Annotated in this window: 45 protein-coding genes and 1 pseudogene (1 of these 46 only partly in view); 26 read left to right on the forward strand and 20 right to left on the reverse strand. The window is 68.7% G+C overall.

What is annotated here, in order from left to right:
* The first annotated feature begins 152 nt into the window (after nt 1-152).
* Nucleotides 153-806, forward strand: a complete 654-nt coding sequence (locus ACFTWF_RS10275; RefSeq protein ID WP_378461089.1) for a TetR/AcrR family transcriptional regulator — start codon at nt 153-155, stop codon at nt 804-806.
* Here the strand turns inward: ACFTWF_RS10275 and ACFTWF_RS10280 are convergent.
* The 4 genes from ACFTWF_RS10280 to ACFTWF_RS10295 form a co-directional block, all read right to left on the reverse strand.
* Nucleotides 794-1,567, reverse strand: coding sequence for a glutamate racemase (locus ACFTWF_RS10280; RefSeq protein ID WP_378461090.1), 774 nt, complete (start codon nt 1,565-1,567; stop codon nt 794-796). The genes ACFTWF_RS10275 and ACFTWF_RS10280 overlap by 13 nt on opposite strands.
* Before the next feature lie 32 nt (nt 1,568-1,599).
* Nucleotides 1,600-2,781, reverse strand: a complete 1,182-nt coding sequence (locus ACFTWF_RS10285; protein ID WP_378461091.1) for an NAD(P)/FAD-dependent oxidoreductase — start codon at nt 2,779-2,781, stop codon at nt 1,600-1,602.
* A 69-nt stretch (nt 2,782-2,850) separates the two neighbouring features.
* Nucleotides 2,851-5,382 carry an ABC transporter permease gene (locus ACFTWF_RS10290; RefSeq protein ID WP_378461092.1) on the reverse strand — a complete coding sequence of 844 codons (2,532 nt, stop codon included), beginning with the start codon at nt 5,380-5,382 and terminating at the stop codon, nt 2,851-2,853.
* Between the two features lie 4 nt (nt 5,383-5,386).
* A complete protein-coding gene (locus ACFTWF_RS10295; protein WP_378461093.1) occupies nt 5,387-6,160 on the reverse strand; it encodes an ABC transporter ATP-binding protein in 774 nt (257 codons plus the stop codon).
* A 144-nt stretch (nt 6,161-6,304) separates the two neighbouring features.
* On the opposite strand from ACFTWF_RS10295, the pseudogene ACFTWF_RS10300 reads away from it, so the two are divergent.
* The 5 genes and pseudogenes from ACFTWF_RS10300 to ACFTWF_RS10320 all read left to right on the forward strand — a co-directional run bounded on the left by ACFTWF_RS10300 (nt 6,305) and on the right by ACFTWF_RS10320 (nt 11,911).
* Nucleotides 6,305-7,223, forward strand: a pseudogene (locus ACFTWF_RS10300) (hypothetical protein).
* 72 nt (nt 7,224-7,295) lie between these two features.
* Complete coding sequence (locus ACFTWF_RS10305; RefSeq protein ID WP_378461094.1) at nt 7,296-8,858, forward strand: long-chain-fatty-acid--CoA ligase; 1,563 nt, start codon at nt 7,296-7,298, stop codon at nt 8,856-8,858.
* Entirely contained in the window at nt 8,855-9,283 is a 429-nt protein-coding gene (locus ACFTWF_RS10310; RefSeq protein ID WP_378461095.1) for a YchJ family protein, read from the forward strand. Before ACFTWF_RS10305 ends, ACFTWF_RS10310 begins: the two co-directional genes overlap by 4 nt.
* Nucleotides 9,284-9,307: 24 nt before the next feature.
* Complete coding sequence (locus tag ACFTWF_RS10315; RefSeq protein ID WP_378461096.1) at nt 9,308-9,910, forward strand: hypothetical protein; 603 nt, start codon at nt 9,308-9,310, stop codon at nt 9,908-9,910.
* A gap of 102 nt (nt 9,911-10,012) precedes the next feature.
* Entirely contained in the window at nt 10,013-11,911 is a 1,899-nt protein-coding gene (locus tag ACFTWF_RS10320) for an ABC transporter ATP-binding protein (RefSeq protein ID WP_378461097.1), read from the forward strand.
* On the opposite strand, the gene ACFTWF_RS10325 is transcribed toward ACFTWF_RS10320, so the two are convergent.
* Both ACFTWF_RS10325 and treS read right to left on the reverse strand, forming a co-directional pair.
* On the reverse strand, nt 11,892-13,295 hold the full coding sequence (locus ACFTWF_RS10325; protein ID WP_378461098.1) for a hypothetical protein: 1,404 nt from the start codon (nt 13,293-13,295) through the stop codon (nt 11,892-11,894). The two genes, ACFTWF_RS10320 and ACFTWF_RS10325, sit on opposite strands and share 20 nt — an antisense overlap.
* Nucleotides 13,292-15,148 (reverse strand): maltose alpha-D-glucosyltransferase, encoded by a 1,857-nt coding sequence (treS, locus tag ACFTWF_RS10330; RefSeq protein WP_378461099.1) that lies wholly within the window; start codon nt 15,146-15,148, stop codon nt 13,292-13,294. The genes ACFTWF_RS10325 and treS overlap by 4 nt, the downstream gene beginning before the upstream one ends.
* 178 nt (nt 15,149-15,326) lie before the next feature.
* On the opposite strand from treS, the gene ACFTWF_RS10335 reads away from it, so the two are divergent.
* Both ACFTWF_RS10335 and ACFTWF_RS10340 read left to right on the forward strand, forming a co-directional pair.
* Nucleotides 15,327-15,866 (forward strand): DUF664 domain-containing protein, encoded by a 540-nt coding sequence (locus ACFTWF_RS10335; protein WP_378461100.1) that lies wholly within the window; start codon nt 15,327-15,329, stop codon nt 15,864-15,866.
* Between the two features lie 65 nt (nt 15,867-15,931).
* The gene (locus ACFTWF_RS10340) at nt 15,932-16,564 is read left to right on the forward strand and encodes a hypothetical protein (RefSeq protein ID WP_378461101.1); all 633 of its coding nucleotides are present in this window, start codon (nt 15,932-15,934) and stop codon (nt 16,562-16,564) included.
* Between the two features lie 36 nt (nt 16,565-16,600).
* Here the strand turns inward: ACFTWF_RS10340 and ACFTWF_RS10345 are convergent, their stop codons facing one another.
* Nucleotides 16,601-18,364, reverse strand: a complete 1,764-nt coding sequence (locus ACFTWF_RS10345; protein ID WP_378461102.1) for a DEAD/DEAH box helicase — start codon at nt 18,362-18,364, stop codon at nt 16,601-16,603.
* A gap of 109 nt (nt 18,365-18,473) precedes the next feature.
* Here ACFTWF_RS10345 and ACFTWF_RS10350 point away from each other — a divergent pair, with 109 nt between their 5' ends.
* The 4 genes from ACFTWF_RS10350 (at nt 18,474) to ACFTWF_RS10365 (ending at nt 22,722) form a co-directional block, all read left to right on the forward strand.
* The gene (locus ACFTWF_RS10350; RefSeq protein WP_378461103.1) at nt 18,474-19,271 is read left to right on the forward strand and encodes a carbon-nitrogen hydrolase family protein; all 798 of its coding nucleotides are present in this window, start codon (nt 18,474-18,476) and stop codon (nt 19,269-19,271) included.
* Between the two features lie 60 nt (nt 19,272-19,331).
* Nucleotides 19,332-19,961 carry a phosphoribosyltransferase gene (locus ACFTWF_RS10355; protein ID WP_378461104.1) on the forward strand — a complete coding sequence of 210 codons (630 nt, stop codon included), beginning with the start codon at nt 19,332-19,334 and terminating at the stop codon, nt 19,959-19,961.
* Nucleotides 19,962-20,060: 99 nt separating this feature from the next.
* Nucleotides 20,061-20,765 (forward strand): heme peroxidase, encoded by a 705-nt coding sequence (locus tag ACFTWF_RS10360; protein WP_378461105.1) that lies wholly within the window; start codon nt 20,061-20,063, stop codon nt 20,763-20,765.
* Between the two features lie 139 nt (nt 20,766-20,904).
* Complete coding sequence (locus tag ACFTWF_RS10365) at nt 20,905-22,722, forward strand: AMP-dependent synthetase/ligase (RefSeq protein ID WP_378461106.1); 1,818 nt, start codon at nt 20,905-20,907, stop codon at nt 22,720-22,722.
* 51 nt (nt 22,723-22,773) lie between these two features.
* Here the strand turns inward: ACFTWF_RS10365 and ACFTWF_RS10370 are convergent, their stop codons facing one another.
* The gene (locus ACFTWF_RS10370) at nt 22,774-23,397 is read right to left on the reverse strand and encodes an alpha/beta hydrolase (protein WP_378461107.1); all 624 of its coding nucleotides are present in this window, start codon (nt 23,395-23,397) and stop codon (nt 22,774-22,776) included.
* A gap of 45 nt (nt 23,398-23,442) precedes the next feature.
* On the opposite strand from ACFTWF_RS10370, the gene ACFTWF_RS10375 reads away from it, so the two are divergent.
* Nucleotides 23,443-26,925 (forward strand): TM0106 family RecB-like putative nuclease, encoded by a 3,483-nt coding sequence (locus tag ACFTWF_RS10375; RefSeq protein WP_378461108.1) that lies wholly within the window; start codon nt 23,443-23,445, stop codon nt 26,923-26,925.
* On the opposite strand, the gene ACFTWF_RS10380 is transcribed toward ACFTWF_RS10375, so the two are convergent.
* A complete protein-coding gene (locus ACFTWF_RS10380; RefSeq protein WP_378461109.1) occupies nt 26,895-28,073 on the reverse strand; it encodes an amino acid deaminase/aldolase in 1,179 nt (392 codons plus the stop codon). The two genes, ACFTWF_RS10375 and ACFTWF_RS10380, sit on opposite strands and share 31 nt — an antisense overlap.
* Before the next feature lie 84 nt (nt 28,074-28,157).
* Nucleotides 28,158-28,802, reverse strand: coding sequence for a TetR/AcrR family transcriptional regulator (locus ACFTWF_RS10385; RefSeq protein ID WP_378461110.1), 645 nt, complete (start codon nt 28,800-28,802; stop codon nt 28,158-28,160).
* A 102-nt stretch (nt 28,803-28,904) separates the two neighbouring features.
* Between ACFTWF_RS10385 and ACFTWF_RS10390 the strand changes: the two genes are divergently transcribed.
* Together ACFTWF_RS10390 and ACFTWF_RS10395 are read left to right on the forward strand one after the other, a co-directional pair.
* On the forward strand, nt 28,905-30,221 hold the full coding sequence (locus ACFTWF_RS10390; protein WP_378461111.1) for a D-arabinono-1,4-lactone oxidase: 1,317 nt from the start codon (nt 28,905-28,907) through the stop codon (nt 30,219-30,221).
* A gap of 176 nt (nt 30,222-30,397) precedes the next feature.
* A complete protein-coding gene (locus ACFTWF_RS10395; protein WP_378461112.1) occupies nt 30,398-31,597 on the forward strand; it encodes an amidase family protein in 1,200 nt (399 codons plus the stop codon).
* Nucleotides 31,598-31,599: 2 nt separating this feature from the next.
* On the opposite strand, the gene ACFTWF_RS10400 is transcribed toward ACFTWF_RS10395, so the two are convergent.
* The 3 genes from ACFTWF_RS10400 to ACFTWF_RS10410 form a co-directional block, all read right to left on the reverse strand.
* Entirely contained in the window at nt 31,600-32,565 is a 966-nt protein-coding gene (locus ACFTWF_RS10400; protein ID WP_378461113.1) for an adenosine deaminase, read from the reverse strand.
* Between the two features lie 27 nt (nt 32,566-32,592).
* The gene (locus ACFTWF_RS10405) at nt 32,593-33,789 is read right to left on the reverse strand and encodes a class I adenylate-forming enzyme family protein (protein WP_378461114.1); all 1,197 of its coding nucleotides are present in this window, start codon (nt 33,787-33,789) and stop codon (nt 32,593-32,595) included.
* A gap of 87 nt (nt 33,790-33,876) precedes the next feature.
* The gene (locus ACFTWF_RS10410) at nt 33,877-34,683 is read right to left on the reverse strand and encodes an enoyl-CoA hydratase/isomerase family protein (protein ID WP_378461115.1); all 807 of its coding nucleotides are present in this window, start codon (nt 34,681-34,683) and stop codon (nt 33,877-33,879) included.
* Nucleotides 34,684-34,723: 40 nt separating this feature from the next.
* Between ACFTWF_RS10410 and ACFTWF_RS10415 the strand changes: the two genes are divergently transcribed.
* Nucleotides 34,724-36,088, forward strand: a complete 1,365-nt coding sequence (locus ACFTWF_RS10415) for an FAD-binding oxidoreductase (RefSeq protein ID WP_378461175.1) — start codon at nt 34,724-34,726, stop codon at nt 36,086-36,088.
* Here ACFTWF_RS10415 and ACFTWF_RS10420 read toward each other — a convergent pair.
* Nucleotides 36,042-37,553, reverse strand: a complete 1,512-nt coding sequence (locus ACFTWF_RS10420) for an MFS transporter (RefSeq protein ID WP_378461116.1) — start codon at nt 37,551-37,553, stop codon at nt 36,042-36,044. The two genes, ACFTWF_RS10415 and ACFTWF_RS10420, sit on opposite strands and share 47 nt — an antisense overlap.
* Before the next feature lie 2 nt (nt 37,554-37,555).
* On the reverse strand, nt 37,556-38,170 hold the full coding sequence (locus ACFTWF_RS10425) for a PadR family transcriptional regulator (protein ID WP_378461117.1): 615 nt from the start codon (nt 38,168-38,170) through the stop codon (nt 37,556-37,558).
* A gap of 76 nt (nt 38,171-38,246) precedes the next feature.
* On the opposite strand from ACFTWF_RS10425, the gene ACFTWF_RS10430 reads away from it, so the two are divergent.
* Both ACFTWF_RS10430 and ACFTWF_RS10435 read left to right on the forward strand, forming a co-directional pair.
* Entirely contained in the window at nt 38,247-38,969 is a 723-nt protein-coding gene (locus ACFTWF_RS10430; RefSeq protein WP_378461118.1) for a GNAT family N-acetyltransferase, read from the forward strand.
* Nucleotides 38,970-38,999: 30 nt separating this feature from the next.
* Complete coding sequence (locus ACFTWF_RS10435) at nt 39,000-40,037, forward strand: glutathione S-transferase family protein (protein WP_378461119.1); 1,038 nt, start codon at nt 39,000-39,002, stop codon at nt 40,035-40,037.
* A 10-nt stretch (nt 40,038-40,047) separates the two neighbouring features.
* On the opposite strand, the gene ACFTWF_RS10440 is transcribed toward ACFTWF_RS10435, so the two are convergent.
* Both ACFTWF_RS10440 and ACFTWF_RS10445 read right to left on the reverse strand, forming a co-directional pair.
* A complete protein-coding gene (locus tag ACFTWF_RS10440; protein ID WP_378461120.1) occupies nt 40,048-40,443 on the reverse strand; it encodes a VOC family protein in 396 nt (131 codons plus the stop codon).
* A gap of 4 nt (nt 40,444-40,447) precedes the next feature.
* Complete coding sequence (locus ACFTWF_RS10445; RefSeq protein ID WP_378461121.1) at nt 40,448-41,302, reverse strand: helix-turn-helix domain-containing protein; 855 nt, start codon at nt 41,300-41,302, stop codon at nt 40,448-40,450.
* A gap of 99 nt (nt 41,303-41,401) precedes the next feature.
* On the opposite strand from ACFTWF_RS10445, the gene ACFTWF_RS10450 reads away from it, so the two are divergent.
* Nucleotides 41,402-42,088: a hypothetical protein gene (locus ACFTWF_RS10450; protein WP_378461122.1), complete on the forward strand. Its 687-nt coding sequence runs from the start codon at nt 41,402-41,404 to the stop codon at nt 42,086-42,088.
* A gap of 1 nt (nt 42,089) precedes the next feature.
* On the opposite strand, the gene ACFTWF_RS10455 is transcribed toward ACFTWF_RS10450, so the two are convergent.
* Nucleotides 42,090-43,484: a glutamate decarboxylase gene (locus tag ACFTWF_RS10455; RefSeq protein WP_378461123.1), complete on the reverse strand. Its 1,395-nt coding sequence runs from the start codon at nt 43,482-43,484 to the stop codon at nt 42,090-42,092.
* A 113-nt stretch (nt 43,485-43,597) separates the two neighbouring features.
* On the opposite strand from ACFTWF_RS10455, the gene ACFTWF_RS10460 reads away from it, so the two are divergent.
* The 4 genes from ACFTWF_RS10460 to ACFTWF_RS10475 all read left to right on the forward strand — a co-directional run bounded on the left by ACFTWF_RS10460 (nt 43,598) and on the right by ACFTWF_RS10475 (nt 53,266).
* On the forward strand, nt 43,598-44,677 hold the full coding sequence (locus ACFTWF_RS10460) for an ABC transporter ATP-binding protein (protein WP_378461124.1): 1,080 nt from the start codon (nt 43,598-43,600) through the stop codon (nt 44,675-44,677).
* Nucleotides 44,674-45,453: an ABC transporter permease gene (locus tag ACFTWF_RS10465; protein WP_378461125.1), complete on the forward strand. Its 780-nt coding sequence runs from the start codon at nt 44,674-44,676 to the stop codon at nt 45,451-45,453. Before ACFTWF_RS10460 ends, ACFTWF_RS10465 begins: the two co-directional genes overlap by 4 nt.
* Nucleotides 45,454-45,502: 49 nt before the next feature.
* The gene (locus tag ACFTWF_RS10470) at nt 45,503-49,378 is read left to right on the forward strand and encodes an ABC transporter ATP-binding protein (RefSeq protein ID WP_378461126.1); all 3,876 of its coding nucleotides are present in this window, start codon (nt 45,503-45,505) and stop codon (nt 49,376-49,378) included.
* Nucleotides 49,379-49,489: 111 nt separating this feature from the next.
* Complete coding sequence (locus tag ACFTWF_RS10475) at nt 49,490-53,266, forward strand: multifunctional oxoglutarate decarboxylase/oxoglutarate dehydrogenase thiamine pyrophosphate-binding subunit/dihydrolipoyllysine-residue succinyltransferase subunit (RefSeq protein WP_378461127.1); 3,777 nt, start codon at nt 49,490-49,492, stop codon at nt 53,264-53,266.
* A gap of 212 nt (nt 53,267-53,478) precedes the next feature.
* On the opposite strand, the gene ACFTWF_RS10480 is transcribed toward ACFTWF_RS10475, so the two are convergent.
* Entirely contained in the window at nt 53,479-54,117 is a 639-nt protein-coding gene (locus ACFTWF_RS10480; RefSeq protein WP_378461128.1) for a TetR/AcrR family transcriptional regulator, read from the reverse strand.
* Between the two features lie 70 nt (nt 54,118-54,187).
* Between ACFTWF_RS10480 and ACFTWF_RS10485 the strand changes: the two genes are divergently transcribed.
* From ACFTWF_RS10485 to ACFTWF_RS10495, 3 genes are read left to right on the forward strand one after another with little or no spacing between them, the layout of a single operon-like run.
* On the forward strand, nt 54,188-55,789 hold the full coding sequence (locus tag ACFTWF_RS10485) for a flavin-containing monooxygenase (protein ID WP_378461129.1): 1,602 nt from the start codon (nt 54,188-54,190) through the stop codon (nt 55,787-55,789).
* A complete protein-coding gene (locus ACFTWF_RS10490; protein ID WP_378461130.1) occupies nt 55,786-56,616 on the forward strand; it encodes an SDR family NAD(P)-dependent oxidoreductase in 831 nt (276 codons plus the stop codon). The genes ACFTWF_RS10485 and ACFTWF_RS10490 overlap by 4 nt, the downstream gene beginning before the upstream one ends.
* Before the next feature lie 7 nt (nt 56,617-56,623).
* Nucleotides 56,624-57,544: an alpha/beta hydrolase gene (locus ACFTWF_RS10495; RefSeq protein WP_378461131.1), complete on the forward strand. Its 921-nt coding sequence runs from the start codon at nt 56,624-56,626 to the stop codon at nt 57,542-57,544.
* Here the strand turns inward: ACFTWF_RS10495 and ACFTWF_RS10500 are convergent.
* Nucleotides 57,503-57,671: the final stretch of an ABC transporter substrate-binding protein gene (locus ACFTWF_RS10500; protein WP_378461132.1), read on the reverse strand. The gene runs 779 nt beyond the window's last position; 169 of the gene's 948 nt are visible here — the last part of the coding sequence; the start codon falls outside the window, past its right edge — the gene reads right to left on this strand; the stop codon is at nt 57,503-57,505. The genes ACFTWF_RS10495 and ACFTWF_RS10500 overlap by 42 nt on opposite strands.

A 57,671-nucleotide genomic window follows, 5' to 3' on the forward strand; every position in this document is an offset into this window, starting at 1 on the left:
CCACCGCATGCCGGTTTCGGTTGCCCCGCCTCCCCCCCCCGGGGGGGCCGCCCCCGCCCCCCCTCAGTCCACACCAACCCCCCCCCCAACATGGTGGGGGGGGGGGCCCGGGTTCCCGGGGGGCCCCCCGCCGTTCACGTTCGGAAAGGCCCATGCCAGCACCGCATCTCCGTAAGCCCGGTGGTCCCGCACCCCGGAAGGTCCGGCGGCGGCGCAGCGCGAAGATCGACGGCGACGCCCGGGAACTGATTCTCGACGCCGCCGAATCCCTCATCGCCGCACACGGATTCGATGCCACGTCCACCGCATCGATCGCCTCCGCCGCGCACGTCCCGAAAGGACTGGTGTTCTATTACTTCCCCACCAAAACCGACATCCTCCTGGCACTGCTGTCCGAGAGACTGCCGACCGAACCGTTCGGCGACGTGAGCCCCCTGGTCACCCCGGGCGACCCCGCCGCCAGCCTCGTCAACCTCGACACCGCGCTGAATCTGCGCGATCACCACTCGTCGGTGATGCGCGTGATCATCTGGCGTGAAGCCGAAACCCACCCGGACGTCCGCGCCCACCTCCGGCGGTTCCGCGACTATCTCCGCGACATCACCGAGCGGCTACTCCAGGCCAGTGCGCCGTATCCCGTCCAACCCGGAACCCTCCGGGCGTGCGCGACGGCGTGGGTGGCCGCGATGTTCTCCGCCGCGGGCAACGACCGCCTGCACGACCTCGACGACCTGCCGCGAGGGCACGGCGAGGAACTCGACAACGTCGCGCGGGTGGTGGCGGCCGGGATGGCTCAGCTCGGCTGAGACCGTCCCGCGCACAGCAGCTGACCGGCGGGGAACGCCTCCGCGCTCGCAGGCAGATGTCCGGGTCTGCCGCTGAGGAACACCTCGACGGTTCCTTCCCCCGTGCTCGGACGGTTCAGCGCATCGATACGACGGAGGGTCTGCGCGGCGACCGCCTCCGCGCTGTCGAACAGCCGCACCCCGGCGGGGAGCTGCGCGGCGATCTCGTCGGCCATCAGCGGGTAGTGGGTGCACCCGAGCACCACCCCGCCGACGTCGCGGGGTGTGCGCTCCGCGGCAGAGGCGATGGCCGCGATGGCCGCGTCCCGTTCGCCGCGGTCGATGGCCTCGGCGAGACCGTGGCACGCGACACCCACCACGGCACTGCCGTTGCCGAACTTCTCGATCAGATCGGCCTGATACCGGCTCGCCGTCGTCGCCGCCGTCGCCCAGACGGCCACGGACGGGCATGCCGCGGCGGCCGGTTTGATCGCCGGCACGGTGCCGATCACCGGAACCTGCGGTCCGACGAACTCCCGGACGTGGTCGAGTGCGGTGACACTCGCCGTGTTGCAGGGCAGCACGATCACCTCGGCACCGTGGCCCATACTGCGCTCGACCGTCGCGAGAACACGGTCGATCACCCACTGCTCGGGCTTGGGCCCCCACGGGGCCCCGTCCGGGTCGAGAGCGAGAATCAGGTTCAGGTCGGGCCGCAACTTGCGCAGCCACGCCGCCGTCGGCAGCATGCCGAGACCCGAGTCGATGAGCGCAACAATCACCCGGAGAATCTATCGCGCCCCCACCCGACGGCCTACGCCGACGCGGCCTCGAGCACGTCGCCGATCGGAGTTCCCGCCGCGATCTTGCCCCGCATCTTCATGACGCCGCCCGCCATTCCACCGCCGACCACGCCGGCCAGAATTCCGTCCCGCTCGTAGTAGGCGAGGAACTTGCGCCCGTCGTCCTTGATCACGTGCACCTCGTCGGTGGCCGCCACCGTGCCCAGCGCCTGGATCTTGACGTCGTACTGGTCGCTCCAGAAGTACGGCACCTGGGCGGCCGGGTTCTCGTCGCCGGTCCCGGTCAGCGCGCCGGCGAGGATCTTGGCCTGCTCGCCCGCATTGCTCCAGTGTTCGACGCGTTTGCGCCCGCCCACCTGCAACTGCCACGCCGCGACGTCGCCGACCGCCCACACGTGCGGGACCGCGGTGCGTCCCACGGTGTCGCACACCACCCCGTTGTCCACTTCGACACCCGAGCCGTCGAGCCACGCGGTGACCGGCACCGAGCCGACACCGATCGCGACGACGTCGACGTCCATTTCGTTTCCGTCCCCGAGAACGGCCCCCGTGACCCGGCCGGTACCCACCAGCGACGTGAGTCCCACCCCGGCCCGGAGGTCGACCCCCGCGTCGGTGTGCAGCCGGGCGACGAGACCGCCGACCTTCTCGCCCAGCACGGACGCCAGCGGCGTCGGCTGTGGCTCCACCAGCACCACGTCGAGGCCGCCTGCCCGCATGCTCGCCGCCAGTTCGCAGCCGATGAAGCCCGCCCCGACGATCAGGGCGCGCTTGCCTTCGGCGAGATCCCTGCGCAGCGCCAGGCTCTCGTCGATGGAACGGAGAACGTGGACGCCCGCGAGGTCCGGCAGCCCCGGGATCCGACGCGGCACGAGACCGGTGGCGATCACCAGTTCGTCGTAGCCGAGTTCGGTTCCGTCCGCGAGTCTCAGGATGCGGGATGCCGGGTCGACCGACGCCGCTTCGACCCCCAGACGCAGTTCGATGTTCTTCTCGTCGAAGAACTCCCGCGGCTTGAGGGTGGTGTCGCTCTTCTCCCCGCGCATCACTTCCTTCGACAGCGGTGGGCGGTCGTAGGGAAGATGCGGTTCACCCCCGAGAAGAACCAGGTCGCCGTCGTATCCGGCCCGACGGAGTTCTTCGGCGGTCCGCAGACCCGCCAGGCCCGCTCCGACGATCACTATTCTCTGCACGAGCACATTATGCGGCTTCGCCGCCCGTGAGTACTTATTAACCTCGGGCGGTTAATAAGTACTCACGGGTCAGAGGTCGGCGATGGCCTCCAGCGGGCGGGTGCGGGCAGCGCGGCTCGCCGGCCACAACGCGGCGAGCACACCCACCACGCCGGACCCGAAGAGCATCGCGACCACCTGCCCCCACGGCACCGTCACCTGATCGAGCCCCTGATCCTTCAGAGTGCTCACGAAGCCCCAGCCGAAGGCGATACCGAGCAGCACCCCGACGGCCGCACCGAACACCGCGATGAGCATCGACTCCAGGTAGATCGTGCGGCGCATCTGCGACCGCTGCATACCCACCGCACGGAGCATCCCGATCTCCCGCCGTCGTTCCACCACGGAGAGGGCAAGGGTGTTGATGATGCCGAGGATCGCGATCACGACGGCGAGGGCGAGCAGTCCGTAGAGGATCGCGAGGAGGGTGTCGATCTGCTGCCCCTGCGTGCCCTTGAACTGATCCCGGTCCTGCACCTGCACCACGACGAACTGCTTGGTGGCGGATTCGAGGTCGGTGCGCAACTGCGCAAGGTCGGCGCCCGGTTTCGCATCGATCAGGACCGCCAGATCGGGAATGGTCGCGGCGGGCATGACCTGGCGGTACACCTCGTCCGACACGAGCCAGTCGCCGACCAGCTGGTTGTCCTCGAAGACACCCGTGACCTCGGCGTCGACGACCTTTCCGTCGGCGCTCGTCATCGGGACGGTCGACCCCAGTGCCCAGCCCTGCTTCGCGGCCGTTGTCTGGGACACGATGAGGTGGTTGCCGGTCAGGTCGGCGCCACCCTCGACGAGCTTGTAGTCGAGGACACCGTCGAGCGGGCCGTCGAGCGACGCGCCCTGCTGCTTCTCGTCGCCGACCGTCACCGACACCGGGTGCAGCGCGACGGCGCTGCGCACGTCGTCGAGGTTCCGGACCGCCCGCGCCGCACCGCTGGGCACGCCGATCTGATTGGGACCGGTGAGCACGTAGTCGGCGGACACACCCGAGTCGACGAGCTGGTTGACGCTGGCCTTCGCGGACGCACCGAAGACGCCGATCACGGAGACGAGCATCAACCCCAGCGTCAGCGCGAACGCGGTGGCGGCGGTGCGGCGCGGATTCCGCACCGCGTTCGTGCGGGCGAGACGCCCGACCGGACCGAACGGCTTCGCCAGCACCGCGCCGAGCGCCCCGACGATCGGCCGGGACAGCGCGGGCGCCGCGAACAGGACGGCCAGGATCAGACCCAGCGCGCCGGCACCGACGACGGCGGCCGCACCACCGCCCGTGCCCCGGGAACCGATCACGAGTCCCACGACGCCGAGGACACCGAGCACGGCACCGGCGATGGTGCGCAGGTGCAGCGAGTCACCGGTGGACGCGAATTCCTCCCGCATCGCCGCGACCGGCGGGACCTTGGACGCGCGGCGGGCGGGTGCGTACGCGCTGATCGTCGTCACGAGGACCCCGACCACGAGGGCGATGACAATCGTGCGCGGACCCACCTGGAGAGGCCCCTCGGGCAGTCCGACGTCGAACGCGTTCAGCAGGGCCCTCAGACCATAGGCGAGCCCGACGCCGGCGGCGATGCCGATTGCGCTGCCGATGACACCGACCACGAGGGCCTCGAACACCACCGAACGTCCCACCTGCTTACGGCTGGCACCGATCGCGCGGAGCAGCGCCAGTTCACGCAGCCGCTGGGCGACGATCATCGAGAACGTGTTGTAGATGATGAACGTGCCGACGAGCAGGGCGATCGCACCGAACGCGAGAAGGAAGTAGTTGATGAAGCTCAACGCCTCCGTGACCTGCGCCTTCGTCTCCTCGCGCACCTCGTCGCCGGTCTGGACCTTCGCATCGGGAAGGGCCGTGGCGATCTCGTCGCGCAGCTCGGTCTGGCCGAGGCCGGTGGCGGCCACGTCGATGTACTCGACGTGCTTGCCGTCGGTGAACAGTTCGCGGGCCTGCGAGTCGACGAACGTCGCGCCGATGAATCCGCCGGTCTCGTTGCCGGTGTCGTAGATGCCGGAGACGGTCACGTCGACCATGCCGCGAGCGGGCACGAGGACCTTGGTCGTGTCACCGACCGCCAGATGGGCGCGTTCGGCGGCACTGGCGTTGACGGCCATCTGGCCGACCTGCGCGGGCGGTGCGCCCTGAACGTATTCGTCGGGTTCGCCGAGAGCCTGACCCGGCGGCAGGTACGACTCGCCGATGCTCGGCGCGCCCCCGGTCTGGACGGCGGCGCCGCCGGAGTCGATGAGGACGATCTGCCCGCTGACGGCCGGTGCGACCGCGCGCACACCGTCGAGCGCGGTGATGGTGTCGATGTCGGCGAGGGGCACTCCGCTGGAGTTGCGCTCCTCGGCCGACACCCGGACGTCGACTCCCTGCGCGGTGTTCTCGAAGATGGAATCGAACGTCTTCTGGAGTGTGTCGGTGAAGACGAAGGAACCGGCGACGAACGCGGTGCCGAGCACCACGGACAGCACCGTCAGTGCCAGCCGGACCTTGTGGGCCGCCAGATTGCGCAGCGACACCTTGCGCATCGGCGCGCTGGATGTGGATGCCATGCGGTCAGACCGCCGCGTCGGACGTGAGGGCGTGGGTGGGCTCGTCGAGTCGCTTCATCGTGTCGAGGACCGAATCGGCCGTCGGCTCGCGGAGTTCGTCGACGATCTTGCCGTCGGCGAGAAAGACCACCCGGTCGGCGTAGGCCGCCGCGCGGGGATCGTGCGTGACGATGACGACGGTCTGATGGAACTCGTCCACCGCGGCCCGCAGGATCGACAGCACCTCACCCGAGGACTTCGAGTCGAGGTTGCCCGTGGGCTCGTCGCCGAAGATGATCTCCGGCTGCCCGGCCAGCGCGCGGGCACATGCGACCCGCTGCTGCTGCCCCCCGGACAGCTCACCGGGCCGGTGCTCGAGACGGTCCTGCAGTCCGAGCTTGGTGAGTACGTTCTCGAGCCACGCGGCGTCCGGCTTGCGGCCTGCGATGTCCAGCGGGAGCGTGATGTTCTCGAGGGCGGTCAGCGTCGGCACCAGGTTGAACGCCTGGAACACGAAGCCGATCCGGTCGCGGCGCAGCTGCGTCATCTGCTTGTCGGTGAGAGTCGTCAGTTCGGTGTCGCCGATGAGGACCGAACCCGAACTGGCCGAGTCGAGGCCGGCCAGGCAGTGCATCAACGTCGACTTTCCGGAACCGGACGGTCCCATGATCGCGGTGAACTCACCACGGGCGAACTCCGCGGATACCGCGCTGAGCGCGTGGACCTGGGTGTCGCCGGTGCCGTACGTCTTGGACAGCTCGACAGCACGGGCAGCGACAGCGGGGGCATGCGTGCTCATGATCGCCTTTCGTCATTCCTCTTGTGGCGGTCCGGCCCCGTGGTGACGGGCCGGGACGGTGCACGCGCGGCGCACTCCTCCATCTTGTCGACACGCGCGACGGCCCGCCATCAGGGACCACCCTGATCTTCGGTTCGAGGGGCCGTGATCTCTGCCACGGCGAGCGACGTGGAAACGCCCACGACGGCATTGCCGAACTGGGAGAATTCCGGTATCGCCGGTGCGAAGGAGAAGCCTGATGGCCATCGACCCCCCTACACCCCGGGCGGGATCGCGGTTCCTCGACGCGTTCCTGCAATCTCCGTTCGCCGGCCTGGCGCCGTGGATCGTGATGTCGCTGCTGTCCGGCCCCGGGCGGTTCGAGCAATCCGTCGCCACCGCCCTCGGGTTGTCGATCCTGTTCCTGATCCTCGGCCACCGCCGCGGCGGAAGCCTCAAACCCCTCGAAGTGTTCGACATCGTCTATTTCGGCGCCCTCGCCGCGATCGGACTGTTCGCGTCCGACGACCTGATCACGTGGCTGGAGAAGTGGTCGGGTGAGATGTCGAGCCTGGCGCTGGTCGCGTTCGCGTTCGGCTCGCTCCTGCTGCGCAATCCGTTCACGCTGCCGTACGCGAAAGAGACCACACCCGAGGAGTATTGGACCTCACCGCTGTTCCTCAGGGTCAACCAGCTCATCACGCTGGTGTGGGCACTGTCCTTCACGGTGTCCGCGGTGGCCGGACTGTTCGGCGACGCGGTCCTCGACCAACCGGACAATTTCTGGACGGGCTGGATCATCCCGATCGGGGCGTTGCTGTTCGCGTTGTCGTTCACCGAGTGGTATCCGGACGTGGCGAGCGCCCAGGCGCCGCGGGAGCCGGGCGAACCCGAAGAGGTGGCACCGCCCCTCGTCAAGCTGTTCGACTTCCTGCCCCCGTTCGTGATCGGTGTGGGGATCGCGATGCTCGTCACCGACAACGACCCCGACTGGCTGGGCATCACCCTGATCGTGGTCGGCGCCGTCGGCACCGCCGCGCTGCGACGCGCGGAGGCACGCAGCCGGAGCAGTTCGGCCGCGTGAGGCAAAACGTCACTGATCAGATCACCGACTACTAGCCTGATGTGACTGACGTCACATATGAGAGGTGGGCGCATGTCGGACGCCGACAACGAGATCATCTTCGACCGCCTCGCCCACTGGGCACAGGTCCGGCCGGACGACGTCGCCGTGCAGTTCCAGGGGACCCAATACACGTGGTCCGGTTGGCGCGACCGGATCCTGCACATCGCGGGAGCCTTGGCGGAAGGCGGAATCGGGCAGGGTGACACGGTCGCGTTCGTCGACAAGAACCACTTGTCGTGCCTCGAGGTCACCTACGCCGCCTCGCTTCTCGGCGCGGCCGCCGCGGTGCCGAACTGGCGACTGGCCGGCGAGGAACTCGACTACGTGATCAACGATTCCCGGGCGCGGATCCTGTTCGTGGGCAACGAGTTCCTCCAACAGGTCATGGCGCTGCGCGACCGGCTGACCGGAATCGAGCAGATCGTCACCGTCGGCGGGGAGCACGACGAATTCGAGCCGTGGCTCGCCGAGTGGTCCGCGCCGGCGTCGGTGCCGCACGTGGCCGCCGATTCCACCGCCCTGATCCTCTACAGCTCGGGAACCACCGGCAGACCCAAGGGCGTTCAGCTGACCCATCGCAACCTGATCGCGCACAGCAACGCCGTGCTCGACATCCTGCCCGCGCGCCACGACGACTGCCTCCTCGTCGCGATGCCGCTGTTCCACGTGGGCGGGAGTTGCTACGCCATCATGGGCGTCCACGCCGGCGCCCGCTGCCACTTCACCCGGGAGGCCGACGCACCGTCCCTGTTCGCCGGTCTCGCGGCAGGGGCGAACATCGCGTTCCTCGTGCCGCCGGTGATCGCGGGAGTGCTCGCGGCAGGAGAGCAGGCCGTGGCCGCGTTCGGTGCGCTGCATCGCATCACGTACGGCGCCGCGCCGATGCCCTTGCCGCTGCTGCGCAGCGCGCTCGCCGCGTGGCCGGACACCGAGTTCGTCCAGGTCTACGGAATGACCGAGTGCGCGGGTGTCGTCACCGCACTGCTGCCGGACGTCCATCGCGACGAAGCGCAGGAGGCGAGGATGGCGTCGGCCGGGCGGCCCATCCCCGGGGTCGAGATGCGCATCGTGGACCCGGTCACCGCGGAGGACGTCGTCCCCGGCGCGACCGGGGAACTGTGGTGGCGGACAAAACAGCGCACGCCCGGGTACCTCGGCAAGCCCGACGCGACGGCGGAGGCCGTGACCGCCGACGGCTGGTTGCGCAGCGGCGACATGGGTCGCGCCGACTCCGACGGTTTCGTGTTCATCGAGGATCGACTGAAGGACATGATCATCACCGGTGGTGAGAACGTCTACTCACCCGAGATCGAACGGGTGCTCGTCGAACACCCGGCGGTGGCGGAGGTGGCCGTGATCGGGGTGCCGGACGACCACTGGGGCGAGACCGTGAAGGCTGTGGTCGTGCCGGTGACGGGGACGAGTGTCGAACCGGACGAATTGATCCACTACACCCGTCAGCGTCTGGCGAAGTTCAAGTGCCCGACGACGGTCGATGTCGTCGACCTCCTGCCCCGCAACCCGACGGGCAAGATCCTCAAGCGGGAACTGCGCGCGCAGTACTGGAAGGACCGCACCCACAAGCTCGTGTGAGCGACGTCCATACTGGGACGGTGACCGCTCGATGCCCCTGCCTGCTCGGTGAACCGTACGACGAGTGCTGCGGGAGATATCACCGCGGAGACGCGCAGGCTCCCACGGCCGAGCGTCTCATGCGATCACGGTTCAGCGCGTTCGTCGTCATGGATGCCGACTACCTCCTCGCGACGTGGCATCCGAGCACCCGGCCCGGGAGTCTGGACCTCGATCCCGATCAGCGGTGGACGCGCCTGGACATCCTGGGCACGAGCGACGGCGGCCTGCTCGACACCACGGGCACCGTCGAGTTCCGCGCGCACTACGTGCTGAACGGCCGCCGCGAATCGCTGCACGAGAACAGCCGATTCGTCCGGGTGGACGGCAACTGGCTGTACCTGGACGCGATCGCGACGCCACGCCCGGGGCTCCCCCGACTCTGATCGGCTCCGGCCTACGATCGGATCATGATCAACCACCGGATCGGTCCCGTCGCCGTGTTCGCCGCCTGCTCACTGGCCCTGACACTCACCGGATGCTCGGAGTCGAACTCCGCCAGCAGCGCGGCGGCGACGTCACCGGCCGCCGCGGCCACCACGAGCAGCGCCCTCGAACCCGAGTCGGCGCCGATCCCGACCGACGCCTCACCGAAATCGTCCGCGGCGTCGGACTCGGCCAAGCTCACGGTCACCGACGTCCGCGTCGGCGAGCACGCGGGATTCGACCGCGTGGTGTACGAACTCGGCGGGAAGGGCACACCGGGCTGGCGGGTCCAGTACGTCGACGCGGCGGTGCAGGACGGCAGCGGCAAGACGATTCCGGTGTCGGGCAACGGCATCCTGCAGGTGCAGATCGACGGCTCGGCGTACCCGTTCGACAGTGACGTCGAGGGGTACTCGGGTCCCGATCCGGTGCCCGGGGTTCCCGGCGGAACGGTGACCGAGGTCAACGGCGCGCTCGTGTTCGAAGGGGTCACGCAGTCGTTCATCGGCGTCACGCAGCCGGGTCGCCCGTTCACGGTGTCGACCCTCTCCGGTCCGACGCGGGTGGTCGTCGACGTCGCGAAATAGCCACACCGGCACCCACGGCTTGACCTCGAGTTAAGTCGAGGTTCTACCGTCGTGTCATACCCCGGCTCTACCGTGGGGGGATAGCGACAGGAGGCCGCTGGCATGAGCATGGAAGTCACGGCGTGGAACGCGATGTACAACGCGATGCACGCTCAAGAGGATCGTCGACCCTTCTCCCGCACGACGTTGCGGCGGATAGCCCGGTTCGCCCTGCCCCACCGTCGCAGCCTCGGGTGGTATCTGCTGCTCAGCGTCGTCACGGCCGCGCTGGCGGTGGCCACTCCGGTGCTGGCGGGACGTGTCGTCAATGCCATCGTCGGCGGCGACGCGGTCTCCGTCGTCGTGCGTCTCGCGGCGCTCATCGCGGTCATCGCCGTCCTCGAATCCGCCCTCGCCCTGTGGACGCGGTGGCTGTCCGCGAGCATCGGCGAGAATCTGATCCTCGACCTGCGGACCGCCGTGTTCGACCACGTGCAGAAGATGCCGATCGCCTTCTTCACCCGCACGCGCACCGGCGCGCTGGTCAGTCGCCTCAACAACGACGTGATCGGTGCGCAGCGCGCGTTCAGCGACACCCTGTCGGGGGTGGTGTCCAACCTCGTCACGCTCGGTATCACGCTCATCGTGATGGTCGGGATCTCCTGGCAGATCACCCTGTGCGCTCTGCTGCTGTTGCCGATCTTCGTCCTGCCCGCCCGCCGGATGGGCGCGCGACTGGCGCAACTCAATCGCGAGGCGGCCAACCACAACTCGGTGATGAGCACTCAGATGACCGAGCGGTTCTCGGCGCCCGGCGCCACCCTCGTCAAGCTGTTCGGCCGGCCCTCCGAGGAGTCCGCGGAATTCGCGGTGCGTGCCCGCCGCGTGCGGAACATCGGTGTCCGCACGGCGATGCTGCAGTCGGTGTTCGTCACCGCACTCACTCTCGTGTCGGCGCTCGCTCTGGCCCTCGTCTACGGACTGGGCGGGTTCTACGCACTGCGCGGACAACTCGACGCGGGCGCCGTCGTCGCGATGGCGATGTTGCTGACCCGTTTGTACTCACCCCTCACCGCACTGGCCAGCGCACGCATGGACGTGATGAGCGCGCTGGTGAGCTTCGAGCGCGTCTTCGAGGTCCTCGACCTGACACCATTGATCGCGGAGAAGCCCGACGCGGTCGCGGTGCCCGAGGGACCGGTGTCGGTGGAGTTCGACTCCGTGGAATTCGCCTATCCTTCGGCCGACAAGGTGTCGCTGGCGTCGCTCGAGGAGGTCGCGACCCTCGACACCCGCGGCGGCGTCGACGTGCTGCACCGACTGTCGTTCCGCGCCGAACCCGGACAGATGATCGCGCTGGTGGGATCGTCCGGGGCCGGGAAATCCACCATCGCCCAGCTGGTTCCCCGGCTGTACGACGCCGACGCGGGCTCCGTGCGACTGGGCGGCGTCGACGTGCGGGACCTGACCGCCGACTCCGTCCGCGCCACCGTCGGCATGGTGACGCAGGACGGCCACCTCTTCCACGACACCGTGCGGGCCAACCTCCTGCTGGCGCGGCCCGGTGCCACGCAGGCGGACCTCGACGAGGTCCTGGACCGGGCACGGCTCACCGACCTGGTCGCCGCCCTACCCGACGGCCTCGACACGGTGGTCGGCGAACGCGGCTATCGACTGTCCGGCGGAGAACGTCAGCGGCTCACCATCGCGCGGCTCCTGCTCGCGCATCCGCGGGTCGTCATCCTCGACGAGGCCACCGCGCACCTCGATTCCACGTCCGAGGCCGCGGTGCAGGAAGCACTCGGCGAGGCCCTCGCGGGCCGGACGGCGGTGGTGATCGCCCACCGGTTGTCGACCGTCCGCGCGGCCGATCTGATCCTCGTCGTCGAGGCCGGGCGCATCGTCGAACGGGGCACCCACACCGAACTGCTCGCCGCCGGCGGCCGGTACGAGGAGCTGTACCGCACTCAGTTCGACACGGGTACGGTGTCGTCCCCGGCGCTCACCGAGGTGCTCCGGTGAGTCTGCGAATGGCGGACAGCGGCAAGCCGATCCAGCTCGGGCGGTTCCTGAACTCGTACACGGTCTCGTACACCGCCTTGTCGAGTTCATAGGCCCGGAGCAGCGCCGCCGCCTCGCGTGGGTCGGTGCCCGACACCGAGGCATAGCCCTCGCAGAAGGCATCGGCGTTGCGCTGGGCCCATTCCCGCGCACGGAAGTCACGCTGCGACGCGGCACCCGTCGCTCCCATCGGCACCGAATCTGCCAGCAGATGGTGAGCGGCGTAGTCGAAGGACCGCAGCATGCCCGCGACGTCCCGCAACGGACTGTCCGGTTCCCGGCGCTCGTCGAGCGTCTTGGCCGGCTCGCCCTCGAAGTCGATGAGCAGCCACCGCTCCGGTGTCCGCAGTACCTGACCGAGGTGGAGGTCGCCGTGGATCCGCTGGACGGTGGTGGCGCCCAGCGCTTCCGCCTCGGCGAACGTGTCCCGTACGGCATCGGCCACGTCACCCAGTTCGGGCACGATCGACGTGGCGACGTCCAGCCTGCGCGTCATCGCGTCGACGGTCGTCGACGCCACCTGCCGTTCCTCTGCGCCGAGTTGACGCGCCAGGGTGGCGTGCACCTCGGCGACTGCGGCACCCATGCGATGGGCCTCGCCGGCGAAGTCGGTTCCCAACTCCGCGGCGTGGAGATCGGCCTCGATCAGAAGGTCGCGGACGCTGCCGAGCGCCATGCTCCACCCGTCGGCGGAGTTGGCCTCGAAGTCCTGCACCATCGCGAGGGTGGTCAGCACACCGGCCACGTCGGTCTCCATCCACGCCCGCAGCGTCGCCACGTATTCGCTGCCCGCTTCGGCGAGCGCGAGGTGGAGTTCCACGTCGGGATTCACCCCCGGCGTGACCAGACGGAAGATCTTCATCAGGAGCTTCTCGCCCAGCACCACCGACGTGTTCGACTGTTCCGCACCGAGCGTCCGGCCGCGGAGGCCCGGCTCGATCACCGTGCCCGGCACCGTCTTCAACTGCACCGGCCCCGAACCTGCGGCCTCGGCCAGCAGGTCGGCGTACAGCGTGATGACCTCGGTGTCGTGCAGTCCGTCGTACGCGATCATGGTGTTCTCCCCGCCGTCCGGCAACGCCCACGGCTCGAGGTCCTCGGGCAGATGGCTGCGGAACCCCAGCGGGATCTGGTACAACTGCGGCGGCCCGGCCTGGAACTCCACCGCTACCAGGAGATGCTCCGCCGAGAATCCGAAGACCGCGGTCAGCGTGTGGCGCAGAAGGATCCGCACCGCCGAGATGGTGTTTCCCTTGGCGGCGAACCACCGCCGATCCGGCAACCACTCGGCCAGTTGCCGCTCGAGGGTGGCGTCGGAAATGCGTTCACTGGTGGGTTCGTTCACTGTTGCACCGCCTGTTCCGCTTCGCTACTGACCGGATGTCCGCTCACTGCTCCGCCGGACTTCGGATCCGGTTGCAACGCGAACCAGAAGAAGCCGTGACCGGGCAGCGTGATCATGTATCCGTCGTCCACAATGGCGGGAAAGGGTACGGAACCCGTGAGCTCCACCGGGATTCGACCGGTGAACTCGGTGAGGTCCAGGATCACCGCCTGCGGGAATCTGGACAGGTTGTTGACGCACAGGATGACGTCGCTGTACGGGCGTTCCGCGCTCGGCGGCGTCTCGCGCACGTATGACAGAACGGCCGGGTTCGCGCTGCCGAGCTCGGTGAAGGCCGCCGTGCCGAACGCTGGATGTTGTTTGCGGACCTGGATGAGGCGCCGCGTCCAGTGCAGCAGCGAGTTGGTCGAGTTCATCTGCGCCTCGACGTTCACCGACTGGTAACCATACGTGGGATCCATGATGACCGGCAGATACATTCGCGCCGGGTCGGCCCGGGAGAATCCGGCGTTGCGGTCGGGCGTCCACTGCATCGGTGTCCGCACCGAGTCGCGGTCGCCGAGCCAGATGTTGTCGCCCATGCCGATCTCGTCACCGTAGTAGAGGACGGGCGATCCCGGCAGGCTCAGCAGCAGCGCCGTGAACAGCTCGAGCTGGTTGCGATCGTTCTCCAGCAACGGAGCGAGACGTCGCCGGATACCGATGTTGGCCTTCATCCGCGGGTCCTGCGCGTACTCGGAGTACATGTAGTCCCGCTCCTCGTCGGACACCATCTCGAGCGTGAGTTCGTCGTGGTTGCGGAGAAAGATCCCCCACTGGCACGAGCTCGGGATCGGCGGTGTCTGCGCGAGAATTTCGGAGATCGGAAAGCGGTTCTGCCTGCGGACGGCCATGAAGATGCGGGGCATCAGCGGGAAATGGAACGCCATGTGGCACTCGTCCCCCACGTCAGGCTCCCCGAAGTACTCCACGACGTCCGCCGGCCACTGGTTCGCCTCGGCGAGCAGGGCGCGACCCGGGTATTCGGCATCCATGACGGCCCGGCACCTCCTGAGGAACGCGTGTGTCTCCGGCAGGTTCTCGCAATTGGTGCCCTCGCGCTCGAACAGGTACGGCACGGCGTCCAACCGGAATCCGTCGATCCCGAGGTCCAACCAGAATCGGAGCACATCGATCATCGCGTTCTGGACGTCGGGATTGTCGTAGTTGAGGTCCGGCTGATGGGAGAAGAAGCGGTGCCAGTAGTACTGCCCCCGCACCGGATCCCACGTCCAGTTGGACGTTTCGGTGTCGACGAAGATGATGCGCGCGTCCGGATACGCCTCGTCGCGGTCGGACCACACGTAGAAGTCGCCGTACGGACCGTCGGGGTCGCTACGCGACTCCTGGAACCAGGCGTGCGTATCGGATGTGTGGTTCATGACCAGGTCGGTGACGACTCTGATCCCGCGGCGGTGCGCCTGATCGAAGAGCTGGACGAAATCCTCCACCGTGCCGAACTCCGGCAGGACCGCGCGGAAGTCGCGGATGTCGTATCCGCCGTCGCGCAGCGGTGAATCGTAGAACGGCGGCAACCACAGGCAGTCGACCCCGAGCCAGGACAGATAGTCGAGCTTCGACGTCAGCCCTTTCAGGTCGCCCGTGCCGTCGCCCGAAGAATCGAAGAACGCACGGACCAGCACCTCGTAGAAGACCGCAGTCTTGAACCACTCGTGGTCCACCTGCAGTTCCCGGGCATGGAAGAAGTCGTCGGATCGGGCCTCGACGAGGTGGCCCTCCAGGTCGTGCTCCGGCTGGGCAGCATCCGCCCGGGGCGGGCCGGCGTGGGCCGACGACGACTCTTCCAGGGGCATACGCACCTCGGTTCGCGACTCGATCCGGGACCAGGGGCATTCCCCGGACACTGGTGTCGATCGTAGGGCGGCGGTGCCCGGACCGCTGGGAAGGCGCGGGTCGTTTCGTTCCGCCCAGGATCCCGACTGTCGCCGATCGGGGACAGTAGGTGTCCGCTATCCGCGCCACACTGAACGCATGACCGAGACACCGAGCATCCCGAACCCCATCTCCGACGAGCGCGGACTCCTTCTCCTTTTGCTCGACAACCAGCGCACCGCATTCCGCAACGCGCTGTCGGGGCTGACCGAGGAGCAGGCTCGCAGCGTGCCCAGTGCCAGCGAGATGAGCCTGGCTTCGCTCCTCAAGCACGTCATCGACGGCGAAGAAGCGATGACCTCCCGCATCACCGGCACCCCGCGCGGCGGCGGCGAAGACCCGGTCGCCGCGTGGATGGCGGCATGGAACGTCACCGACGACGAAACCGTCGGCGTTCTCCTCGCCCGTTTCGGCGAAGCGCAACACGCCACCGAGGCCGCGGTCGCCGCCGAAACCGATCTCGATCGCGACGTTCACCTGCCCGCCGACGTGGCCCGGTGGATGACGCCGGGGGTCGCGTACACGGTCCGCTACCTGCTGCTGCACCAGATCGAGGAACTCGCCCGGCACGCCGGTCACGCCGACATCATCCGGCAGTCTCTGGACGGCGCACGGGCCGATACGCTCGGGCTCGGGTAAATTCTCCGTTCGGGCGGCGCTGCAGAGCGGCCCGGACGAGACAACGAGGAGTTCAGGTGGACGGTATGAGCGTGACGCGACGCACGATCGCGGCGGCAACGGTCGGCATCGCGGCGACATTCGGTGTCTCCGGGACGGCAGCCGCGGACCCGGCCACCACGGACGTCCCCGGACTCGCCGAGCTCCGCACCCAGGCCGACAAGCCGGAAGCGAAGGCCGCGGTCGAGGCGTTGGCCACGTCGACCGTGCTGAGTGACGTCGCGGGGCCGTCCACACCGTTCTTCTACACGGCACCGACCGTGGGCTGCGGCACCGTCGCCCCGGTCACCCTGACGCTTGCGTCGGCCACCACCGGACCCAGCGCCGACGTGAAGGCCAACGAGATCAGCTTCCAGGCGCTGTCCGCCTACCCCGGTGTCGTGAAGGCCTCCGGCCTGAACGTCGCGTGGATCAACACCAACACCGGTGCCAGCGGCATCCTGCCGCTCGACGGCGTCACGGAAGGCGGGTACCCGGCGCTGAACAAGGTCGTCGCGACGGGACCGGGCACGGTCGTGGCATCGATCTTCGGCACCGTCGACTACACCAGCACGACCTGCTACGTGCTGCCGACCGTCGGTTCGTTCTTCGTCCCCGAAGAGGTACCGCTGCCGGCCGAGGCGGCACAGCCCGCCCCGGCCCCTGCTCCCCCGGCGTAACCGCCGGAGATCACGATTCGGAGGGCCGCGCGGGAACTACTCGCGCGGCCTTTTCCGGCTGTCGCGGTCGCGCTGGAACTTTCCTCCGGCCCGATCGTCGCGGCCGCCGCGGCCCGGACGGCCCGTCGGCGGACCCGAATCCGGCTGCAGCTGGATCAGCACCCCGGAGATCCGGGTACGCCGCAGGGCCTCGAGGGTCTCGCTGGACAGGTCGGCGGGCAATTCCACCAGGCTGTGGTCCGGGCGGATGCTGATGTGCCCGAAGTCGCTGCGCCGCAACCCGCCCTCGTTCGCGATGGCCCCGACGATCGCGCCCGGCACCACACGGTGCCGCTTGCCGACGGCGATGCGGTACGTCGCCAGTTCCTGGCCCTCCGGTCCGCGGGACCGCGTCGGCGGGCCGTCGTCGAAGCGGCGAGCGGGACGTTCGCGCGGCTCCCGCTCGCGGCGGGGCGCGGGCGGCGGTTCGGGCGCCATGAGGAACGCCTCGCCGTCGCGCGACTGCACGGCCAGCGCCGCCGCGATGTCGGCGAGCGGCACGTCGTGCTCCTGCTCGTAGTCCTCGATCATCTTGCGGAACAACGCCAGATTGTCGGAGGTGAGGCTTTCGGTGATCGAGTCGCCGAACTTGGACACCCGCTGCGCGTTGACGTCGTCGACGCTGGGCAGCTGCATCTCGGCCAGCGGCTGACGCGTCGCCTTCTCGATGGCCTTGAGGAGGTGCCGCTCGCGCGGTGCCACGAACAGCAGCGCCTCGCCCGCGCGCCCGGCGCGGCCGGTGCGGCCGATCCGGTGGACGTACGACTCCGTGTCGTGCGGAATGTCGTAGTTGACGACGTGGGAGATCCGATCGACGTCCAGCCCACGTGCGGCCACATCGGTGGCCACGAGGATGTCGAGGGCGCCGCTCTTGAGCTGGCCGATGGTGCGTTCACGCTGGGCCTGCACGATGTCGCCGTTGATGGCCGCCGCCGAGAATCCGCGCGAGCGCAGTCTCTCCGCGAGATCCTCCGTGGCCTGCTTGGTGCGCACGAAGATGATCATGGCCTCGAAGTCCTCGACCTCGAGGACACGCGTCAGGGCGTCGAGCTTGCGCTGATGCGCCACCTGGACGTACCGCTGCGAGATGTTGGACGCGGTGGACGTCTTCGACTTCACCGTGATCTCGACCGGGTCGTGCAGGTACTGCTTCGAGATCTTGCGGATCGCGCCCGGCATCGTGGCCGAGAACAGAGCGACCTGCTTGTATTCGGGTGTGTCGGAGAGGATGCGCTCGACGTCCTCCTGGAAACCCATCTTCAGCATCTCGTCGGCCTCGTCGAGCACGAGGTACGAGAGCTTGGACAGATCGAGGGTGCCCTTCTCCAGATGGTCGATGACACGACCGGGCGTGCCCACCACCACGTGCGCGCCGCGCCGCAGCCCGGACAGCTGGACGCCGTAGCTCTGCCCGCCGTAGATCGGCAGGACGTGCAGGCCGGGAATGTGGGCGGAGTACTTGCCGAACGCCTCCGCGACCTGCAGGGCCAGTTCCCGGGTCGGCGCGAGAACCAAGGCCTGCGGCGACTTCTGCGTCAGGTCGATCTTCGAGAGGATCGGCACTGCGAACGCGGCGGTCTTACCGGTGCCGGTCTGCGCCAGGCCGACGACGTCGTTGCCGGCGAGGAGGGGCGGAATGGTGGCGGCCTGGATCGGCGAGGGCGACTCGTAGCCCACATCGGACAGTGCCTTCAAGACCCGATCGTCGATGTCGAGGTCGGCAAAAGTGGGGGGTTCGGGGTCACGCTCGATATCACTCATTGACCAGCAGTTTAGTGCACGAGTCCACACCGCAATGCCACGCCGCGGAAATACGCGGCGACCGGGACGGGGAACGCGTGTCGCGACGTCGTCGCCTAGCGTGGACGGCATGGTCGATGTCGCTGTCATTCAGTTCGCTCCCGGTCAGGACAAACAGGAGAATCTGCGCACACTCCGCGCCCTCGCCGCCGAGGCCGCGGACCGGGGCGCGAAGGTCGTGGTGGCGCCCGAGTACGCCATGTTCACCGCACCGCGAACGGACGAGCGGATCGTCGAATCGGCCGAGGGCCTGGACGGGCCGTTCGTCACCGGTCTGGCCGCGACGGCGAAGGAACTCGACGTCCACCTGGTGGCCGGAGTCAACGAACAACTGCCCGGGGACGATCACATCTCCAACACCCTCGTCGCGGTCGGACCGGGCGGCGACATCGCCGCCACGTACCGCAAACTGCACCTGTACGACGCGTTCGGCTACAAGGAGTCCGACGTCATCCGCGCGGGCGAGATCGGCGCCCCGGAGACCTTCTCCGTCGACGGCCTCACGTTCGGCATGCAGACCTGCTACGACCTCCGGTTCCCCGAGGTCACCCGCCGCATCGTCGACGCGGGCGCGGACGTGCTGCTGCTGCCCGCACAGTGGGTGCCCGGACCGCTCAAGGAGGACCACTGGTCCACGCTCGTGCGGGCCCGCGCCATCGAGAACACCGTGTACGTGGCCGCCGCCGACCAGAGCGCGCGCACCGGCGCCGGCAACAGCATGATCGTCGACCCGATGGGTGTGGTCGTCGCGTCACTCGGTGAACGGGTGGGCGCCGCGGTCGCCGCGGTGGACGCGGACCGGATCACCGAGGTGCGGGAAAAGAACCCCGCCCTCGCCCTGCGCCGATTCACCGTCACCGAGATCTGACCGACGCGATCGGGAGTAGCGTCGAAGTCGAAGCGTTCTCCCCGATTCACGGAGCGTTCGATGCTGTACACCAGCCGCGCCGACGCCGGTCGCCGACTGGCCGCCGCACTCGACCATCTGCGCGGCACCGACCTGGTGGTGCTCGGTCTGCCGCGCGGCGGAGTGCCGGTCGCCTTCGAGATCGCGGCCGCCCTGTCGGCCCCCCTCGACGTCGTGCTCGTCCGCAAACTGGGTGTCCCGTGGCAGCCGGAGCTCGCCATGGGCGCCATCGGCGAGGGCGAGTCCCGGGTGATCAACGACGACGTTCTCCGGATCGCGCGGATCAGCAAGACCGCGCTCGCCATGGTCGAAGCGAAGGAGCGCCACGAACTCGCACGGCGGGCCCGGGTGCTGCGGGGCGGCAGGCCGCGAGCGTCCCTGAAGGGCCGCACGGCCGTTCTCGTCGACGACGGGATGGCCACGGGCGCGACCGCGGCGGTGGCCTGCCAGTCGGTGAGGAAACTGGGCGCGGCGCGCGTGGTCGTCGCCGTTCCGGTCGCCGCACCGGAGGCCGTCGGCCGCCTCCGGGTGACCGCCGACGAGGTGATCTGCCCTTACACCCCAGCCGATCTCGGCGGCGTCGGCGCTGCGTACGAAGATTTCCATCAACTCTCGGACAGCGAGGTCACGGACCTGCTGAGCTCCCACTGACGGTCGTTCTCGAGGAATCTTCAGCTCCGGTGCAACGTTCCCGAAGGCCCTGTCGATACACCGGACAGAGCACAGAACAGACTGCCTTTGGAGGATCTCGTGACCGTCTCTGCCGATACCGTCGAAACCGTCGTCACCGCCTGCCGCGACCGATTGGGCGACCCGTCCGGTTGGGTCACCTCCGATGCCTATCGGCACAGCCTCGCGCTCTGCATCATCGAATCGGTGCAGTCGAGCGCAGGCCACAGCGAGGTCGCCGTCGTCGACCGTTACCTGGCGTACCGGCGGGCGCACCCCGATCAGCCCCTCACCGACGGTGCCCGGGACCTGCTCCGCACGTTCGAGGAGGCCGGCAGCTCGGATCAGTGGGCGGGCAAGGTCGGTTCGTACAAACGGCGGTACACCGCCACCGGGGTGCCGATCGAGGCTCGGCACATCCAGCAGGCGGCCGAGCGGCTCCACCAGCTCCGCATCAACAGCATCGACGACCTTCTGGAGGCCGCGCGCGACGAGGCCGCCCTGGAGCAGATCCACGACGCCTGGGTCGAGGTGTGCGGTGAGAGCAGCGACGTCACGTGGGCACACTTCCTGATGCTCGCCGGGATCCCCGGGGTCCGGCCGAACCGGGTCGCGGACGTTTTCATCAGCGGCGCGCTCGGCATCTCCGAGGCCACCGACGACGGTCGTGCCGACGAGATCCTGGAGGCGACCGCGACGGAGCTCGGCGTCGATCCGGATCAGCTGAACTACGCGATCCGGCGGTGGCTGTCGGCGAACTCGCGCCGTCTCGAAGAGGCCGCCTGAGTTACCAGTTTACGTCGAGTTACACTTATCTCCGCTGGTCAGAACGGAAATACACATAACGGACATCGACCCTGGTGCGAAACTAGGACAAATGTGATCGAATGCACATCCGTCATGTCGTTTCAGTGGAGGGGTCATAGTGCGTGAATTCTCGGTACCGCAGTCGTTCTCAATTCCGGAGGACGCCTCCATGGCGGACACGGTCTTCCGTCACGCCGAGGAAGACCCGACGTTCGTGCCGTTCAAACGCCCGGGCAACGGCGGCTGGGTAGACGTCACCGCCGCCGAGTTCGCGGAGCAGGTCTCCGCCGTCGCGAAGGGTCTCCTCGCGTCGGGCGTCGAACTCGGAGATCGCGTCGCGATCCTCTCGGCGACCCGCTACGAATGGGTCGTCATCGACTACGCGATCTGGACGGCGGGCGGCTGCACCGTCGCGATCTACGAGACGTCCGCGCCCGATCAGGCGAAGTGGATTCTCGAGGACTCCGGGACGTCGCTGCTGGTCGTCGAGAACGCGAAGCAGGCCGACGCGCTCAAGGTCGTCACCGAGGCCGCGCCGGATCTGCGTGAGGTGCTGCAGATCGAAGGCGGGGCGCGCGGAGCGACGGGGAATACACCGAACGCGATCGAGGAACTGTCGAGGCGCGGCGAGAGTGTCACCGACGAGCAGTTGCACGAGCGTCGTCACCAGGTGCGCGCGTCCTCGCCCGCGACCCTCATCTACACGTCCGGCACCACCGGTCGCCCGAAGGGCGTGCAGCTGACCCACTCCAACTTCTACGCCGAGTCGGCGGCCGTGAAGCTGGCGCTGAGCGATGCGATGTACGCAGGCAGGCGCACCCTCATGTTCCTGCCCCTCGCGCACGTCTTCGCGCGCGCCATCTCGTTCGGTGCCTTCGACGCCAAGGTCACGGTCGCGCACACCGCCGACCTCACCACGCTGCTCGACCAGTTCGCCGCCTTCAAGCCGCACTTCATCCTGTCGGTGCCGCGGGTGTTCGAGAAGGTCTACAACTCCGCCAAGCAGAAGGCGTACGACGGCGGCAAGGGCAGCATCTTCGAGAAGGCGTCCGCAACCGCCATCGCGTTCAGCGAGGCGCAGGACAACGGCGGTGCCGGTCTGGGTCTCAAGCTCAAGCACGCCCTCTTCGACAAGCTCGTCTACTCGAAGCTGCGCACCGCACTCGGTGGCGAGTGCGACCGCGCCGTCTCCGGTGGTGCCGCGCTCGGCGCACGCCTCGGCCACTTCTTCCGCGGAATCGGCGTGCCGGTCTACGAGGGCTACGGCCTCACGGAGACCAGCGCCGCCGTCTCGGTGAACACCACCCGCGCCCAGAAGGTCGGCACCGTCGGGAAGCCGATCGACGGTCATGCCGCGAAGATCGCCGAGGACGGCGAACTGCTCCTCAAGGGGCCCGTCGTGTTCGGCGGTTACTGGCACAACGAGCAGGCCACGGCGGATTCGATCCGGGACGGCTGGTTCCACACCGGCGATCTCGGCTCGATCGACGAAGAAGGCTACGTCTCGATCACCGGCCGCAAGAAGGAGATCATCGTCACCGCCGGCGGCAAGAACGTGGCACCGGCGGTCCTCGAGGACGCCCTGCGCGCGCACCCGCTGATCAGCCAGTGCCTCGTGGTCGGCGACGGCAAGCCGTTCATCGGCGCGCTCATCACCCTCGACTCCGAGACCCTGCCGGGCTGGAAGGAACGCCACGGGCTGGCCGCCGACACCCCCGTGTCCGAGCTGGTCAAGCACCCCGATCTGGTGGCCGAGATCGACGAGGCCGTGGCCGAGGGCAACAAGAAGGTGTCCAACCCCGAGCGGATCAAGAAATACCGGATCCTCGAGGTCGACTTCACGCAGGAGACCGGTGAGCTCACGCCGACGCTGAAGCTCAAGCGGAACGTCATCCACAAGGAGCACGGCGCCGCCATCGAGGCCATCTACGCGTAAGCGGCTCCGCCGCCCGTGAGTGGCCGGGGAGTGCACAGACTCCTCAGCCACTCACGGGCGTGTCGCGCCCAGGACGAAGTCGCGGACCACCGCCGTCACGGTGGCATGGACCTTCTCGTGGAGCAGGTCGTGTCCGGCATCGTCGAACTCCCGGAGTTCGAGGCCGCGGACCCCGGCAGCCCAGTCGCGGACGGGATCGATCGGTGCGATGCGATCGTCCACACCGTGGACCGCGAGCAGCGGCATCCCCACCGAAGCGAGCGCCTCCGCCGTCTGCGGCACCGCGGCGGTCTTCGGCATCCCGCACAGAACCGCGCACCGGAAACCGGTGTCGCCGCGCAGGAGAAGTTCCAGCGAGACCGCGGCGCCCAGGGAGTGCCCCATCAGGGCGAGCGGGACGTCCGGCGCGTGCTGCCCGGCGAGCCGGGTGAGAAGCGCGGCGTCCTCCGCCAACTCGGCGACCGACCCCGGATGGTCACCCTCCGACAGGCCGTGGCCGGCCTGGTCGATACCCCACACCCCGATTCCGGCAGACGTCAGTCCGCGCGCGAACCGGTGGTAGTGACCCGTGTGCTGCCCCATCCCGTGGAGGAACACGAGCTGGGCGACCGGTCCACCCACCGCACTCCAGTGCCGGTAGTGGATCAGCCCGGAGTGGCCGTCGAAGAAAGGCATGGCTGCCATTCTGGGCCTGTCGCCCCCCGATGGCACAATCGGCCTGTGTTCCTCCTCGACGACACCATCGTCTACAGCGCCAGCGACCTCTCCGCGGCCGCCACCTGCGAGTTCGCGTTGCTGCGCCGGCTGGACGCCACGCTCGGGCTCGCCGGCGCCGATTCGCCGGGCACGTCGGCCGACGACGATCCCATGCTGCAGCGGACGTCGAGCCTCGGCGACGCCCACGAGCATCGGCGGCTCGCGCGGTTCCGCGCGGAGTTCGGCGACGGGGTGATCACGATGGAGCGGCCCGAGTACACGCGGGTGGGCCTGCTCGACGCCAACCTGGCCACCGTCGAGGCGATTCGCGGCGGTGCCGACGTGGTGTACCAGGGCACCTTCTTCGACGGCCGCTTCCTCGGTTTCTGCGACTTCCTCGTCCGCGACGGCGACACGTACGCCGTCTACGACACCAAACTGTCGCGGCACGCGAAGGTTCCGGCGCTCCTTCAGCTCGCTGCGTACGCGGAAGCCCTGGCCGACAACGGAGTTCCGACGTCACCGGACGTCCACCTCCTGCTCGGCGACGACAGCGACTCCGCACACCCGCTCGGCGACATCGCTCCCGTCTATTCGGCTCGGCGGTCCTCGCTCGAACGAATCCTCGACGAGCACCACGACGAAGGGACGGTCGCGGAGTGGGGCGACCCCCGGTACACGGCCTGCGGCCGGTGCGACACGTGCACCCCGGAGGTGGAACGGCACCGCGACCTCCTGCTGGTGGCGGGCATGCGGTCGACCCAGCGGAGCAGGCTGATCGCGGCCGGGATCGGCACACTCGACGCACTCGCCGCGCATTCCGGCGGTGTCGAGGGGCTTCCCGACCGCACCCTCGACACGCTTCGCGCCCAGGCCGTTCTGCAGTTGCGTCAGGAGTCCTCGGGTACTCCCGAATTCCAGGTGTACGCCCCGCAGGCGCTGGGCGGGCTGCCGGAACCGGACGACGGCGACATCTTCTTCGACTTCGAGGGAGACCCGTTGTGGGCCGAGAACGGCTCCACCGACTGGGGTCTCGAGTACCTGTTCGGGGTGGTCGAGGGTCCCGCCGTCCACGCCGAGTTCCGGCCGTTCTGGGCGCACGACCGCGCCGAGGAGCGGCAGGCGCTCGTCGACTTCCTCGACTACGTGACCGCGCGTCGTCAGCGATACCCGAACATGCACATCTACCACTACGCCGCGTACGAGAAGTCGGCGTTGCTGCGACTGGCGGGACGGCACGGTGTCGGGGAGGAGACGGTCGACGCCCTGCTGCGCGACAACGTCCTGGTCGACCTGTATCCGGTGGTGCGCGCGTGCCTGCGCATCGGCGAACGTTCGTACAGCATCAAGAAACTCGAACCGCTGTACATGCCGGAGCGACCGCGCGACGGCGACGTCACCAACGCCGCCGCGTCGGTGGTCGCGTACGCCGACTACTGCGATCACCGCGACAACGGCCGCGACGACGAGGCACGCGCGTTGCTGCAGGGCATCGCCGACTACAACGAGTACGACTGCGATTCGACGCTGCGACTGCGGGACTGGCTGGTCGGCCAGGCGGAGACGCACGGCGTGGCCCTTCGCCCGCCCGGTGACGAACCCACCGCGGTGATCGAGGACTGCACGCCCGCGGAGGCGGCGTTGCGCGAGTTCGCCGGGCACGGTCCGAGCGAGCACCGGGGCCACGACCAGCAGGCGGCCGCCCTCATGGCGGCGGCGGTCGGCTATCACCGCCGCGAGCGGAAACCGTTCTGGTGGGCGCACTTCGATCGGCTGACCGTCCCGCACGACGAGTTGTCGGACATCCGGGACGTTCTGGTCGTGTCGTCGGCGGTCATCGAGGAGAACTGGCACAAGAGCACGCCGCGTCAGCGCAAGCTGCGCCGGCGACTCGAACTCACCGGCCGGTTCGGGACCGGGAGCACCGTGGGACCCAAGACCACGATGTACGCGCTGTACGACGCTCCCGCCCCCGAGGCCGTCGCGGGCGACAATCCGCAGCAGCGGGGAACCTGCACGGTCAACGTTCTCGAGGTCGGGAAGGACGGCCGCCGCCGCGACGTGGTGATCGTGGAGGAACTCCTGAACGGCGAGGAGTACGGGCAACTTCCGACGGCGATCACCCCGGGCCCGCCGATCACGACCGACCGCATCGAATCGTCCATCGCCGTGGCCGCGGACCGCATGTGCTCACCACTTCCCGACCTCCCGCGGTGCGCGTCGGTGGACATTCTCCGGCGATCCGACCCGCGCACGCGGAGCGGGAATCCGCTTCCGCCGGTCGACGGGACGAACTATGCGGGTGCGATCACCGCGGCGCTCCTCGACCTCGACGACTCGTACGTCGCCGTGCAGGGGCCGCCCGGCACCGGCAAGACGTACACCGGGGCCCGGGTGATCAAGGCACTCGTCGAGCAATACCAGTGGCGGATCGGCGTGGTCGCGCAGTCGCATTCGGTGATCGAGAACATGCTCGGCGGCGTCGTGAAGGCCGGCCTTCCCGCCGAGATGGTCGCGAAGAAGGACGGCAGGCATCGCTCCGCGACCTGGACCGACATCAGTTCCAACGACTACCCCGGGTTCATCGACCAGGCGAAGGAAACGGGGTGCGTGATCGGCGGAACGGCGTGGGATTTCGCGAACACCGACCGCGTTCCGCCTGGCAGCCTCGACCTGCTGGTCATCGACGAGGCCGGGCAGTTCGCGCTGGCCAACACCATCGCGGTGGGCGGCGCGGCCCGCAATCTCCTCCTTCTCGGTGATCCCCAGCAGCTCCCGCAGGTCAGCCAGGGCACCCATCCCGAACCGGTCGACGCGTCGGCTCTCGGGTGGCTCGCCGAGGGCCATGGGGCGCTGCCCGCGAGCCGCGGTTACTTTCTCGAACGCTCGTGGCGGATGCATCCGGACCTCTGCGCGCCCGTGTCGGCGCTGTCGTACGACGGCAAGCTGCGTTCGCAGGAATCAGCCGGTGCCGCAAGACAACTCGACGGCATCGACCCGGGCGTGCACACCGTCTTCGTCGATCATCAGGGCAACGCCACCCAGTCGCCCGAGGAATCGCGGGAGGTGGTCAACCGGATCACGAAACTCCTCGGTTCCGGCTGGACCGACCCCAGCGAGTTCGAGGGAACCCGCCCGCTCGACGAGTCCGACATCCTGGTGGTGGCGCCGTACAACGCGCAGGTCGGAACGATCGAACGCGACCTGGCCGCGGTGGGCCTGGGCAAGGTCGAGGTGGGGACGGTCGACAAGTTCCAGGGACGGGAGGCGGCCGTCGCCATCGTGTCGATGACGGCGTCCGCGATCGAGGACGTGCCGCGGGGCATGTCGTTCCTGCTGTCGCGCAACCGGATGAACGTGGCCGTCTCCCGCGGCAAGTGGGCCGCGATCATCGTCCGTTCGGAATCGCTCACGCACTACATGCCGAGCACACCGGAGGGTCTCGTCGAACTGGGCGCGTTCATGCGGCTCACCGGTCAGCCGAAGCACCGGCCTTCGCCGCGGTAGGTGGGGACGACGGTGCGGGAGCCGTCCGACTCGACGAGGTGGATGTCGGTGAACCGCTCGCACATCTCGCCTGCCTTGGCATGCCGGAACCACACCCGATCGCCGATGCCGAGTTCCGTCGCCGCCCTTCCGGTCACGGGCGTCTGCACCTCCCCCGCACCCTCGTTGCGCAGGAGCTTCAGCCGGGGCGGCCACGTCGGCGTCGGCACCCGGCTGCGCCCCGCGGGACCGGAGGCGATGTAGCCGCCGCCGAACAGCGTCGCGATGCCGGGCGCCGGCTTCCGGACCGTCGGCAGCGCGAAGTACAGAGCCGGGCGCGGTGAGAACGCCCGGTACCGGTCGAAGAGCGTCGGCACGTACAGGCCCGACCCTGCCGTCACCTCCGTGACGACCGGGTCCGCGGAGCTCACCTCGAGCGAGCCGGTGCCGCCACTGTTGACGATCTCGAGTACCCCGACCTCCGCCTGCACGGCATCCACCACGGCGCCGCGACGCGTGGCGAGTTCCTTCGCGGAAGCCCGTTTCATCCAGCCGACGGGCGGGCTGGAATCGGGCAGTCCCGCGATCTGCGCTTCGTAGAACATGACGCCGACGACGGCGAATCCCCGGCTCGCGGCGCGCTGCGCGAACGCGGCGACGGCGGTCGGTTCACGCAGCGGGGATCGGCGGACCCCGATGTGAAGGGGCCCGAGCCGGAGCGAGGCGTCCACGTCGACGCACAGCCGGGCGCGGAGCGACGTGACGCCCGCCGCGGCGAGCACGAAGTCGAGTTGGTCGTCGCCGTCGACCATCAGGGTGATCCGATTCAGCAGTTCCGGGTCGGCGGCGAGTTCGGCGAGGGCCCCGCGGTCGGCGGTCGGGTAACCCATGAGGATGTCGGTCGCACCGCGGCGGGCCAGCCAGATCGCCTCGCGGAGTGAGTACGCCATGATCCCGCGGAAGCCGCCGGACGCGGTGAGATTCTCGCCGAGGGCGGCCTCGAGCACTGCGCGGCAGCGGACGGATTTGCTGGCCACCCGCACGGGCGTTCCGCCGGCGCGTTCCACCAGGTCGGCGGCGTTCGCACGCAGCGCAGGAAGGTCGAGCGCGGCCAGCGGCGGATCGACCTCGGCGGTCGCGGCGATGAGACGGTCGAGCGTCGGCGTCACAGTTCGTCCAATCGTGGTCCATCGGTCCGAGGGCGCCAGTCAACCATTGAGCTGGACGATTGTCCAGATCGATCGCGCGCCCGGTCAGGGCCGCTCGACGGCCTTCGCCGCGATCACCTGCACCATGTCGTCCAGCGCCGCGATCATGGCCTCACTGTCGCGGTCGACCAGCCAGCGCAGCACGAGCCCGTCGAGGATGGCCAGCCCGAACCGCGCGATCGCCTCCACCGGGGTCGCCCACCCGACGCCCGCGATCCCGGCGCACTCGGCGAGGAACTCGATCGCCTCCTCGTCCATCGTCCGGTATTGCTGACCCGCGATGTCGCCGGCCCGCTCGCTTCCGGACGCGCGGTGTCGCAGCGCCTGCGCGGTGATCTCGTACGTCAGCAACTGGCGGTCCGGGGTGGCTTCGATGATCGGCCACATCCCGCTGATCCCGATGTGGAGGAGTTCGCGCAAGCCGTCGATCCCGCGCAGGTCCGGTGCGTGCCGCACCTGCCCGAATGCCAGCCGCATCGACGCGCTGAGCTGGAGGACGAGGCTCTCGCCCATCGCGGCGAGGAGTTCTTCCTTGCTCTCGAAGCAGTAGTGGACCACCCCCAGCGAAACTCCGGCCTCCTCCGCCACGGCCCGCACCGTGACCGATGCGACCCCGCGCTGCTCCGCGATGGCCAGCGCCGACTCGACGAGTTGGGCACGACGTTCATCCGCAGGAAGCCTGTTCAGCATCCTCCGATCGTAGAACCTGCCGGAGCCTCGTCCGTGACCAACACGGACGCCCGACCAACCCCGATATTTGCCTGGACGAGCGTCCAGGTTCATGATGGGCGCATGGCACAGGACACATGGCGCAACTGGGCGGGCACCGAGACTGCGAACCCGCAGCGCTTCGCGACTCCGTGCTCGGTGGAGGAGCTGAGCGCTCTCCTCACCCGCGCCGCCGAGCAGGGTCAGCGGGTGAAGGCCGTCGGGGCCGGCCATTCCTTCACCGGGGTCGCGGTCACCGACGGCATCCTCGTCGTCCTCGACGCCCTGACCGGAATCGAATCCGTGACGCTCGACGAACCCGCGGGCGCGCTCGTCACCGTCCTCGCCGGCACACGCCTGCGCGATCTCAACGAGCAGCTCTGGCACCGCGGCCTGGCCATGATCAACCTCGGCGACATCGACGTGCAGTCGGTGGCGGGGGCGTTGTCCACGGGCACCCACGGCACCGGAGCCCGTTTCGGAGGTCTCGCCACTCAGGTCCGCGCCCTCCAGGTGGTGCTCGCGGACGGATCGGTGGCCGATTGCTCCCCCACCGACAACCCCGAACTGTTCGAGGCCGCACGTCTCGGCCTCGGCGCGGTGGGCATCATCTCGAAGGTCACGATCCAGTGCGTGCCGAACTACGTGATGCACGCCGTCGAGGCACCCGAGTCGCTGGACACCACCCGCGAGCGCCTCGACCACGACCGCAGCACGATCGACCACTTCGAGTTCTACTGGTTCCCGCACACCCGCCGCGTGCTGACGAAACGCAACACCCGGCTCCCCGGTGACACTCCGACGTCGCCCGTCCACCCGGTCCGCGCGTACGTCGACGACGAACTGCTGTCCAACATCGTGTTCGAGGGCATCAACCGGGTCGCCTGCCTCGCACCGTCGACGATTCCGAGGATCAACCGGCTGTCGTCGCGCATCCTGGGTGCGCGTGAGTACACCGACCGCAGCTACCGGGTCTTCGCCTCCGAGCGCCGGGTCAAGTTCCGCGAGATGGAATACGCGGTTCCCACCGAGGCACTGCCCGGCACTCTCGCCGCGATCGACGCGTGGGTGGAGAAGTCCGGGTTCACCGTGGCGTTCCCCGTCGAGGTCCGCTTCGCCGCGGGCGACGACGTGTGGCTGTCGACGGCGAACGGCCGGGATACGGCGTACATCGCCGTGCACCAGTACCACCGCCGCGATCACGAACCCTATTTCGCCGCGGTCGAGGCGATCGCCCGGGACGTGGACGGCAGGCCGCACTGGGGCAAACTGCACGGGCGCACCGCCGAGGACCTGCGGCCCGCGTATCCGAACTTCGACGAGTTCGTCGCGGTCCGCGACAAGTACGATCCCGAGCGAATGTTCGGCAACGCGTACCTGCAGCAGGTCCTCGGTCGCTAACGTGGGCTAGGTGCCCCCCCAGTCGATCCTTCGATCGTCGCGCCTTCCTTCGCGTCGCCGGAACGTCCGGGGCGGCCGCGCTCGGCGTCGTCGCGCTCGGCGCCTGTGGAGAACGGCTGCACGATCCCGGGATTCCGCCCCTTCCCGACGGCCTGTCCGTCGCCGGCGACGGAGCAGTGTCGGAGTTCGTCCCCGTCGACAAGGCGACGTGGCGCGTGCAGGGGGATCCGCTGGTCGCGCCCACCGGTGACGGGCCCCTCGCCGGCATGCGGCTCGCCGTCACCGACCTGTATGCCGTTGCGGGACAGCAGATCGGCGCGGGCAGCGGGCGGCGACTCGCCGAGGTGCCGGCCGAGACGGGAACCGCCGCCGTCGTGACGCGTCTCCTCGGTCAGGGTGCGCGCGTCGTCGGCCTGACCCAGACCGACGATCTCGGGTACGGGCATTCCGGTGTCAACCAGCAGTTCGGGACGCCGCCCAACCCGCGCGCCGAGGATCGTCTGCCCGGCGGCGCGACGTCGGGCGCCGCGAGCGCGGTGGCGCAGGGCGTCGCCGACATCGGCCTGGGTGTCGACACCACCGGATCCGTCCGGATCCCCGCCTCGTATCAGGGCCTGTACGGGTTCGCGCCGTCGCGGGGCGCCGTCTCCACCGAGGGACTGTTCCCACTGTCCCCCACGTTCGACACCCCGGCGTGGGTCTGCGGCGACGTCGCCACCCTCGTCGCCGTGTCCGGCGCAATGCTTCCCCTCACCGCGGAGACCCCGTTCCGCAGCGCACTCACCTCGGACGGCATCAACGCCGTCGCCGAGGCAGGCGTCCTCGGTGCGATGCGGCGCGCCCTGACGTCGTGGGAGAAGAGCTCCCTGCCCCGCCTGACGTGGACCGACACCGACATCGGCCGCCTCCCCGACTGGTACGAGGCGGTCGTCGACGTGCAGGGGTACGAAGCCTGGCAGCTGCACGGCGACTGGGTGAGCGCGGCGATGACGTCGCTCGGCGACGAACCGCGCCGCAATTTCGTCGACGCGAGCCGAATCTGGGAATCCACGTACGGCCGGAAGATGACCATGCTGGCCGAGGCCTCGAAGACGATCACCGCGTATGTCGGCGACAGGCTGCTCCTGCTGCCCGCGACGTCCTCCGTGGCGCCCGAGCGGACGAGCTACCCCAGCGGTGACCGGTTCCGGAACACGATGCGTACCACCGGCATGCTCACGTGCCTCGCATCCATCTCGGGCCTGCCCAACGCGACCGTGCCGTTGCGCACCGACGACGGGATGCCCGCCGGCCTCTGCCTGGTCGGTCCGTTCGGCCGCGATCGCGACGTCCTCGCCGTCGTAGGCAGCCTCGACGAGGCCGGACTGATCGACTGATCTCAGCCGCGGAGCAGTTCCGTCTTCCGCGCCTCGCTCGCGAACGACGCCGTGATGGAGTTGCGGGCCAACGTGTCCCGCTCGGCGTCGGTGAGCCCGAGCTGGTCTCGCAACTGCGCGAAGTTGTCGTCGACATATCCACCGAAGTAGGCGGGATCGTCGGAATTGACGGTGACGAGCAGACCGGCCTCGAGCATGGTCCGCAGCGGGTGCTCCGCCAGGGAGTCGACGACGCACAGCCGCACGTTCGACAACGGGCACACGGTGAGCGGCACCTCCTCGTCCACCAGGCGCGCCACGAGCGCCGGGTCTTCCAGCGCGCGCACCCCGTGATCGATCCGCTCCGCACCGAGCAGGTCGAGCGCCTGCCAGATGTACTCCGGCGGGCCTTCCTCACCGGCATGGGCAACCACGTGCAGGCCTTCCGACCGGGCGCGGGCGAACACGTCCTCGAAGAGCGACGGTGGGTTGCCCACCTCGGCCGAGTCCAGTCCGAGCCCGACGATCGGCGTCTGCAACCGGATGATCTCCCCGAACACGTCCTCCGCCTCGTGCACGGGACGGTCCCGCAGGATCGCGGCGATCGCGGCGCTGCTCAGTCCGAACTCCCGCTCACTGGTGGCCACCGCGTCCATGATTCCGTCGAGCACCTCGTGCAGCGGGACACCACGATTGACGTGTGCCTGCGGATTGAAGAAGAACTCCACGTGCGCCACGCCGCCGGCGGACGCCCTCGCGAAGTACGCGCGGGTGAGGTCCGCGAAATCCTGGGCCGTCCGCAGCACCTGCATGTTGGCGAAGTAGAGGTCGAGGAACGACTGCAGGTCGGTGAACTCGTACCGCGAGCGGAGGTCGTCGAGGTCCGTGTACGGCAGCTGCACGGAATTCCGTTCGGCCAGCTCGAAGATCAGCTCGGGTTCGAGGGACCCCTCGATGTGCATGTGCAGCTCGGCGACGGGAGAGCTCACGGGTGAAATACCTGCCTTTCGCACCACCTAGGCAGCGGTGTCGCGGTCGACGATACGGACGAAGCCCTCGTCGTCGATATTCGCGGTGTCGCCGGTGTGAAACCAGCCACCGGTGAACGTCTTCGCGGTGACGTCGGGCCGGTTCCAGTACCCGCGGCTGACTCCGGGCCCGCGGCACAGCAATTCACCGATCCCGCGGTCGGCGTCGGGACCGAACAGGGCCAGCTCCATCCCGCCGAACGCGACGCCCACACTGCCCGCGTGCGTCAGGGCGCACTCGTCGGGCAGCGCCAGCCCCGCCCCGCAGGTCTCGGTCATGCCCCACCCGAGATAGTGCTTGGCCTCGGGGAACGTCCGCCTGAGCAGTTGCGACTGTTCCAGCGACAGGCCGGCGCCGCTGTAGTCGATCCAGCGCACCGCGCGACGACCGAAGCTCGTCACCCGCGAGGACTCCACGGCCCGCAGCAGGACTGCGGGGGCGGCGGTGAGCACGTCGGCTCCGGTGCCCCGCCACGATGCCGCGTCAGTGCTCCCGGTCAGCAGGACCGTCCCGCCCACCACCAGCGTCGAGAGCAGTTCGACGAGCGATCCGACGGTGTGCAGTTCCGGTTCGACCAGAAGGTTCCGCAGCCCCTCGGAGCTGAACCCGCGCGCATGGAGGACGGATTCGATGGTGGAGAGGACGTTCTCGTTGCTCAACTCGACGCCCTTCGGGGACTCCGACGGGCCGGGCGTGTACGACAGCAGCACCAGTTCGTCGGGGCTCGCACCGTCGTCGATGAACGAGATCCCGTCCGGCAGTTCACCGTCGAGGATCAACACCGATTCGCTGTCGGCGAGCACCTCGCCGGTCTGCGCGTCGCCCAGAGCCGGGCTGACACCCACCGGCACGCCTCCCGCGAGCAGCACTCCGAGGAAGGCCTCCACCCAGCGGACCCCGATCGGCTGCCGCACGGCGACGCGGTCACCGATCTCGACACCCTTCGCCTTCAGCCCGCCGGCGACCCGCGCCGCGGACGTCCACAGCTGAGAGAACGTGAGCGACCGGCCGCCGTCCTCCTCGACGGCGACCCTGCCCGCGTAGCGGTGCACGGACACGTCGAGCAGTTCGGTCAGCGACGGGTTGAGCCCGCCGTACCGGAGCAGGCCGTCGCGAGCACGGACCACCCGGTCGTCGTGGAAGAACGGGCCCCCACTCGGGTACTCGACGAGGGACGACGGCATCTGTACCTCCGCTGCTGCTGCGCGAACCGGGACGTTGCCACGACTATATGACGCCCGTCACAGTTGCGGGGAGCGGATCGCCGACGGCTAGCGTCCGGCGTACGTGGCCTTACCCGGTCCGACGTCGAGGAAGCTGCGCACAGCGCCCCGCAGGTCCTCGGTCTCGAACAGCGCGCCCGACACGTCGGGCGTGATCGAGTCGGCGTGCGCGACTCCACCCGACCGCCACGCGGAGATGATCTGCTTCGTGGCGTCGTGCGCGCGGGTCGGACCGTTCGCCAGGCGTGCCGCGAGGGCGCGTGCCTCCGCGTCGACGTCCTCGTGAACGGCGTTGACCACGCCCCAGCTGTGCAGCGTCGCGGCGTCGTACAGATCGCCGGTCATCACGAGTTCCCGCGCCCGGCCGGACCCCGCACGTTCGGCCAGCCGCTGCGGCCCGCCCATCGACGGCGTCAGGCCGACGACCGTCTCGACCAGTCCGAACTTCGCCTTCGGCGCGGCGAGGATGATGTCGCAGGCGAGCGCGATCTCGAACGCCGCGGTGAGCGTCAGGCCGTGAGCCGCGTAGACGACGGGGCAGGGCAGCGCCTCGAGCGGATGGCAGATCTCGGCGAACAGTTCCTGCCACAGATCCTCGCCCTGCTCCGCGGTGAGCCCGTCGAACACGTGCACGTCCACCCCCGCGGAGACGACCTTGCCCTCGGCGCGCAGCAGCACCGCGCGGGGCGGATTCTCGGCGAGCGCCGCCACGTCCGCCTGCACGGCGTCGAACATCGCTTGATCGAACAGATTCAACGGGCCGTGGGCGAACGTCAGGATCGCGATCTCGGCGCCGGCATCGGTGCGGACACGCTCGAGTCGGGTGGGATGCGCAGCGGCGGCAGGCTCAGTCATGCGGCCAGACTGCCACATGCGTTCCGCCTACGATCGGGGTGTGGACTCGCTGCGGGCGGCGCTGGCCGACGTCGTCGGCGAGCGGTTCGTGACCGTGGACGCGGACGTGCTCGCCGCCCGCGCCACCGACCACACCGGCCGCTACCGCGGGCGGGCGGGCGCACTCGTCCGGCCCGCCGATGCCGCGGAAGTCTCGGCCGTGCTGGGGATCTGCCGCGGCGCCGGCGTGAAGGTCACCGTGCAGGGCGGGCGCACCGGCCTCGAAGCGGGCACGGTTCCGGAACACGACGACGTGCTGCTGTCGACGGAACGGCTGACGTCGATCGGGGCCGTCGACCGTGAGAACCGGCGCGTCACCGTCGGCGCCGGGGTCACCCTCGCCACGCTCCGGCACGCCGCCGCCGACGCGGGACTGCTGTTCGGCGTCGACCTCGCCTCCCGCGATTCCGCGACGATCGGCGGCATGGTGTCGACGAACGCGGGTGGTCTGCACACCGTGCGGTACGGACCCATGTCCGCGCAGGTCATCGGACTGGAGGTGGTCCTCCCCGACGGCGCGATCGTGCGGCGCAGCATGCGGGTGGGCGCCGAGAACTGCGGCTACGACCTGCCCGCGCTGTGGGTCGGCAGCGAGGGCACTCTCGGCGTCGTCACGACCGCCGATCTCACGCTCCACCCCGTGCCCGCGTTCCGCATCACCGCGCTCGCCGGCTTCGCGCAGCTGCCCGGGTTGATCGACGCGGCTCGCGTCGTCCGGCGGCTCGAGGGGGTGGACGCCGTGGAGATGCTCGACGGCCGCGGACTCGAATTGGCCTCGTCGCAGCTGGGTCTCGCGGTACCCACGGGACTGCCGTGGTACCTCCTCGTGGAACTGGCCGGCCGCCGCGACCTCACCGACGAGCTGGCCGAGGGGCTGGAGCGCTGCGCCCCCGACGACGAGCCCGCCGTCGGGATCGACGCCGCCGGTCGCGCGAGGCTGTGGGCGGCACGGGAAGCGTTCGCCGACGTGGTCGGACTGTTCGGGCCGCCGCTGAAGTTCGACGCCGCGCTCCCCCTGGACACCCTCGCCGCGTTCGTCGCCGATGCCGTCGCGCTGGTGACGAGCCGGGCACCCGGCGCCATTCCGGTGCTGTTCGGACACGTCGCCGACGGGAACGTCCACCTGAACGTGCTGCGCTGCCCCGACGAGAGCGTGCTCTACCGGCCGATCACGGAACTGATCCGCGATCACGCCGGCACCATCGCGTCCGAGCACGGTGTCGGCGCACACAAGCGCAACTACCTGGACCTCGCCCTCCGCCGCGAGGACATCACGGCGATGTGGGCGATCAAGCAGGCATTCGACCCCGACGACTACCTCAACCCCGCAGTGATGTTTCCCGACTGGCTGCGTCGCCCTCGGTGACGCCCGGCTTCTTCTCCCGCAACGGTCGTGCGAAACACACCGACGCGACGAAACCGATCAGCAGGACGGCGGCGGGCAGCCAGATCGACTGCGCCATCGCCGTGGCGAACGGTTCCTTCACGAATTCGGGCATCTCGCCGACGCCGGCCTCCTGGCTGCCGCTGTTCAGCCCCTGCGCGGACAGCCGGGCGGTGATGAGTGCGCCGATCGCGGCGCTGCCGAGCACCGCGCCGACCTGACGGGTCGTGTTGTAGACACCGGCTCCAGCGCCCGCCTGGTGGGGCGGAAGATTGTGCGTTGCCGTGGCCGCGAGCGGCGACCAGATGCACGAGTTGGCGAGACCGATCAGGCCGATCGGCAGCAGCAGTTCCCAGATCGCCACGTCGGGCGACATCACCATGGACAGCCAGCCGAGAGCGATCGAGAACAGCAGGAATCCGGCGCCCGCGATGTACCGCGGGTGGGTGCGGTCGACGAGTTTGCCGACGATCGGCGCGAAGACGCCGGTGAGGACGGCCATGGGCACCAGCAGCAGCGCCGACCGCGTGGGTGTCAGACCGCGCACCGCCTGGGTGTAGAACATCAGCGGCAGGACCATCGCGGTGATCGCGAAGCCCATGGCGGTGATGGCGACGTTGGCGAGCGAGAAGTTGCGGTCCGTGAACAGCCCCAGCGGCAGCAGCGGCTCGTTCTTGTTCCAGGACTGATACCAGACGAAGACACCGAGAAGGACGAGGCCGGCGCCGATCGACGCCAGCACGGTGGCCGACCAGTCGTAGGAACTGCCTTCCTGGATGCCGAACACGAGGAAGAACATGCCGAGCGCGCTGAGGACGACACCGGGGATGTCGAACTTGTGCCGGTGGGTCTCGAGCGCGGGCACCAACCGCCAGGCCAGCACGAACGCGATCACACCGACGGGCACGTTGACGATGAAGATCCACTGCCAGCCGAGGTTGTCGACGAGGACGCCGCCCGCGAGCGGGCCGACGAGGGTGGCGACGCCGGCGACGGCGCCCCACAGTCCCATCGCCGTGCCGCGACGGTCCGGCGGGAACGTGCGGGTGATGACGGCCATCGTCTGCGGCGTCATCAGGGCGGCGCCGAGACCCTGGAAGACCCGGGCGACGATGAGCATGGTGATGGTGCCGGACAGACCGCACCACAGCGACGCCGCGGTGAACAGGACGAGCCCGATCAGGTAGATGTTCTTGGGACCGAACCGGTCACCGAGGCGGCCGGTGACCAGCAGCGGTACCGCGTAGGCCAGCAGGTAGGCGCTGGTGACCCACACGACCTTGTTGATGTCGGTGTGCAGGTCGTTCATGATCGCCGGGTTGGCCACCGCCACGATGGTGCTGTCCACGAGGATCATGAAGAAGCCGATGACCAGGGCCCACAGGGCCGGCCAGGGATTTCGATGCTCGGGTGGCGACGTGGGTGGCGCGGTGCGCTCGGTGTCCATCTTCAATCCTTTGCTGAACCGGAGGGGATCCGGCGTGAATGTGTCAGTCGGTCGAGAAGTTCCGGTGATAGCCACGGCAGGGCGCCGGAGTCGATGTCGGTTACCAGAACGCTCAGCCATTCGTGCTCCGCGCGGGCGACGGTGAGAAGGAACTCGTTGCCCAGGAGGAAGATCCTGGGTGTCTCGGTGGAGCAGGCGAGCGCGGACGCGGTCTCGAGTTCGCCGATTTCTCCGCGGAGGTGATCGAGGCGGTCCCGGAGCAGGTCCACCACAGTCTGCGCGTCGACGTTGTGCGCCTCCGCCAGCGCGAGGGGAAACTGCGGGTACTCGTGCGCAGGCGTCGCGAGCATGTCGCTCACTCGGTGCACGAGCGCCTCACGGCCCGTGTCCGTGATCTCGTACATGGTGCGTTCGGGCCGGTTCCCCGCGCGGTCGGTGCCGGTGGTGCGCACCAGCCCTTCACCTTCGAGCCTGCTCACGGTGTGGTACAGCGACCCCGGCCGGATCTTCACGACCCGTCCGCGCCGGGCGGCGGCGAGTTGGTACATCTCGTACGGATGCATCGTGCGCTCACACAGCAGTCCGAGGATGGTGACACCGAGTGGGGTGAGAGCCACGGTCACCTCCACTACTCCACGGCGAATACTCCACGTGGAATATACCGTCCGGAGGGGGTGGGAACAAGCGGCTACCGTGGGGTGCGTGGACTCCCATCACCTCGACATCGTTCGGCTCGCCTGGTCGCGTGAACTGGGATTGCCCGACGACGCACTGGCCACCCGCCCGGACGCCGACGACCGCACCGTCCGGGTGGACGACGAGACCGACACGATCCGATTCCTGCGCCTGGGCGAGACATCCGCACTGGTCGGCCCACGGTGGGCGATCGAGCGCGCCGACGCGCACACCTCCGGGGAATTGGCGGAATCCGCGACGCTGCTCGCACTCACCCAGGATCGGTCCGGACGGTGCGCCGGCCCGATGGTGCTTGCCTTCGCCACCGACTACCAGAACCCCTCGACCGGCACACCGCCCCTCGTCTCCCACGAGTACGACCACGTCCGCCACGTCGAGGCGGCATGTCCCCCGGACGACGTCACCGAGGCCCACCTCGGCGACCGCGACCGATGGTTCACGATCCTCGACGACGCACAGCAGCCGGTCGCGTCCGCCGGGTACGCCGAGTTCCAGGGTTTTCTCGCCGACGTCGGTGTGCTGACGGTCCCCCCGTTCCGGCGGCGCGGGCTGGGCGCCGCGGTTGCCGGCATCGCCACCGACGACGCTCTCGACAGCGGACTGATCGCCCAATGTCGTTCACCCCGCGACAATCTGGCCTCGCGCGCGCTCGCCGCCCGGACCGGATTCCGGGAACTGGGCACGTACTCCGCGGTCACGCTGTCGCGCAGTACGCTCTGAAACCACATCGAAAGACGGGACGGGTCGACCATGACGGACCGGACGGAAGATCAGCAGGGTACTGCGGGCGCCTACGTCGAATCGGGCGCGGAGTTCACCCGTGACACCCACTACATCGCCACCCGCATCACAGCGGACGGCCGAGACGGGTATCCCGTCGAACCGGACCGCTACCGGCTCGTCGCCGCCCGCGCGTGCCCGTGGGCCAATCGCGCGATCATCGTCCGGCGACTGCTCGGACTCGAGGACGTGCTGTCCCTGGGGCTGTGTGGGCCCACCCACGACAAGCGAAGCTGGACCTTCGATCTCGATCCGGGCGGCCTCGATCCCGTGCTGAAGATTCCGCGCCTGCAGGACGCGTACCTCGCGCGTTTCCCCGACTACCCGCGGGGCATCACCGTGCCGGCGATCGTCGACGTACCCACCGGGCAGGTGGTCACCAACGACTACCCCCGGATCACGCTGGACCTGTCGTCGGAATGGACGCGGTATCACCGCGAGGGCGCCCCCGACCTGTACCCGGAGCCGCTGCGCGACGAGATCGACGAGGTCGCCGAACTCGTGTTCCGCGACGTCAACAACGGCGTGTACCGATGCGGTTTCGCCGGATCCCAGGACGCCTACGACGACGCGTACGACCGTCTGTTCGCCCGCCTCGACTGGCTCGAGGAACGCCTGACCGACCGCAGGTTCCTCGTCGGCGACACGATCACCGAGGCGGACGTGCGCCTGTTCACCACCCTCGCCCGGTTCGACGCGGTCTACCACGGGCACTTCAAGTGCAATCGGAACAAGCTCGACGAGATGCCGGTCCTGTGGAGCTACGCGCGCGATCTCTTCCAGACCCCGGGGTTCGGCGACACGATCGACTTCACCCAGATCAAGCAGCATTACTACATCGTGCACACCGACCTCAATCCCACGCGGATCGTGCCGAAGGGACCCGACCTGTCCGGCTGGCTCGCACCGCACGGGCGTGAACAGATGGGCGGCAAGCCGTTCGGGGACGGCACGCCGCCGCCACCGCCGAAGCCCGGCGAGGAGGTCCCGGCCGGGCACGGGGCGTGATGGGGCGGCTCTACGCCCCGGTGTAGGTGCCGAAACTCCAGATCACGCCCTCCGGGTCGCGGCAGGTGAATCCGCGCGACCCGTAGTCCTCGTCCCGCAGTCCGCGCACGATCGTCGCGCCGGCGGCCACGGCGCGCTCGTGGAGCGCGTCCGGGTCGTCGACGACGAGGTACACCGAGCCGGTCCCGGGCGGGAGGTCGCTGATCACCGAGTCGTCACGAGGTGAGCCGAGCATGATCCCACCACCCTTCGGCCAGCCGAGTTCGGCGTGATCGACCTGGCCTCCCTCTCCGTACGCCGCCTTCTCCTCGAACCCGAAGGCGTCGACGAGGAAGCGGATGGCGGCCCGCGCGTCGCGATACACGAGGGTGGGCCACACACAGGTGGTATGCGTCGAAGTAGTCATGATTTCACTCTGCGTCACCGTCGCCGTTCGCGTCTTGGACGAATGAGAACGGATCGCTCTCGCGCCACCGCGACGGAGCGAGTCCGGCGAGGTCACGCCAGTCCCGCGCCATGTGCGCCTGGTCGTAGTAGCCGCACACGGCCGACACCTCGGCGAGTGTCGCCGTGGGGGCACCCTGGAGCATCCGATGCGAACGGTGGAATCGCGACAGCCGCACCACGTCCTTCGGCGTGACGCCGTACTCCCCGACGAACTTGTCGACCAGATGTCTTCTGCTCCACCCGACCTCGCGTGCGACGTCGCCGACCCGGGTGCCGCCTCCGGCGACGAGCAGGCTCCAGGCCTGCGTGAGGTGAGGGTCGATCTCCGCCGGCGCGGCACGGCGCGTCAGGACCTCGTCGAGGATCGCGAACCGCGCGCCCCATCCGGTCTCGAGGGACAGTCGTTCGGTCAGCTCCTCCGCATCGGGTCCGAGCAGGTCACCGAGTCCGACCACCCACGCGCCGAGGGCTGCGGTGGGCACCCCCAGCAGCGCCCGGGCGCCGAGCGGACTGAGCGCGAGTTGCACGCCGTGCTGGTTGCCGTCGTGCCGGATCGTCACCGGCGACGTGGCGATGCCGCTGGCCAGCGTGTCGTACCGACCGGGCGCCTGCCGCGGCTCCGCCTGCGCGGCGATGTCGAGCGGCTCGTCGATCGTCAGGATCACCGTGAGCCAGGGCGACGGCAGACCGAGGTGGATGCCGGGCTCGAACCCAGCCAGCCGGTAGCCGTCGTACCCGCTCACCAGTGCGCGGAGCGGTAAGGCCGGGCGACGGAACGCACCGGACGATCTGGCGGTATCGCCGTCGACCACGCTCACGGCACCAGCCTAGGCAACGGTGCCGGGACCGGCCACAGCGTGCGCTCACCTACAGTCGGTGCCAGCACACTCGAAGCGCACGGCGAGACGGGAGCCCCGATGGTTGGCAATGGTGGACCGGTGGAGAAGGTACTGGTCTCGGTCCTCGACAACGGAAGTCGACTCCAGGCCCCCGCAGTGGCCAAATACGTCGACTGGGTCCGACGCTCGCACCCCGGCGAATCGCCCGCGCAGATCGTGGAGCGCATGGAGAAGATGTTCCTGCTCGCCGTGACGGGCAGCGGTAGCGCGGTCGGCGCGACAGCCGCCGTTCCCGGCGTCGGCACGGTCGCGTCCATCGCGGCGGTGGGCGCCGAATCGGGGTTCTTCCTGGAGGCCGCGGCGCTGCTGACCCTCGCGGTCGCCTCGGTGCACGGCATCTCCGCCGCCGATCATCAGCAGCGACGAGCACTCGTCCTGTCGGTCGCCCTCGGCGAATCGGGCATGGAGATCGTCCAGAAGGCGACCGGCGTGACCGCGAAGAACTGGGCGACCGCGATCACCAGCCGCGTCCCGGGACCCACGTTGAGGGGCATGAACAGTACCCTCGTGCGCAAGTTCATCACCAAGTACGCAGCCCGCCGCAGCGCACTGATCCTCGGCAAACTCGTGCCCGCCGGCATCGGCGCGGCCATCGGCGGCGCAGGCAACCGGGCCATCGGCAAGGGCGTGATCAAGAACGCGCGTGAGGCGTTCGGGCCCGCCCCGGCCCGCTGGCCGGACGAACTGCGTGCGATCGAGCCGTGACCTAGTGGGCGAAGTGCTGCGCCGTCGAATGCCCTCCGCCCTTCTCGCGGAGTTCGGCGCACACTTCCTCGATCGCCTCGCCGAGGAGAGTCCCGAGGTCGGCACTGAAGCCCTCGCGCACGACGATGCGCAACACCGCCACGTCCTCGGCGTCGGCGGGCATGGTGTACGCGGGAACCTGCCACCCTCGCGCCCGCAACTCGTGTGACACGTCGAAGACCGTGAATCCGGGATCGCCCGCCATCTCGAATGCCACCACCGGAATGTCGGTGCCGTCGGTGATCAGCGTGAAGTACTCGAGTTCCCCGACGCGCTTGCCCACCCGAACGGCGGTGTCGCGCAGCGTCTCCATGATCGACTTGTAACCGGCCCGGCCGAGTCGCAGGAAGTTGTAGTACTGGCCCACCACCTGATTGCCCGGCCGCGAGAAGTTCAGTGTGAACGTCGGCATGTCGCCGCCCAGGTAGTTGACCCGGAACACCAGGCCCTCGGGGAGATATTCCCGGTCACGCCACACCACGAACCCGATTCCGGGATAGGTCAGCCCGTACTTGTGGCCGCTGACATTGATCGACGCCACCCGCGGAACCCGGAAGTCCCACAGCAGATCCGGATACAGGAAGGGGACGACGAAACCGCCGCTGGCCGCGTCCACGTGGATCGGGACGTCGGGGCCGCCGGACGCGGCGAGGTCGTCGAGCGCGGCCGCGATCTCCGCCACCGGTTCGAGTTCCCCGGTATAGGTGGTGCCCACGATGACGACGGCTCCGATGGTGTTCTCGTCCACCGCGTCACGCACCTGTTCGGGCGTGATGACGTAGCGGCCCTTCTCCATCGGCAGGTACTTGGGTTCGACGTCGAAGTACCGGCAGAACTTCTCCCACACCACCTGCACGTTGCTGCCGAGCACCAGATTCGGCCGCGACGTGTCCTTCCCGTCCGCCTCCCGCTTCGCCCGCCACCGCCACTTGAGCGCGAGACCGCCCAGCATCACGGCCTCGCTCGAACCGATCGTCGACACACCGGTGGCGCTGGCCGGGTCGGTGGTCGACAGGTGGGGAGCGTGGAAGAGGTCGGCCACCATCGACACGCACCGCGACTCGATCGCCGCCGTCGCCGGATACTCGTCCTTGTCGATCATGTTCTTGTCGAACGTCTCGGCCATCAACTTGTCGGCTTCGGGATCCATCCACGTGGTGACGAACGTCGCCAGGTTCAGCCGCGAACTGCCGTCGAGCATCAACTCGTCGTGGATGAACCGGTACGTGGCCTCCGGAGCGGTTTCGTCGTCCGGCAGGCGCAGCGCGGGGAACGGATCGATCGACAGGCGTCCCGTGTAGGCCGGGGCGAGGATGTCGCGGTGGTGATCGTGATCGTGGTGGTGGTGCTTGCTCATGTGTGTCCCCAATCAGTGGTGTCAGCACGCGCCGTACGTCAGTTGGTGAATCTCGTCATGGCAGCCCAGTAGGGTCGAAACAGTTCCATTCGATTGTGGCAGGGGAGGACGGGTTGACCACAGCAATCCCGGGAAGTTTCGCGCATCCGATCGAGGTGCGCGGGCTTTCGAAACGCTTCAAGAACGTCGACGCGGTCACGGACCTCGACTTCGCCGTGCCACAGGGATCGATCACCGGATTCCTCGGGCCCAACGGGTCGGGCAAGACCACGACCCTGCGCATGATCCTCGGCCTGGTCCGGCCGACGTCCGGCACCGCCACGGTCGCCGGGGTCCCGATCCGCCTCCTGGCCGACCCGGCGCGTACGGTCGGCGCCGTCCTCGACTCCCAGAGCCTGCATCCCAACCGGACCGCCCTCGACCACCTGAAGGTGTACGCGTCCGCGATCCGTGTGCCGGATGCGCGCGCACGGCAGACGCTCGCGCTCGTCGGGCTCGAGGACGTCGCCGGGCGCAAGGCGGGCGGTTTCTCCCTCGGCATGCGTCAGCGACTGTCGCTGGCAACCGCGCTGCTGGGCGATCCGCGGATCCTGATCCTCGACGAACCGGCCAACGGACTCGACCCCGAAGGCATCGCGTGGCTGCGCGAGTTCCTGAAGGGATTCGCCGCGTCCGGACGGACCGTTCTGATCTCGAGCCACATCCTGCGCGAGGTGGAGCAGACCGTCGACAACCTCGTGATCGTGAGCCGAGGCTCCCTCGTCTATCAGGGCCGCATGGAGGAACTGCGCAAGTCGCAGCAGAGCCGGCTGCTGGTGGCGTCCTCGAACCCACCCGCGCTCGCGACCGCGCTGGCCGCCCGCGGAATCGTCGACGCGCGGTCGCTGGCGGACGGGCGCCTCGCCGTCGTCGGAGCGTCCCTCGACGTCGTCCAGTCGGTCGCCGCCGCGGCCGGGGTCACCATCTTCGGGGCGGTCGGCGACGACATCGACCTCGAGCAACTGTTCCTGTCGATGACCGCGGGCCAGTACGTGGCCGGGGCGAGCCCCGCTGCGCCGTGGGGTTACGGCCCGCCGCAGACGTACGCACTGCCGCCCGGGTACCCGCAGCAGCCGGGTTACGGTCCCCCACCCGGGTACGGTCCGCCACCCGCACACCCCCAGCACGGTCCGATGTCCGGAGGCCCGCGATGACAGCTCTTCTCACCGCGGAATTCCGCAAGGTCACCACGCTGCGGTTCTGGTGGATGCTCGGTCTCGCCCCGTTGGTCGTCGGGATGTTCTCGAGCGCGATCACCCTTCCGGTGATGCGCGCGTTCACCGATGCGTTCGAGGCCGACCCGGGTGACGCCAACCTGGCCGCCACCCTGTTCGGGCTGGCGGTGGCCCTCGCCCTCGTCATTCTCTTCGCCGCACTGTTCGGGGCGGTGAGCGTGGGAACGGAATTCCGCTACAAGACACTGACCACCACGTTCCTCACCGCCCGCGGCCGGGACGGAGTGATCGGGGCCAAGCTCGGCGTCACCGCGGCCTTCGGTTTCTTCTACTGCCTCGTCGTGGAGGTCGTCAGCGTGGCCCTGCTGCTGACGTTCGGCGGCGAGAGCTTCGCGGTGCGCGGATCCCTGTTCGCGATGCTCGGGGCGGCGCTGCTTTGCGCGACGTTGTGGGCGCTGCTCGGCGGCGGCGTGTCGATGCTGACCGGCTCGTCCGTCGGCAGCACGATCGCACTCGTGGTCTGGTACACCCTCGGCGAGATGATCCTCCGGTCGATCCTCGGCGGGATCGGTCTCGGCTCCGTCGGCGGCATCCTCCCGGTGTCGGCCACCCTCGGGACGGTCGCCAACGCCGCCGCGGGCAACGAGATCGACTGGCTCACCCTGTGGCCCACCGCCCCCCTCGCCCTGCTCGCGTGGACCGCCGTCTTCGTCGCCGGCGGCTGGGCGCGCACCCGGCAGCGCGACATCACCTGACACGACGCCGGGCGCCGGCCTGTCGGTGCCCGGCGCTAACGTGGATCCAGTGGCAGGTGAGAGTGCGTCCGGATCGGTGATCGAACGTGAGCAGACGCCGGACCAGGACCAGGCACGGCCCGGCTGGATTCGGCGGCTGAGCGGTGAATGCTGGGCCCACCGCCGCGTCGCGCTCGGAGCCCTCGGCGTGACGGTGGTCGCCGCAGGCATCGACATCTCGTTCCCCCTCCTCACCAAGTACGCGGTCGACGCAGCGGGATCGGGAAACGACACTCAGGTGATCGGCACCGCCGCACTCCTCATCGCACTGCTCGCGTGCGTGCGGTTCGGTTGCCAGTTCGGACGCCGGATGCTCGCGGGCAAACTGTCACTCGACGTCCAGCACGATCTGCGGCTCGGCCTGCTGGGCGCACTCCAGCGGCTCGACGGGCGGGGACAGGATCAGATCCGCACCGGACAGGTGGTGTCCCGGTCCATCACCGACCTCCAGCTGGTGCAGGGACTGCTCGCGATGGTCCCGCTGTCGGCAGGCGCGCTGCTCCAGTTCGTCCTCGCGCTCGCCATCATGGCGTGGTTGTCGCCGCTGCTGACCGTGGTCGCGCTCGTGATCGTCCCCGCCGTCTGCCTCGTCGTGTACGCGATGAGACCGAAGCTGTTCGCGGCCACCTGGTCGGCACAGCAGCGGGCGGCCGACCTCGCGCAACACGTCGAGGAGACCGTCACCGGTGTCCGCGTCGTCAAGGGGTTCGGCCAGGAGCGCCGCGCCGTCGACCAGCTCGAGAACCACAGCCGGACGCTGTACGCCGAGCGCCTGCGCGCCGCGCGGATCAACGCGCGCTTCGCCCCGACCATGGCGGCGCTCCCCCAGCTCGGTCTCGTCGGCGTCATCGCACTCGGCGGATTCCTGGCACTGCACGGCTCCATCACGATCGGCACGTTCCTCGCATTCGCCACGTACGTCGCGACGATGACGGGCGTCACCCGCACGCTGTCGTCCGTCGTGATCATGGCGCAGTTGTCGCGAGCCGCGGTCGAGCGCGTGTACGAGGTGATCGACGCCGAACCGGAAGTCGCGGACCCGGCACATCCCACCCCCCTGCCCGAAGGGCCGCTGGGCGTGGCCCTGCGCTCGGTGACGTTCGGATTCGAACCGGACCGGCACATCCTCCGGGGCCTCGACCTGTGCATCGCGCCCGGTGAGACGGTCGCGGTGGTCGGGATGGCCGGCTCCGGCAAGACCGCGCTGTCGCTACTGCTCCCGCGCTTCTACGCCCCCTCGTCGGGAGCCGTGTCCCTCACCTCCGGGGGCGAGGCGTTCGACGTCTCCCAGCTGTCCGCCGAGCAGTTGCGGGAAGCCGTCGGCCTGGTGTTCGACGAACCGTTCCTCTTCTCCGACACCATCGCGGCCAACATCGCCCTCGGCAGGCCCGACGCCAGCGCCGAGGAGATCAGGGCCGCGGCCGCCATGGCCGCGGCCGACGAGTTCGTGTCCGCACTGCCGGACGGCTACGACACCGTCGTCGGCGAACGCGGCCTCACGCTGTCGGGCGGTCAGCGGCAGCGGATCGCGCTGGCGCGCGCACTCCTCACCGATCCGCGGGTGCTGATCCTCGACGACGCGACCTCTGCCGTCGACGCCACCACCGAGGCGTCGATCTTCGAGGCGTTGCGGGCCAATCGGGGCCGGACGGCGCTGATACTCGCGCATCGCCGCTCCACGCTGTCGCTCGCCGACCGCGTCGCGGTGCTGGACGGCGGGCAGATCGTCGATTCCGGCACGGTGTCCGAACTCGACGAGCGGTGCGCGCTCTTCCGCGCGTTGTTCGCCTCCGCCGAGAACTCGGGCACCATCGACGAGAGCGTGCCCACGGAGACCGACCCTGTGCCCTACCAGAGGATGCCGCTCGAATCGGAACTCTGGCCGGACGACGACGAGGACTGGGACGTGCCCGGCGGAGCTGTCGCGTCCGGCCGCACCCCGGCTCTCGGGTCAGGCGGCGGCCGGACCGCGGGCGGACCGATGGCGGGCGCCCTGGGCAACGTGGCCGCCACCCCGGAACTTCAGCACGCCGTCGATGCGCTTCCGCCCGCCGTCGAGAGCCCGGGTATCGAGACCCGGAACCTCCGGCTGCCCGAGCCCGACTTCCGGCTGTGGCGGATCCTGCGACCGGTGCGTGCCCTCCTCGCCGCCGTCGTCGTCTGTCTCGCGCTCGATTCGCTGGCCGGGATCGCGTTCCCCTCCATCGTCCGGTTCGCCATCGACCACGGGGTGGTCCCCCAGGATTCCGCGACCCTGTGGACCGCGGCGGGGGTCGGCGTTCTCCTCGTGGTGGCCGACTGGCTCGTCGTCGCCCTGATGACGGTGATCACCGCCCGGGCCGGTGAGCGGGTCCTGTTCGGACTGCGGGTGCGCAGCTACGCCCACCTGCAGCGACTCGGCCTCGATTACTACGAACGCGAACTGTCGGGGCGGATCATGACCCGGATGACCACCGACGTCGACGCGTTGTCGTCGTTCATCCAGACGGGTATGTCCACCGCCGTGGTGAGCGTGCTGACGGTCGTCGGCATCGCCGTCGCCCTCGTCGCCACCGATGTCACGCTCGCGTTGGTGGCGCTCGCCGTCATTCCACCGCTGGTTGTCGCGACACTGCTCTTCCGCCGGATCTCCTCGGTGGCGTACACCGTCTCGCGGGAGCGGATCTCACTCGTCAATGCCGACTTCCAGGAGAACATCGCCGGGCTGCGGGCCGCGCAGGCGTACCGGCGCGAGGAATTCGCCGCCCGCCGGTTCGCGGAGCGTGCGAACAGCTACCGACGCAGCCGGATGCGGTCGCAGCGGGCGATCTCCGTGTACTTCCCGTTCATCGCGTTCCTGTCGGACCTCGCCCTGGCCGCCGTGGTGTTCGTCGGCGCCCGGCAGGTCGCGGGCGGCGACACGACGGCCGGAACGCTCGTCGCGTTCGTGCTGTACCTGGGGTTGCTGTTCGGGCCCATCCAGCAGCTGTCGCAGGTGTTCGACGGATACCAGCAGGCCAGTGTGGGTCTGCAACGGATCGGCGACCTGCTCCGCACACCCAGTTCCATCGAGCGGGCCACCTCCCGCGACGACCTGCAGCCGATCGGCGGGCACCTGCGCGGCGAGCTGTGCCTGCGGGACGTCGGGTTCCGGTATCAGGGCGCGGACAGCGACGCCCTGACCGACATCGACCTGCACATCCCCGCGGGCACCACGGTCGCCCTCGTCGGCAAGACCGGCGCAGGCAAGTCGACCATCGTCAAGCTGCTCGCCCGTTTCTACGACCCGACGTCCGGCGCGGTGCTCGTCGACGACGTGGACCTGCGCCGCTACCCGCTCGGCGCATACCGCGGGCGGCTCGGCGTGGTCCCCCAGGAAGCCCACCTCTTCACCGGCACCGTCGCCACCAACATCGCCTACGGTCGCCCCGACGCGAGCCGCACGGAGATCGAGGACGCCGCCCGGGCGGTCGGGGCTCTCGGCACGATCGCCGAAATGCGGGGTGGGATGCATCACCCTGTCGGCGAGCGCGGGCAGGGCCTGTCGGCGGGTCAGCGGCAGCTGATCGCGCTCGCCCGGGCCGAGCTGGTCGACCCCGACCTGTTGCTGCTCGACGAAGCGACGGCGACGCTCGATCCGGCCACCGAGCAGGTAGTTCTCGATGCGAGCAGCCGGGTGACACGCACCCGCACGTCGGTGGTCGTGGCCCACCGACTGGCCACCGCGGCCCGGGCAGATGTCATCCTCGTGATCGACAAGGGGCGGGTGGTCGAGACCGGTTCGCACGCCACCCTGCGCTATGCCGGTGGCCACTATTCGGGACTGTGGGATGCGGCGGAGACCGGCGCGGGGAATAATCGCGGGGCGAGAACCGTCATCGATGGTGACCCCATCGGTTGGCCGTGAGACAGCTCACACGTGCGGGCCTGGCGATCTACACGTCACACGCGAGGGCTAGTCTCATGTATATAGGCGCTCTGATCGGGTACCGAAATAGAAACGAGGCGAACACCTGCCGTGAGCAGCAGCTCTACATCCCAGTTCGGACAGAACCAGTGGCTGGTTGACGAAATGTACCAGCGTTTCCAGGACGATCCGTCGTCCGTGGACGCGAGTTGGCACGAATTCCTGACGGATTATTCTCCGGACGCCGCCGCCAAGGCAGGCGCAGCCAACGGACACGGCACGAACGGCACCACCACCGCCGCACCGGCTGCCGCTCCCCCCGCCAAGACTTCGACCCCCCCGGTTCCCGAGTCCAAGACAGCACCCCCGTCTCAGACCAAGACGGCCAACGGCGCCGCGCCGAAGACCGCACCCAACGGTGCGTCCTCCAAGGCTGCCGCCCCGAAGGCCGAGGCCCCCAAGAAGGCCGCACCTGCAAAGGACGTCGCTGCGAAGGACGCCAAGGCACCCGCTCCCGCTCCGGCCGCCGACGAGTCGAAGGTTCTCCGCGGCGCAGCTGCTGCCGTCGCCAAGAACATGTCGGCGTCGCTCGCCATTCCGACCGCCACCAGCGTTCGCGCCATCCCTGCGAAGCTGATGTTCGACAACCGGATCGTCATCAACAACCACCTCGCCCGTACCCGCGGCGGCAAGATCTCGTTCACGCACCTCCTCGGTTACGCGATCGTGCAGGCGGTCAAGGCGTTCCCGAACATGAACCGGCATTTCGCCGAGATCGACGGCAAGCCCAACGCGGTCACCCCCGCACACACCAACCTCGGCCTGGCCATCGACCTGCCGGGCAAGGACGGCAACCGGTCCCTCGTCGTCGCCGCGATCAAGAACACCGACACCCACAACTTCACGCAGTTCTACAGCGCCTACGAGGACATCGTCCGGCGCGCGCGTGACGGCAAGCTCACCGCTGAAGACTTCTCGGGTGTCACGATCTCGCTCACCAACCCGGGCGGCATCGGCACCGTGCACTCCGTGCCGCGACTGATGAACGGCCAGGGTGCCATCATCGGTGCCGGCGCGATGGAGTACCCCGCCGAGTTCCAGGGCGCGAGCGACGAACGCCTCGCCGAGATCGGCGTCGGCAAGCTCATGACGCTCACCTCGACGTACGACCACCGCATCATCCAGGGTGCCGAATCCGGTGACTTCCTCCGGACCATCCACAACCTGCTGATCAGCGACGAGTTCTACGACGAGATCTTCCACGCGCTGCACATCCCCTACGAGCCGGTCCGCTGGCGCAAGGATGTGCCGGAAGGCGCCGTCGACAAGAACACCCGTGTTCTCGAGCTGATCGCCGCGTACCGCAACCGTGGCCACCTGATGGCCGACACGGATCCGCTGCAGTTCGTCAAGGACAAGTTCCGCAGCCACCCGGACCTCGACGTCCGGACGCACGACCTGACCCTGTGGGACCTCGACCGTGAGTTCAAGGTCGGCGGCTTCCACGGCCAGGAGAAGATGAAGCTGCGCGACGTGCTCAGCGTGCTGCGCGACGCGTACTGCCGCCACGTCGGTGTCGAGTACGCGCACATCCTGGAGCCGGAGCAGCAGCAGTGGCTGCAGGACCGGGTCGAGGCGCACCACGTCAAGCCGACGGTCGCTCAGCAGAAGTACATCCTGAGCAAGCTCAATGCCGCCGAGGCCTTCGAGACGTTCCTGCAGACCAAGTACGTCGGTCAGAAGCGGTTCTCCCTCGAGGGTGCCGAGTCGGTCATCCCGATGATGGACGCCGTCATCGACCAGGCCGCCGAGCACCAGCTCGACGAGGTCGTCATCGGCATGCCGCACCGCGGTCGCCTCAACGTCCTCGCGAACATCGTCGGCAAGCCCTACTCGAAGATCTTCACCGAGTTCGAGGGCAACATGAACCCGGCGGCCGCGCACGGCTCCGGCGACGTGAAGTACCACCTCGGCGCCGAGGGCCAGTACATCCAGATGTTCGGCGACAACGACATCACCGTGTCGCTCACCGCAAACCCGTCGCACCTCGAGGCGGTCGACCCGGTTCTCGAGGGTCTGGTTCGCGCCAAGCAGGACATCCTCGACAAGGGCGAGGACGGCTTCACCGTCCTGCCGCTCATGCTGCACGGCGACGCCGCGTTCGCCGGTCAGGGTGTCGTGGCCGAGACACTGAACCTGGCGCTGCTGCGCGGGTACCGCACCGGCGGCACCGTGCACATCGTGGTCAACAACCAGGTCGGTTTCACCACCGCCCCGGAGCACTCGCGGTCGTCCGAGTACTGCACCGATGTCGCGAAGATGATCGGCGCGCCGATCTTCCACGTGAACGGCGACGACCCCGAGGCCTGTGTGTGGGTCGCCCAGCTTGCCGTCGACTTCCGGGAGAAATTCCAGAAGGACGTCGTCATCGACATGATCTGCTACCGCCGTCGCGGTCACAACGAGGGCGACGACCCGTCGATGACGCAGCCGGCGATGTACGACGTGATCGACACCAAGCGCAGCGTCCGTAAGAGCTACACCGAATCCCTGATCGGCCGCGGCGACATCTCGCTGAAGGAAGCCGAAGACGCCCTGCGCGACTACCAGGGCCAGCTGGAACGGGTGTTCAACGAGGTCCGCGAACTCGAGAAGTACACCCCGGAGCCCAGTGAGTCGGTCGAACTCGACCAGGTGCTGCCCACGAAGCTGAAGACGTCCGTGGACGAGTCCGTGCTCGCGCGGATCGGCGACGCGTTCGTCGACCTGCCCGACGGCTTCACGGTGCACCCGCGCGTCAAGCCGGTCATCGAGAAGCGCCGCGAAATGTCCCGCGAGGGCAAGATCGACTGGGCGTTCGCAGAACTGCTCGCGTTCGGCTCGCTGGTCGACCAGGGCAAGATGGTCCGCCTCTCCGGCCAGGATTCCAAGCGTGGCACGTTCACGCAGCGTCATTCGGTCCTCATCGACCGCAAGACGGGCGCCGAGTACACCCCGCTGCAGAACCTGGGCAGCGAGAACCCCGGCAAGTTCCTGGTCTACGACTCCGCTCTCAGCGAGTTCGCCGCCGTCGGCTTCGAGTACGGCTACTCCGTGGGCAACCCGGACGCGCTCGTGCTGTGGGAGGCGCAGTTCGGTGACTTCGTCAACGGCGCGCAGTCGATCATCGACGAGTTCATCTCGTCCGGCGAGGCCAAGTGGGGTCAGCTGTCCGACGTCGTGCTGCTGCTGCCGCACGGCCACGAGGGCCAAGGTCCCGACCACACGTCCGGTCGTATCGAGCGCTTCCTGCAGTTGTGCGCCGAGGGTTCGATGACCGTGGCCGTGCCGTCCACCCCGGCCAGCTACTTCCACCTGCTGCGCCGCCACTCGCTCGACGGAATCCGCCGCCCGCTGGTGGTGTTCACGCCGAAGTCGATGCTGCGTAACAAGGCCGCTGTCTCCGAGGTCGAGGACTTCACCACCGGCAAATTCCGCTCGGTGTTCGAGGAGCCCACGTACGAGACGGGCGATGGCGAGCGCGACAAGGTTCGCCGCGTCCTCCTCGTCAGCGGCAAGCTGTACTGGGAACTGCTCGCGAAGAAGCAGAAGGACAACCGCGAGGACATCGCGATCGTCCGCATCGAGCAGCTGTACCCGGTTCCGAGCCGGCGTCTCCGCGAGACGCTGGACCGCTACCCGAACGCGACCGAATTCCGGTGGGTTCAGGAGGAGCCGGCCAACCAGGGTGCGTGGCCGTTCTTCGGTCTCGCGCTTCCCGAGTTGCTGCCCGACAAGCTGTCCGGGATCAAGCGCATCTCGCGCCGTTCGATGTCGGCACCGTCCTCGGGTTCGAGCAAGGTGCACGCCGTCGAGCAGCAGGAAATCATCGACGAGGCCTTCGGCTGAGTTCGATCGACTGAGCTGCCACCGAGCCGGGTCGAGTTCACTCCACGGAGTGAACTCGACCCGGCTTCGTTGTATCTCGGGCAGATAGGCAGGCACTCACCGCCCGCCCTCACGCACCCCTCGTCTGCACACGCACCCCTTCTGGCAATGAACGCAGAACGGGTGCGGCTACCCAGAACGAGTGCGTCCCCAACGGCCGCGGCCGACTGGTGTCAGGTCGTGGTGGCCGAGAGCAGCGCGGCGGCGATCTCGGGGGCCGCGGCGATGGCGAGGGCGGGGAGGGCCTGGACGTTGAGTTCGATCAATTCGTCGCGGGTGAGGTGCGGGTCGCGCAACCAGGTGATGGTGACTTCCTCGACGTAGGCGATCCATCCGCGGACGGCGAGTTCGACTGCTCGGGTGCGTTCGATTCCGATCGCGGGAAGTTGGTCGAGGGTCCGTTCGGACATGACGGCGCGCGTGTCCTCGAAGACGGCCCGCATGTCGGGGTCGCCGCTCGCGGTTCCCCGCAGGAGCGAGACGTAAGTGGCGCGGTTCTCGCTGACGTAGTCGACGTACGAGGCCAGTACCGAACGCAGGACCTGCATCGGATCCCGGGCCTGCCCGACGTAGGGGTCGGGTGCGGTGCGGGCGAGCATTTCGCTGCTGGTGTGCCGCACGATCTCGAGGTGGAAGTCGTGCTTGGAGGCGAAGTAGTGGAATAGCAGGCCTCGGGAGACACCGGCCTGATCTGCGATGTCCTCGACGGAGATCTGTTCGAGGGGCCGTTGGGCCAGCATCTTCGCGCCCAGGTCGATCAATTGCGCGCGCCGCTGTTCGGGGCTGAGACGGGTCCGCTTCACAACGTCCATGAGACAAGACTACTGAATGAAGGTCAATAGGCTATTGACTGCCCCTCAATAGCGACCTATGGTCTATTACATGAGTCTCCCCGTCACAGACACTTACGACCCCACCGCGGGTGTCCGCCACATCGACACGCTGATCATCGGCAGCGGGTTCGCCGGCCTCGGCGCGGCGATCAAGCTGACCCAGGCAGGCAAGACCGACTTCCTCGTGCTCGAGCGCGGCACCGAGGTCGGCGGCACCTGGCGAGACAACACGTACCCGGGTGCGGCGTGCGACGTGCCGTCGCACCTGTACTCCTACTCGTTCGCCCTGAACCCCGAATGGACTCGGTCGTTCTCGACCCAGCCCGAGATCCAGAGGTACATCCAGTCGGTGGCCGACAAGTTCAAGGTGCGCGACAAGCACCTCTTCGGTTGTGACGTGCAGTCCGCCCACTGGAACGAGGCGACCACTCGGTGGGAGGTCAGCACCACCAAGGGGAACTTCGTCGCGAAGGTCGTGGTTTCCGCGGTCGGCGCTCTGTGCGAGCCGTCCCTCCCCGACATCAAGGGCATCGAGGGCTTCCAGGGCGAGATCTTCCACTCCGCCCGCTGGAACCACGACGCCGACCTGACGGGCAAGCGCGTCGCCGTCATCGGCACCGGCGCCTCCGCGATCCAGATCGTTCCGGCGATCGGCAAGAAGGTATCGCACCTCGACGTGTACCAGCGCACCGCGCCGTGGATCCTGCCCCGCGCGGACCGCGAGTACACCCCGCTCGAGCACACCGCGTTCAAGTACCTGCCCGGATTCCAGAAGCTGTGCCGCACCGGCATCTACTGGATGCGTGAGAGCCAGGTCGTCGGGCTCGCGAAGGCCCCGATCTTCATGAAGCCGCTGCAGTTCGCGGCCGAACGCCACCTGCGCCGTCAGATCAAGGACAAGGATCTGCGCAAGAAGGTGACGCCGAACTTCCAGATCGGCTGCAAGCGCATGCTGATCTCGAACAACTACTACCCCACCCTCGCGCAGGACAATGTCGACCTGGTCACCGACGGCATCGCCGAGGTCACCGCCGACTCGGTGATCGCGAAGGACGGCACCGTCCGCGAAGTCGACGCCATCGTCGTCGCCACCGGGTTCCACGTCACCGACTCCCCCACGTTCGACGGCATCTTCGGCAAGGACGGGCGTTCCCTCGCCGAGGTCTTCGACGAGGGCGGTCAGCAGGGTTACAAGGGCGCCGCGATCGCGAACTTCCCCAACATGTTCTTCCTCGTGGGCCCCAACACCGGCCTGGGCCACACCTCGATGGTCTTCATGATCGAGTCACAGCTCAACTACCTCGTCGACGCCCTGCAGACGCTCGACAAGTACGACATCGGCAAGATCGAGGTCCGTCAGGACGCGCAGGACCGGTACAACGCCGATCTCCAGGAGAAGCTGTCGCACAGTGTCTGGAACAACGGCGGCTGCGCGAGCTGGTACCTCGACAAGCACGGCAACAACACGACGCTGTGGCCGGGCTTCACCTTCCAGTTCCGCAACGAGACCCGGCGTTTCGACCTCGGCGCGTACGACAGCGTGGCCACCGCGGACCTGCCCGCACCCGTGCACGTCAACGACGCGGTCCCCGGTTCCACCGCCATCCCGGCACAGATCGACCTCGACGACGACAAGGTGACAGCACAGTGAGCGAGTTCGCAGGCAAGGTAGTCGTGATCACCGGCGCCGGTTCCGGCATCGGCAGGGCGCTCGCCCTGAACCTCGCGGGCAAGGGTGCCCGGCTGGCGATCTCGGACATGGACACGGTCGGGCTCGCCGAGACCGCACGCAAGGCCGAGGCACTGGGTGCCGAGGTCAAGTCCGATCACCTCGACGTCACCGAGCGCGAGGCGGTGCTCGCCTACGCCGACGCGGTGCGCGCCCACTTCGGCACGATCAACCAGGTTTACAACAACGCCGGCATCGCCTACCACGGCGAGTTCGAGAAGTCCGAGTTCAAGGACATCGAGAAGATCATGGACGTGGACTTCTGGGGAGTCGTCAACGGCACGAAGGCCTTCCTGCCGCATCTCATCGCGTCGGGTGACGGTCACGTCGTCAATGTCTCGAGCCTCTTCGGCCTGCTGTCCATGCCGGGTCAGAGCGCGTACAACTCGGCGAAGTTCGCGGTGCGCGGTTTCACCGAGTCACTGCGCCAGGAAATGCTGATCGCCAAGCACCCGGTCAAGGTGACGTGCGTGCACCCCGGCGGCATCAAGACGGCCATCGCCCGCAACGCGACGGCGGGCCCGGGCGAAGACCTCGACACGTTCGCGAAGTTCTTCGACCAGAAGCTTGCACGGACCACCCCGGAGGCGGCGGCCGAGACCATCGTCACCGGTGTCCGCAAGGGCAAGGCGCGGGTTCTGATCGGCGCCGACGCCAAGTTCCTCGACGCCTGGGTGCGCGTGGTCGGCCCGAGCTACCAGCGGGTGGTCGCGCTCATCGCCGGACGAGTTCTTCCCAAGTCGAACTGAGGTACCGATGACCCTCCACCTGCCGCTGCCGGTCGTCGCGACGGCCCTCCGGCCGTTCTACCGGCTCAGCCTCAACGCGAGGCTTCCGTACGCGGTCCAGCGGGCGCTCCTCGAAATCGCCGCCCCGTTGCAGCAGTTGCCTGCAGGCGCCGTCGTCCGCCCGACCGTGCTGGCCGGCCGGCCGGCCGAGCGAATCACGGTGGGAGCCACCGAGCCCCGGACCGCAGTGCTGTATCTGCACGGCGGGGCGTACACGATCGGGTCTCCGAAAACGCACCGTTCGCTGGCGGCTCACCTCGCGAGGGAGTCCGGCAGCGCGGTCTACACCCTCGATTACCGGTTGGCTCCGGAGCATCCGTTCCCGGCCGGACTCGAGGACGCGGTGGCGGCGTATCTCGAGCTGACCACGGAACACGGCTACGCGACAGGGCAACTCGCCGTCGCGGGTGATTCGGCGGGCGGGGGCCTCACGGTCGCCACCGCGCGGCGCCTGATCGACCGGCACGGTGTGACTCCGGCCGCGCTGGCGCTGATCTCGCCGTGGGTCGATCCGGGCCGCCGCGACACCTCCCGGGACCGGGATCTCGTGGTCAACACGGCGTGGTCGACCGACGCCGCCGAGAAGTACCTGGGCACCGGCGACGCGCACGACCCGGGTTACGCACCGCTGCACGCGAATCTGGCGGGGCTGCCGCCCACACTCGTCCATGTCGGGGTGGACGAGGTGCTCTACCCGCAGATCATGGAGTTCGTGTCGAAGCTCGACGCGTCGAAGGTCGACGTCACGCTCACCGAGTACGCCCGCCTGTGGCACGTCGCGCATCTGCAGGCGTCGCTGGTTCGCGAGGCCGGGGACGCGGTCGCCGCGCTCGGTGCCTTCCTGGGTTCACAGATGGGCGTCGAGCCACACGCGCGCCACGTCGGCTGAACCGGCTCCACCGCGGACCTGGCCGATCATGTCGGCCAGGTCTGCGGTGGTCAGTTCCCCCGCCACGACGTTGAGCGCCTTCTGCTGAGCTTCGCCGAGGGTTCCGATCCGGAACAGCGGCACCACG

Source organism: Rhodococcus sp. NPDC056960 (assembly GCF_042674125.1).
Taxonomy (GTDB): Bacteria; Actinomycetota; Actinomycetes; order Mycobacteriales; family Mycobacteriaceae; genus Rhodococcus_F.

Excerpts from the sequence above, each read along its gene's own strand:
- ACFTWF_RS10275 (WP_378461089.1), top strand. The coding sequence starts at position 153 with ATGCCAGCACCGCATCTCCGTAAGCCCGGTGGTCCCGCACCCCGGAAG.
- ACFTWF_RS10290 (WP_378461092.1), bottom strand. The coding sequence starts at position 5,382 with ATGGCATCCACATCCAGCGCGCCGATGCGCAAGGTGTCGCTGCGCAAT.
- ACFTWF_RS10295 (WP_378461093.1), bottom strand. The coding sequence starts at position 6,160 with ATGAGCACGCATGCCCCCGCTGTCGCTGCCCGTGCTGTCGAGCTGTCC.
- ACFTWF_RS10305 (WP_378461094.1), top strand. The coding sequence starts at position 7,296 with ATGTCGGACGCCGACAACGAGATCATCTTCGACCGCCTCGCCCACTGG.
- ACFTWF_RS10315 (WP_378461096.1), top strand. The coding sequence starts at position 9,308 with ATGATCAACCACCGGATCGGTCCCGTCGCCGTGTTCGCCGCCTGCTCA.
- ACFTWF_RS10320 (WP_378461097.1), top strand. The coding sequence starts at position 10,013 with ATGAGCATGGAAGTCACGGCGTGGAACGCGATGTACAACGCGATGCAC.
- treS (WP_378461099.1), bottom strand. The coding sequence starts at position 15,148 with ATGCCCCTGGAAGAGTCGTCGTCGGCCCACGCCGGCCCGCCCCGGGCG.
- ACFTWF_RS10335 (WP_378461100.1), top strand. The coding sequence starts at position 15,327 with ATGACCGAGACACCGAGCATCCCGAACCCCATCTCCGACGAGCGCGGA.
- ACFTWF_RS10340 (WP_378461101.1), top strand. The coding sequence starts at position 15,932 with ATGAGCGTGACGCGACGCACGATCGCGGCGGCAACGGTCGGCATCGCG.
- ACFTWF_RS10345 (WP_378461102.1), bottom strand. The coding sequence starts at position 18,364 with ATGAGTGATATCGAGCGTGACCCCGAACCCCCCACTTTTGCCGACCTC.
- ACFTWF_RS10350 (WP_378461103.1), top strand. The coding sequence starts at position 18,474 with ATGGTCGATGTCGCTGTCATTCAGTTCGCTCCCGGTCAGGACAAACAG.
- ACFTWF_RS10355 (WP_378461104.1), top strand. The coding sequence starts at position 19,332 with ATGCTGTACACCAGCCGCGCCGACGCCGGTCGCCGACTGGCCGCCGCA.
- ACFTWF_RS10370 (WP_378461107.1), bottom strand. The coding sequence starts at position 23,397 with ATGCCTTTCTTCGACGGCCACTCCGGGCTGATCCACTACCGGCACTGG.
- ACFTWF_RS10385 (WP_378461110.1), bottom strand. The coding sequence starts at position 28,802 with ATGCTGAACAGGCTTCCTGCGGATGAACGTCGTGCCCAACTCGTCGAG.
- ACFTWF_RS10390 (WP_378461111.1), top strand. The coding sequence starts at position 28,905 with ATGGCACAGGACACATGGCGCAACTGGGCGGGCACCGAGACTGCGAAC.
- ACFTWF_RS10405 (WP_378461114.1), bottom strand. The coding sequence starts at position 33,789 with ATGCCGTCGTCCCTCGTCGAGTACCCGAGTGGGGGCCCGTTCTTCCAC.
- ACFTWF_RS10410 (WP_378461115.1), bottom strand. The coding sequence starts at position 34,683 with ATGACTGAGCCTGCCGCCGCTGCGCATCCCACCCGACTCGAGCGTGTC.
- ACFTWF_RS10420 (WP_378461116.1), bottom strand. The coding sequence starts at position 37,553 with ATGGACACCGAGCGCACCGCGCCACCCACGTCGCCACCCGAGCATCGA.
- ACFTWF_RS10435 (WP_378461119.1), top strand. The coding sequence starts at position 39,000 with ATGACGGACCGGACGGAAGATCAGCAGGGTACTGCGGGCGCCTACGTC.
- ACFTWF_RS10440 (WP_378461120.1), bottom strand. The coding sequence starts at position 40,443 with ATGACTACTTCGACGCATACCACCTGTGTGTGGCCCACCCTCGTGTAT.
- ACFTWF_RS10450 (WP_378461122.1), top strand. The coding sequence starts at position 41,402 with ATGGTTGGCAATGGTGGACCGGTGGAGAAGGTACTGGTCTCGGTCCTC.
- ACFTWF_RS10455 (WP_378461123.1), bottom strand. The coding sequence starts at position 43,484 with ATGAGCAAGCACCACCACCACGATCACGATCACCACCGCGACATCCTC.
- ACFTWF_RS10465 (WP_378461125.1), top strand. The coding sequence starts at position 44,674 with ATGACAGCTCTTCTCACCGCGGAATTCCGCAAGGTCACCACGCTGCGG.
- ACFTWF_RS10480 (WP_378461128.1), bottom strand. The coding sequence starts at position 54,117 with ATGGACGTTGTGAAGCGGACCCGTCTCAGCCCCGAACAGCGGCGCGCG.
- ACFTWF_RS10485 (WP_378461129.1), top strand. The coding sequence starts at position 54,188 with ATGAGTCTCCCCGTCACAGACACTTACGACCCCACCGCGGGTGTCCGC.
- ACFTWF_RS10495 (WP_378461131.1), top strand. The coding sequence starts at position 56,624 with ATGACCCTCCACCTGCCGCTGCCGGTCGTCGCGACGGCCCTCCGGCCG.